This is a genomic window from Dyella sp. SG562, assembly GCF_011759495.1.
Taxonomy (GTDB): Bacteria; Pseudomonadota; Gammaproteobacteria; order Xanthomonadales; family Rhodanobacteraceae; genus Dyella_D; species Dyella_D marensis.
In genome coordinates this window covers 57,672-113,509 of record NZ_JAAOYS010000002.1, presented here as the reverse complement: position 1 = coordinate 113,509, position 55,838 = coordinate 57,672, and the positions used below count along the sequence as shown (strand labels likewise).

Genomic DNA, 55,838 nt, shown 5'->3' with positions numbered 1-55,838 from the left:
ATGACGCGCCGCCGCCTGCTCAATGCGCTGCCGAAGCTGGCGAAGGTCTGCGCGCTGCCCTCGCAGGAAGAACGCGTCGGGCGCGTCGGCATGCTGGGCCGCGCCGCGCGCCGCGTGTATGTGCTGTCGATCCTGGCCAATATCGCCGCCACCGTGCTGATCGCGTTCCGGCCGGAGCTGCTGGACGGCATCGGCCCGCTGGCGATCCTGCTGATCGCCGCGGCCTTCCTCGCCTTGAACGGCGGCTGGGCCTGCATGCTGGCCGACCGCCGCGGCTTCCCGCTGCTCACCGGACTGCTGGCGCTCAGCGCGCTGCTGCACGTGCTGCATCTGAACGACAACCACCGCGTGCGCCAATACCCCGGCATGAGCACGCATAGCCATCCCGAAACCGCACCGGCGGACCACCGCCCGAGCTTCGACGACTACGCCAACGCCTGGCTCGACCAGCGCTGCGCCAACCGTAAGTCCTGTCCGGTGGTGGTGGCCGCCGCCGAGGGCGGCGGCATCCGCGGCGCGGCGTGGACGGCGCTGGTGCTGGCGCGCCTCACCGCGATGGTGGACGCGCGGCATCCGCAGCAGGGCGAGCCGCTGCTGGCGCGCTACCTGTTCGCCGGCAGCGGCGTCTCCGGCGGCAGCCTGGGCCTGGCCACCTACACGGCCTTGCTGCGCCAGCCCGCCGGCGTCCGCCCGGACACCATGGAAACCCTTGCGCGCAGCTTGCTCGACCACGATTTCCTCGCCCCGACCCTGGCCAACATGCTGTTCGTCGATTTCACCCAGCGCTGGCTGCCGGGCGCCTGGTTCGACGACCGCTCCCGCGCGCTCACCCGCGCCTGGGAGCACGCCGGCCGCAAGCAGGGCGTGGAGGCGTTCGCCCAGCCGTTCGCCGCGCTCTACAGCACCGCCGACGGCCGTCCGGACATCGGCACGCCGGCGCTGTTCCTCAACAGCACCACCGTGGCCGAGGGCCGGCGCTTTATCCAGCATCCGTTCCGGCCGATGGCGACGCCGCAGGTGCAGCCGTGGACCGCCGCCTTCGACGGCTCCGCCTGGCTGGATCCGCGCGTGCCGCTGAGCGAGGCCGTGCTCGACAGCGCGCGCTTCACCTATGTCAGCCCGGCCGGCACGCTGGAAACCGCACCGCCTGCCGGCGTGACCCCGCCGGTGCCGGCGCGCCTGCAGCTGGTCGATGGCGGCTATTTCGAAAACTCCGGCGCGGTGACGCTGAGCGAAGTGATGCACCGCCTGCACGAGCTGGCCAGGGCGCGCGGGCAGGAGCTGCGCTTCATCGTGCTGCACATCAGCAACGATCCGCAGATGGACGATTTCGTCGACCGCCACGACCCGGCGCATCCGCTGCCGCTGTACACCACCGCCTGCTCGGGCGTCCAGGTAGCCGGCGGCAAGGGCAGCGCACCCAGCGGCGAAGCCACGGCGCCATTGCTGGCCCTGCTCGACACGCGCACCGCCCGCGGCGAGTACGCGCGGGCGCGGCTGCTGGAAAGCCTGCATCCGAACCCGGCCGACCCGGCGCAGGGCGACATGCTGTGGCATTTCCGGCTGTGCCCCGGCGAGTATCCGATCCCGCTGGGCTGGACCATCTCCACCCCGGTCTTCGACGAAATGCAGCGCCAGCTCGAGCACAACTATCCGCTGGCGACCATGGCCGAGGCGCTCGATACCCAGCTTTCCGGCGCGCCATGAACCATGCGTCCGGCGGCTGAATCTCAGCCGCTGCGACGACTCCGGCGTAGCCTGTGCGGCATGTCCGAGCTCGCCAAACCCGCCCGCATCATCAAGGGCCGGGGTTCGTCGTCCCGCACGGTCAGCCGCTTCGACAAGCGCATCTGCACCGCGGAAGACGACGGCTGGTACCAGGAGCAGGACGAAGCGCCCCGCCTGCCTACCGAAGTGCGCGAGGACATCGCGCGCAGCATCATCAGCCGCAACGATTCGCCGGACGTGGGTTTCTCGCAGTCGGTCAATCCGTACAAGGGCTGCGAGCATGGCTGCGTGTACTGCTTCGCGCGGCCCACCCACGCTTATCTGGATCTCTCGCCCGGCCTGGACTTCGAAACCAAGCTGTTCGCCAAGACCAACGCCGCCGAGCTGCTGCGCAAGGAACTGGCCAAGCCCGGCTACCGCTGTTCGTCCATCGCGCTGGGCATCAATACCGACGCCTACCAGCCGATCGAACGCAAGTACCGCATCACGCGGCAGTGCCTGGAGATCTTCGCGGAGACGAGGCATCCCGTCGGCTTCATCACCAAGAACGCGCTGATCGAACGCGACATCGACCTGCTCGCCGCGATGGCGCGCGAGCGCCTGGTGAACGTGTACTTCTCGGTCACCACCCTGGACAACCGCCTGGCCTCGCGCATGGAACCGCGCGCCAGCGCGCCGCATGCCCGGCTGCGCGCGATGAAGGCCCTGCATGAGGCCGGTGTGCCGGTGGGCGTGATGGTGGCGCCGGTGATCCCGATGATCACCGACCGCGAAATGGAAGCGATCCTGGAAGCCGCCAGGGAGCATGGCGCGCAGGCCGCCGGCTTCGTGCTGCTGCGCCTGCCGCACGAGCTGAAGACGATCTGGCGCGAATGGCTGGAACTGCATTACCCGGAGCGCGCCGCGCACGTGATGAGCCTGATGCGCCAGATGCATGGCGGCAAGGATTACGACAGCGCCTTCGGCCGGCGCATGCGCGGCGAGGGGCCGTTCGCCCAGCTCATCCAGCAGCGTTTTGCCAAGGCTTATGCCCGGCTGGGCTTCGGCCGGCTTCCGCCAACGGATGCCAGCCGCTTCGTCCCGCCCCGGCCGCCGTCGCCGCAGGGCGAGCTGTTCTAGAGGGGCGTGTGTCGCGCCGGGCGAGACGCGCGCGGCGCACACTGTGCGGATGGCCGCGCCTTCCGATCCCGTCCCCTCCGACCCCATGCCCTCCGACCCCGTGCCGACCGATCCCTGGCTGCGCGCGCTCAAGGGCCGTGGCGCCGCGTCCAATCCGCAGGGGCGCTTCGAAACCATCCGGCGCCACGCCGAGGACGACGGCTGGCAGCACGCCCTGCTGGTCGAGGATCAGCCGCGCCCGCAGACCGTGGTGACGGAAGAACACGCGCGCAGCGTGATTACCCGCAACGATTCGCCGGACATCGGTTTCGACCGGGCGATGAATCCCTACCGTGGCTGCGAGCACGGCTGCGTGTACTGCTTCGCGCGGCCGTCGCACAGCTATCTGAATCTATCGCCGGGGCTGGATTTCGAAACCAGGCTGCGCGCCAAGAGCAACTTCGCCGAGGTGCTGCGCGCGGAACTGGCCAAGCCCGGTTACGTGCCCAGGCCGATCAATATCGGCAGCAACACCGACGTCTATCAACCGATCGAGAAGCACCGGCGGCTGACGCGTGCCGCACTCGAGGTGCTGGCCGAATGCCGGCATCCGTTCACCATCGTCACCAAGAACGCGATGATCGAGCGCGACCTGGATCTGCTTGCCCCCATGGCGCGCGATGGGCTGGTGCAGATCTTCATCTCGATCAACTCGCTGGACAACCAGCTGGCTTCCAGACTGGAACCGCGGGCCAGCGCTCCGCACCGGCGCATCAAGGCGGTGCGCACGCTGGCCGAGGCCGGTGTTCCGGTCGGCGTGCTGGTGGCGCCGATCATTCCCGCGCTCAACGACCGCGACATGGAAGCGGTGCTGGAACAAGCCGCCGACGCAGGCGCGAACAGCGCCGGCTACACCGTGCTGCGCCTGCCGCATGAGTTGAAGACGCTGTTCCGCGAATGGCTGGCCCTGCACGCACCGCAGCGCGCCGAACACGTGATGAGCCTGGTGCAGCAGATGAACGGCGGCCGCGACTACGACAGCGACTTCGCCACGCGCATGCGCGGGCAGGGCGTGTTCGCCGATCTGTTGCGCAGGCGCTTCGAGGTGGCTTGCCGGAAACATCGTTTCGGGCGGGCGTGGGAACTGCAGCTCGATGTTTCGCGTTTCGTGCCACCACGCGCGCCATCGCGTCAGGGGCAATTGTTCTAGATCCCCGATCGAGCGATCAGGCCAGCAGGTAGCTGGCGATGTGCCCGGTTTCCTTCGGCGGCACATCCGCCTGGCGAGCGAAGTCAGTCCACTGAGCCACCGCTTGCTGTACGTCCTTCATGATGGCGCTTGCATCAGCAATCTGGAACACGTCAGCGACCTTCATGAAATCGGCGCGGTCGGCGCCGTCGAATTTCCCCGCGACGGACATGAGGTGGTGCCTGGTCCAATAGCCGTCCGGGTTATGGGCGAACGTGATGTCGTAAGCGGGCGACAGCTCCCACGCGCCTTCCTCACGCAGCAGGAAGGAGTGGTTCTTGCTGTGATCGTCGCAGTTCCAGGCGAGCCAGTTGAAGACCATTCGTCGGAACGCCTGCTGCCTTGCCTCGAGGTCCAGGCCTAGGCGATTCATGGCCAGGAACAGCTGCTCGTAACTGTTTGTGTCGCGCATCTTGTAGTCGATGTGGTCGAGTCCACACAGCGTCTGCATGTGATGCTTGGAATTGCCGTCCCGATCGAAACGTTTGGTCATGAAGTGGCGGCGGCCGTTTTCATGCAGCAGGCGGCATTCGGACATGGTGATGCCGGCGGCGGTTGCCATCAGGTAGTACGCATACTCGATGCGGCCATGCGCCTGCGATTGGCCAAGCTCGGTGTCTTCACCCAGGCCGTCGAATTTGATGAGCCAGTGTTCGAAGCCGGTAGCGGTATGGAACTGGCCGCTGCGGAGTTCCCTGGTCTCGGGATTGAATGCCACCACGGCCTTGGCGCGTGCGCCGCCGGCGGAGGTGCCGACGCGAATGATGCTGGCCAGCGCTTCTTTGGAGTGGGTGTCGTCAGTCAGATCGCCGTGGAGGACATCGCGGGCTACGCGCACCAGCTCCGCCATCTGCAGCGGGCCCGAGCGGTCGCGGGTGATCCCTCGGGCTGGATGGAACTCGAGGGCGCCCATGCCGCGCCTGCCCATGTAGGCCAGGCGATCGAGGGAAGTGATCTGGTTCCTGTCGACGCCGCGCGTGGCCATATAGGCATCGATGAGGGCTGAGCCGAAGTCGTCCGGCAGGGCGTCCGCCAGCAGGCCTGGCAGGCGCTTGTAAGTGTCCTCGCGAAGATGCGGAAAGAGAAACGGCTGGCGTGCCTCCGCGAGCGGCATGGTGAGCGGCGCCAGTTCCACGCCGCGCTTTATCCATGCTGGCGCGTACTCAAAAGCGTAGGCGCCATGGCGGTGATCAGGGCTCACAGCGCCGACGAGCTTGTTCCAGATGCGTACTTCGATGGCGTCCACATGGTTGAACATGGCCATGGCTCAGGCGTCCTATTTCTTCTTGCGAGGGACACTCACGCGCTGGGCGCGCCTGCCCTGGCGCAAGGCAGCCATGGGGCTGACGGAAGGAAGCGGGGCGATGGCTTTCAGGTCGTCGGTGATGCCCATGGCCCTGAGCACTTTCACCAGCGTCGCCGTGGTCGACGATCCGCCGGTTTCCAGATGATGGATGGAGCGTGTCGAGACATTCGCCATCCTGGCGAGATCCTCCTGGCTGTATCCCATGCGGATGCGTTGATCGCGCAGGCGTTGACCGAGTTCGGCCAGAACCGTCTCCGTTGGTGCTTCGATGTTCGTCGACATCGTGCAGTACTCTGCTTATTAAAGGTTTCTACGCCATTAATCAGCAGTCTAGCGCAGATTCAAGGGTATCGGCTAAGAAATTATATGCATAATAGTGCATATGAGCGCCAGAAACGCCTTTAAAACTACTTAAGATGCAAATTAAGACAAATCCTAGCTTGGGAAGGGGTTCACTCCGCACCGCTGAATAGATCGCTGAATAGATTCTTCGTTCGATATATCTTTTATATCAATGGCTTGTGTGCGCGATTGCATGGATTGGTGAATAGATTCCCACACCCACCCACCCTCAAGGCGCCGCCGGCAGATACTTCTGGAACCACAGCAAGGCCCGCTGCAGCACATCGCGCTGATGCTCCGGGTCCACGAAGTGATGCCCTTCATTCGGATAGATCACCAATGAAGTGGCCACACCTTGCGCACGCAAGGCATGCCAGAACTCCAGCGACTGCGCGGCGGGGCATTCGGCGTCGCGGTCGCCGACCACCACCAGGGTGGGGGCGGTGATCTTCTTGATGTAGTTGACCGCCGAGCTCTTCGCGTACACCGCCGGGTCGTCGTACACGGTGGCGCCGAAGTACGGCGGCATCCACTGGTCGATCAGATTCTGGCCGTAATAGCTCTGCCAGTTGCCGATGCCGGCGCCGGCCACCACCGCCTTGAAGCGCTGGGTCTGAGTGGGGGCGAACATGCTCATGAAGCCGCCGTAGCTCCAGCCGGTCAGGCCCAGGCGCCGGTCGTCCACCGGCAGGCGCTTTTCGATGGCGTCGATGCCGGCCAGGGTGTCGCTGAGGTCGCCATAGCCGAAGTCCTTGCGGTTGGCCTGCACGAAGGCCTCGCCCTGGCCGTAGCTGCCGCGCGGATTGGGCAGGAACACGAAATAGCCCAGCGCGCCGAACGGGATGCCGCCGTAGCCGACGCGCGGCCAGTGCGAGATCAGCGCGCTGGCCGGACCGCCGTGGACGTTCACCACCATGGGATAGGTCCTGGCCGGGTCGTAGCCGGCCGGATAGATCAGCCAGCCCTGCATGCGGCGGCCGTCGTGCTCCCATTCCACCGACTCGGCCTTGCCCCAGGTCGGCTTGTTGTCGGCATTGATGTGCGTGACGGCAGGCGGCGGCGTCTGCCCGAGCGGGCCGGCGTGGACTTCCGGTGCGGCGTCGAACGAATGCTGCACGAAGGCGAGGCGGGCCTGGTCTTTGGACAGCGACAGCGCCATCGCCGCGCTGCCATCGGTAATCGTGGCGGGCAGGGTGAACAGCACGCGCTCCTGCGTCGCGGCGGTAGCGGTCACCGTGTAGTCCGCCACCTGGCTCTGTCCGCCGGCGACCTGGCTGACCAGCATGTGCGCCGCGTCCTTCCACGCCAGCCACACCGGCGTGACGTGAATGCCGGGCGTGAGATTGACGGGTTCGCCGCCGCCGGCCGCCACGCTGTAGATGTCGCCGCCGGTGGCGCCCTGGTCGCTCATCAGGCCGCCGATGAAGGCGATGCGCTGGCCGTCCGGCGACCAGGTCGGCAGGGCCAGCTGCAGGCCGTGCAGGCTGCCGCGCGTGGCGGCGGGGTCCACCGCCACGTGAGCCGCGGCGCCGGGCTGCGCGTCCTGCACCAGCAGCTTGGCGATCCACCAGTTGTTGTCGCCCGGCGGCGGCGCGGCGACGAAGGCGATGCGCTGCGCATCGGGCGACCAGGAGAACTCGTACACATGGCTGCCGGCGGGCGTGAGCAGGCGCGGCGTGCCGCCTTCGGCGGCCACCATGGCGACGCGCTGCACCTCGACGCCGTCCACGCCGATCTCGCCCTCGGCCGGCTTGGCCGCTTCCAGCGCGCTGGCGCGGCGCGTGCCGTTTTCCACGTAGAGAAAGCCCAGCGCCTTGCCGTCCGGCGCCCAGCTCAGATCCTGCGCCGGGCCCTTGAGCACCGACAGTTTCTTCAGGCCCTTCGGGTCGCCGGCGTCGGCGACGAACAGATCCTTGTGCTTGTCGCTGTTGCCGCAATCGGCCAGGAACGCCAGGTGCCGCGAATCCGGCGCCCAGGCGATATCGGTCTGGCTGCAGCTGCCCGGCTGGATCGACGTGACCGCATGCGCATCGCTGCCGTCGGCCTTGGCCACTTCCACCATTGGCTTGCCCTTGCTGCGCACCACCCAGGCCAGGCGCTGGCCGTCGGGCGAGAGCTGCACCATCTGGATCGGCCGCGTCCTGCCCAGCTCGGCCAGCACGTGCTCGATGCGCGGATCGACGCCCGCCTGGTCGGCGAACGCCAGCGGCGAGACCGCCAGGGCGAGGGCGGTGGGAAGCCAACGGAGCGCGTGGCGCATGGGATTCTCGGCGGGGCGGGGGGAAGCCACGCAAGCTAGCAGCCCAACCCGGCCCGGACTACCCAGCTACCGGCTCTGCCGGCGTCCCGGCGTGCTGGTTACAATCCGCGGCCCTCTCTCCGCGAACGGCACCGGCTCAGTGCGTCGCCACCACCGGCGCGGCGGGCGCCTTGCGTGCCGCTTCGAGCGTGGCGAGCTTCGCCTTGATCGCCGGCATGGCCGCCATCGCGGCGCGCTCGCCTTCCAGGATGGCCTGGTTCTTCTGCTCGAAATCGGTGGCGCCGATCTGATTGACCTTGGGCCGGATCACCACGTCGGCGCGCGCCAGCTCCTGCTCGCCGAGCTTCTGGCCCATGATGCTGATCGACTGGCCGACCACGCCGAGCATGCCCTGCGGATTGGAACCGTCGGCCTTGCTGGAGATATCCACCGCGATCACCACGTCCGCGCCGAGCTGGCGCGTGGCGTCCACCGGCACCGGGCTGACCACGCCGCCGTCCACGTAATGCTTGCCGCTGATCTCCACCGGCTCGAACACGCCGGGGATGCTGCTGGACGCGCGCACCGCCTGCCCCGTATTGCCGCGCACGAACACGGTGCGGCGGCCTTCCTCCAGCTGGGTGGAGACGGCGGCGAACGGCAGCTTGAGCTTCTCGATCGGACGGTTGCCGACCAGCTGGTTGACGTAGTCCTGCAGCTTCTGGCCCTGCACCAGGCCGCGCGAGAAGAACTGCATGTCGCGGATCTTGGCCTCGTCCAGGTTGAAGGCCTGCTCCTGCAGCTGGAACGGATCCATGCCGCTGGCGTACAGCGCACCGACCACGCTGCCGGCGCTGGTGCCGGCCACCACGTCCGGATGGATGCCATTGGCTTCCAGCATCTTGATCACGCCGATATGCGCAAAACCCTTGGCCGCGCCGCCGCCCAAGGCCAGGCCGATGCGCAGCTTGGGCAGCACCACCGCGGGCGGCGGGGCCGGCGTGGGCTTGGGTTTGCCACCGATGCAGGCGGTGAGGGCGAGAGCGGACAGCAGCAGGGCGAAGCGGGCGGGGCGGCGCATGGAATCGGCAGCGAGTGGTCGGATGGCGGGCGAGTGTAAGGCCGGATCGGGGCGGCGCGCGGCGCGGCTGCGGCGCCGCCCGGGACGGCTCAGCCGCCGTATAGCTTTTCGGCGCGCTGGAACAGCACCCAGCTGGTGGCGATGTACTTGTCGCCGCCGCGCGGCCGGTTGCCGCGATGGGTATGGGTGAACGCGGCCGGCGCCAGCAGCAGGCTGCCGGTGCGCGGCGCCACCTTGCGGTCCTGGTGCAGGAACTCGGTCTCGCCTTCGGCGAAGCCGTCGTTGAGGTAGATCGTCCACAGCAGGTGGCGGTGCAGGGTCTGCGCGGTGGCATCGCGCGGAAACAGCTCGCAATGCCAGTACGGATAGCCGCCGCTGCCGGCGCGGTAGCGCTGCAGGTTGATCGAGCCGGGCACGAACACCTGCCGCGCCAGGGCGCCGAGCGCGGCGTCGTCCATGGCCGCCACGTCCGCTTCGCCCAGGCGGCGGCGCTCACCGGTGGCGGGGTCCGGCATCTGCAGCATCAGCGGCGCGATCAGCGTGTACGGATAACGCCGCAGATAGGCCACCAGGCCTTCGAGCATGGCCAGGTTCAAGGCCGTTTCCGCATCGCGCCACTGCGGCTGGCCGCTGATGGTGATGTCGTGGCTCAGCTTGAGCTCCGGATACACGCCGCCGCCGACCTGGCCCGGCACCGCGTCGCCGCTGTGCTCGAAGCGCTCGATCAGCGCGGCGCAGTGTTCCGGCGCCAGCGCGCCGTGGAAGACCTCGATGAAATCGCCCGGCATATCCCCTTCCTTGCGAGGCGGGCGCTTCACGGCGGCCCGCCCAAGTGACGGCTTCAGCCCTGCGCGCCGTCGGCTTCGCGATGGTAGTGCGTAGCCAGCTCGATCTCTTTCTTCGAGCCGAGGAACACCGGCACGCGCTGGTGCAGGCCGGTGGGCTGCAGCTCCATGATGCGCTCGCGCCCGGTGGTGGCCGCGCCACCGGCCTGCTCGACGATGAAGGCCATCGGGTTGGCCTCGTACATCAGGCGCAGCTTGCCGCCCTTGGCCTTGTTCCTGGCGTCCAGCGGATAGAAGAACACGCCGCCGCGGGTCACGATGCGGTGCACGTCGGCCACCATCGAGGCCACCCAGCGCATGTTGAAGTCCTTCGCGCGCGGGCCTTCCTTGCCGGCCAGCAGCTCGCCGACGTAGCGCTGCATCGGCGCTTCCCAGTGGCGCTGGTTGGACATGTTGACGGCGAACTCCGCGGTCTCTTCCGGAATGCGGATGTCGCGGCGGCTCAGGGTAAAGCTGCCCACCTCGCGGTCCAGGGTGAACTCGTGGGTGCCGTGGCCGAAGGTCAGCACCATCAGCGTGGCCGGGCCGTAGACCACGTAGCCGGCGGCCAGCTGCTCGGTGCCGGGCTGCTGGAAGTGCTCGGCGGCGGGTTCGCTGATGCCGTCGGGGCAGCGCAGGATCGAGAAGATCGTGCCGACCGACACGTTGATGTCGATGTTCGACGAACCATCCAGCGGATCGAACAGCAGCAGGTGGTTGCCCTTGGGGTACATGTCGGGGATCGGCTGCGGGTCTTCCATCTCTTCCGAGGCGCAGGCGGCGAGCTGGCCGCCCCAGGCGTTGGCTTCGAGCAGGATCTCGTTGGAGATCACGTCCAGCTTCTTCTGCGCCTCGCCCTGCACGTTGTCGCTGCCGGCATTGCCCAGCACGCCGCCCAGGGCGCCCTTGCCGGTGGCCACCGAGATGCGCTTGCAGGCGCGGGCGACCACTTCGATCAGCAGGGACAGTTCGGCGTTGATGCGGCCGGCGCGGCGTTCCTCGATCAGGAACTGGATGAGCGAAACGGGCTTCATGGCGGGTCCGTAACGAAAGGGAACGCGCATTGTCCGGGCAGTTGCTGAACCGCGCCAGCCGGAAAACGACCCGGTGCTTTCACCGTTCCATCACCGCCGGCCGCAGCGGGCTGCTGACAACACGTTGGCAGCAGGGGGTCCCCAGACTTCGCTCCACGCATCGAGACCCCACAAGGAACAAGGCCATGCTCAACCCCGTCGTCACCAACTGGTTCGAAATCCCGGTCCGCCAGATGGACCGCGCCATCCGCTTCTACGACGCCTCGCTGGGCACCGCGCTGCGCAGCGAACTGTTCGGCGGCATGGAGCTGGCGGTGTTCCCCTACGACGCCGACCAGCACGTCACCGGCGCGCTGATGCGCCTGGACGAATGCGAGCCGTCCATGCACGGCAGCACGGTGTACCTGAGCGTGGCCGACGTGGCGCAGACCCTGGCCAAGGTGGAGGCGGCCGGCGGCGCGGTGATCGTGCCGCGCACGGAACTGCCGGAAGGCAAGGGCGCATTCGCGCAATTCCGGGACAGCGAGGGCAACCGGGTGGGCCTATGGTCCCGGCAGTGACCTGAAGCCCGCTCCCCCGCCGCCGGCTTGGGCCGGGCGGCGGGCTGGTGAGGCGGCGCGATGTCGTGGCGCGCCGCCTTCATTCGTCATCACCAGGAAGGTCCTCGTTATCCGCAGCCCGCCATCCCCGCGCGGCGCTCCGGCCAGGCATCGATCAGGAGGGAACTGAAATGCGTGACACCGTGTATTTCCTGGCTTTCGACGGCTATGCCGACTGGGAAGCCGCGCTCGCCCTGTGCGAGATCCGCCGTCCCGGCGACTGGCGCATCGTGACGGTGGGCTTCTCGGCCCGGCCGGTCACTTCGATGGGCGGACTGTGCGTCACGCCCGAGCTGACCCTGGACCGGATCGACCTGTCCCGCGCGGCGTTGCTGATTCTTCCCGGCGGCCATCTGTGGCAGCGCGGCGAAGGGCAGGAAGCCGTGGAGGCGGCCGAACGCGTGCACGCCGCCGGCGGCACCGTCGCGGCGATCAGCAGCGCGGTGCTGGCGCTGGCGCGGCACGGCCTGATGGCGCGCAGCCGCCACACCGGCAATCTCACCGGCTTCGTCGGCGGCTACGGGGCTGTCTATGACGGTTCCGGGAAGTACGACCCCGATGCGCTGGCCGTCAGCGACGGCGGCTTCATCACCGCCAGCAGCCTGGGCAGCGTGGAGCTGGCGCGCGAGGTGATCCGCACGCTGGATCTCTACAGCGGCAGCGACCGCGAACACTGGTACCGCCTGTTCAAGCACGCCACGCCGCCGCCCTGGTATGCGGGCGAGCGCGCGGTCACCGTCTGAGGCTTATCGCCATGCATTCTCCCGATCCGATCAACCGCGCACTGATGGCTTACCGGCCGCTGTTCCTCAGCGGCCTGTCGCTGGACGGGCAATACCGTCCGTCGCCCAAGCCGGCAAGGCGCAAACCGCAACCGGCCAGCGGCCTTGCCGCGACCTTGGCCATCGCCGCCGCCGCGTGGCATGCCATTCGAGGAAACGCCCGATGACCAGGACCTATCACGGCAGCTGCCACTGTGGCCGTGTGCGCTACGAAGCCGACATCGACCTGTCGACCGGCACCGGCAAGTGCAATTGCTCGATCTGCTGGAAACAGCGCTTCTGGGGCGCGACGGTGAAGCCGGAGGCATTCCGCCTGACGGCAGGCGAGGACGAACTGGCCAGCTACCAGTTCAACACCCACAGCTGCCAGCACCTGTTCTGCAGGCATTGCGGCGTGAAGCCGTTCGGCCGCGGCTATGTCGAGGAAATCGGCGGCGCGTTCGTCTCGGTCAATCTTGCCAGCCTCGACGACGTCGAGCCGGCTGAGCTGGCCGAAGCGCCGGTGCGCTACTTCGACGGCCGCCACAACAACTGGATGGAAACGCCGGCGGAGACCCGGCACCTGTGAGCGCAGCGGCGGCCCCCGCTGCTATGGACGCACCTGTCATGGACGCGCCGCGCCGTGACATCCGGCGCTGGCCGCCGCCGCGCGGCTCGGCGATCATGCACGGATGCGCCGCGCCGACCGCCTGTTCCTCATCATCCACGCCCTGCGCGGGCGCCGCACCGCGCTGCCGGCGCGGCATCTGGCCGACACGCTCGGCGTCTCGCTGCGCACCGTCTACCGCGACGTGGCCGACCTGCAATTGTCGGGCGTACCGATCGAAGGCGAGGCCGGCGTCGGCTACGTGCTGCGCAAGGGCTCGGACATCCCGCCGCTGATGTTCACCGCCGAAGAACTCGAATCGCTGGTGGTCGGCACGCGCTTCGTGCGCGCCTTCGCGGGCGAGAAGCTGGCCGCCGGTGCGCAGGCGGCGCTGCTGAAGATCGAAGCGGTGCTGCCGCCGGAGCTGCGCGAGCGGGCGGCGCGCACGCGCATCTATGCGCCGATCTGGCGCGACGCCGGACGTGTCGCCTTCGCCGCCATGATCGACCGCCTCAACAGCGCCATCAGCGACAGCCAGGTGCTGTGCCTGGACTACGCCGACGAAGCCGGCCGCACCAGCACGCGCGAAGTCGAGCCGCTGTGCCTGGCTTTCTGGGGCGGCAAGTGGACCCTGGGCACCTGGTGCCGCCTGCGCGAGGGCTTCCGCAACTTCCGCCCCGACCGCATCGCCGACTGCCGCACCACCGGCGAGCGCTTCGCGCCCCAGCCGGGGCGCGATCTGGATGCGTACCTCGAAGCCATGCGCGGCTATTACGAAGGCATGGGCTGATCGTAGGTTGGGGTTCGCCTGCGGCTCACCCCAACCTGCGGGTCAGTGCGATTGCCGCAGCGCCTTGAGAATGCGCTGCCCCGGACGTCCGTCGTCTACCGGCAGTCCGAGCTTGCGCTGTTCCGCCTGGATCGCCTGCCGCGTCTTGTCGCCGACCATGCCGTCGACGGTGCCGATGTCGTAGCCGCGGTTGATCAGCAGCTGCTGGATCTCGCGCCGTTCCGCGCGCGAGGTGCCGGGATCGTCGGTGGGCCAGGACGCCACCATGCCGGGCTTGCCGCGCAGGCGGTCCGACAGCAGGGCAATGGCCAGGGTGTAGTTGATCGACGCGTTGTATGCGTAGATCGCATCGAAGTTGCGCAAGGTCAGGAACGCCGGACCCTGCGCACCCGCCGGCAGCACCAGGCCCGCCGGCTCGTCGCCGCCGGGCAGGGACGAGCCATCGACCAGGCGCACGCCCTGCGCGCTCCAGTAGCCGAGCGGCCGCTTGGCCGTGCGCCCGCTGATCTTGCTGTCGAAGTTCGCCGGCAGCTTCACCTCGTAGCCCCACGGCTGGCCGGCCTGCCAGTGCGACATCTGCAGGTAATGCGCGGTGGAACCCAGCGCATCCGGCACGCTGGCGATCAGGTCGCGATGGCCGTCGCCGTCGAAATCCACCGCCACGCGCTCGAAGGTGGACGGCATGAACTGCGTATGCCCGAATGCGCCGGCCCAGGAACCCTTGAACTCGTCCGCGCCGATATCGCCGCTCTGCACGATGCGCAGCGCCGCGAAGAACTCGCCGCGGAAATACTCCTGGCGCCGACCCATGCACGACAGCGTGGCCAGCGACTGCAGCAGCGGCTTCTGGCCGAACTGCTGGCCGTAGTTGCTCTCCACGCCCCATACGGCCACCACGGTGGCGGGATCCACGCCGTAGGTCTGCTGCGCACGCGCGAGCACTTCCGACCATTGCTGCATGCGCGCCTTGCCGTCGTCCACGCGCTCCTGGTCGACCAGGGCCGAGAGGTAATCCCACACCGGGATCACGAACTCAGGCTGGCGGTTGAGCGAGTCGATCACCGTGGTGTCGGCCACCAGGTCGCGCGTGTAGCGCTGGTAGGTGTCGGCCTGCACGCGCGCCTGCAGCGCCTTGGGCGCCAGCCCGGCGAGGCAGCGCGCGAAGTCGTCCTGGGCCTGGGCGAAGGAGATGGCGGGCAGCGCCAGCGCGAGCACCAGCGGAGCGAGGCGAATGGCGGAGCGGGATACGGGCATGGCGTGGCCGTCGGGCTGCATGGGGGACACCCAGCCTAACCCAGCCGCCGGCGCAGGAAGCTGTGGCCGGCTTGGGCTACTCTCGGCGCGCCGCGGTATGCCCCCGTCCGCCAGCCCTTGAGGAACTGCCCATGTCCGAGCCGCATGTACGCCATCCCTTGCTGAGCGTCGCGCCTGACAAGCTGCGGCCGACCCAGGTCACCGTCGGCAAGGCCGAAGTGGCGGAAAAGCGCGGCGTCTGGCGCGGCCTGGGCAAGAAGAAGCGCAAGGAGCTGATCGACGCGCACTGGTTTCCCGGCGTGCTGGGACCGAAGAACAAGGTCTATATCGTCGACCACCATCATCTGGGCCTGGCCTTGCTCGAAGAAGGCGTGAAAAGCGTGCCGGTGATGGTGCAGCGGGATTTCTCCTGGCTGGAGCCGGACGTGTTCTGGCGCACCATGGAATTCAACCGCTGGGCGCATCCCTACGACGCGCTGGGGCAGCGCATCGCCTACGACGCGATTCCGGCCAGCCTGGACAAACTCGTCGACGATCCCTACCGCACGCTCGCGGCCCGCCTGCGCCAGGCCGGCGGCTACTCGAAGGACGCCACGCCCTACGCCGAATTCCTGTGGGCGGATTTCTACCGCCGCCGCGTGAAGCTGGCCGGCGGCAAGATCAGCAAGCGCGTGCTCGACGAAGCGCTGCTGCACGCGCATACGCATGACGCGGCCTACCTGCCCGGCTGGACGGGCGTGATCGGGTGAACACCGGCGCGGCCGCCGCCACGGCGACGCCAGGCTTCACCGTCGACCTGCTCGCCGGGCTGGCGATCGCCGGCCTGCTGCTGCCTGAAGCCGTCGCCTATGCGGGCATCGCAGGCCTGCCGCCGCAAGCGGGCGTGATGGCGCTGTTCGCCGGCCTGGTCTGCTATGGCCTGCTGGGGAGCAGCCGCTACGCCATCGTCTCGGCCACGTCTTCGTCGGCGGCGGTGCTCGCCGCCGGCACGCTGGCGCTGGAAGGCGGCGATCCGTCGTCGCGCGCGGCCATCGTGGCGGGGCTGGTGGTGCTTACGGGCCTGTGCTTTCTGCTGGCCGGCGCGCTGCGGCTGGGCGGTCTGTCGCATCTGATCGCGCGGCCGGTGCTGCGCGGCTACACCTTCGGCCTGGCCTGCGTGATCGCGCTCAAGCAGCTGCCGGCCTTGCTCGGCGTGCCGGCGCTGCATGGCGATTTCGTGCCGGTGCTGCTGGTCGATCTGTTCGGTGACTTCGGCGGCATCAAGCCCGCGGCGCTCGGCATGGGCGCTGCCGCGCTGCTGCTGCTGTTCCTGTGCGAGCGCCTGCGCCGCGTGCCGGGCAGCCTGCTGGCGATCGCGCTGGGCATCGCCGCGTCGGGCTGGCTGGCGCGGCATGGCGTGGCCCTGGTCGGCGCGATGCAGCTGGCGCCGCAGTGGGCCTGGCCGCGCTGGCCGGCGAGCGGGCAATGGCTGCCCAGCGTGGAGCTGGCGGCGGCCCTGCTGCTGATCCTGTATGCCGAGTCGTACGGCTCGATCCGCAACTTCGCGCTGAAGCACGGCGATGCGGTGAATCTCAACCGCGACCTGGCCGTGCTCGGCGCGGCCAACGTGGTGGCGGGCCTGCTGCACGGCATGCCGGTGGGCGCGGGTTATTCGGCCACCTCGGCGAACGAAGCCGCCGGCGCGCGTTCGCTCCTGGCCGGCCTGGTCGCGGCGGGCGGCGTGCTGCTGATGGTGCTGTTCCTGCTGCCGTGGATCGAACGCATTCCGATGCCGGTGCTGGCGGCGATCGTGATCCATGCGGTAAGCAAGTCGCTGCGCCTGTCCGCGTTCAGTCCCTATCTGCGCTGGCATCGCGACCGCCTGGTGGCGCTGGCGGCGGTGCTGGCGGTGCTGTCGCTGGGCACTCTCAACGGTTTGCTGTTCGCCATCGCCTTCAGCCTGATCATGCTGTTGCGCCGCCTGGCCACGCCGCGGCTGAGCGTGCTGGGGCGGCTGGACGGCGGGCACGATTTCGTCGACGTGGCGGCGCACGCGCAGGCGCGCGAAGTGCCGGGCGTGCTGATCGTGCGGCCGGAAGAGCCGCTGTTCTTCGCCAACGCCGAGGCCGTGCTCGCGCAAGTGCGCCAGCGCATCACCGAGCGCACGCCGCTGCGCGAAGTGGTGCTGAGCCTGGAGGAATCGCCCGACCTGGACGGCACCGTGCTGGAATCGCTGGGCGATTTCGTCGCCTGGCTGGATGCGCGCGGCATCGCGCTGCGCGTGGCCCGCTTGAAGGATCATGCGCGCAGCGCGCTGCAACGCATGGCGCTGCCCCAGCTTCCTTCACAGGCGCTGGATTACTGGAGCGTGGAGGATGCCGTGCTGGCTGCCGCGCCGGAAGCAAAGGAAATCAGAGAGTGAACAATCCCCATCGCATCACCTGGCTGGCGCTGGCCGCGCTCATGCTTGCCGCGCCCGCCTGGGCGGATGACGCCGCCGCGCGTTTCCACCGCATCTACGAGCAGGAATGGGCCTGGCGCAACGGCCAGGCCGGCATCAACAACGCCGGCGAGGCGCAGCCGAGCAATGCACGGCTGGACGACGTCGACGCCGCCAGCCAGCAGCGCCGGCTCGAGGTCTGGAAGAAGACGCTGGCCGACCTCGACGCGATCGACCCGAAGCAGCTCGGCGCCGAGGACAAGGTCAACTACGCCGTGTACCGCACGCAGATCCAGAACATGCTCGCGGGCCAGCAGTACAAGCAGTGGCAGATGCCGTTCAACAGCGACTCGGCGTTCTGGAGCGACCTGGGCTACGTGCTCAACGCCGACGAACTGCGCACGCCGCAGGACTACCGCCGCTATCTGGATCGCCTGGGCCAGGTGCCGGCCTACTTCGCGCAGCAGATCGCCAACATGCGCGATGGGCTCGACCGCGGCTTCACCGTGCCGCGCGCGGTGCTGGACGGGCGCGATGCCTCGATCGTGGCGGTGTCGGACCTGAAAGACCCCACGCGCAGCAGCTTCTACCAGCCGTTCGAGCAGATGCCGGCCAGCGTCTCCGCCGAGGAGGCCGCGCGCATGCGCGAGGAAGCGAAGCAGGTGATCGCGCAGAAGGTGATCCCCGCCTACGCCACGCTGCTGAAGTTCTTCCGCGAGGAATACGTGCCGCGCGCGCGCGCCACGCTCGCCGCCGAAGCCATGCCGGACGGCAAGGCCTGGTACCGCCAGCAGATCATCGAATACACCACGCTGGACCTGGACCCCGGCGCCATCCACCAGGTGGGCCTGGAGCAGGTGGCGAAGATCCATGCGCAGATGGTCAAGACCATGCAGGAGAGCGGCTTCAAGGGCAGCTTCCCGGAGTTCCTGAAGTTCCTGCGCACGGATCCGCAGTTCCACGCCAAGACGCCCGAGGAACTGCTGATGCGCAGCGCCTGGGTGGCCAAGCAGGTGGACGGCCAGCTGGGCAAGCTGTTCGGCCGGCTGCCGCGCCAGCGCTTCGCCATCGTGCCGGTGGCGCCGGATATCGCGCCGTACTACACCTCCGGCCGCGGCGGCGCGAGCACTTATCTGGTGAACACCTACGACCTGCCGTCGCGCCCGCTGTACAACGTGGCCGCGCTGACCCTGCACGAATCGGCGCCCGGCCATTCGCTGCAGCTGGCGCTGGCCTCCGAGCAGAAAGGCCAGCCGGCGTTCCGCCGCCAGGGCTATATCTCGGCCTACGGCGAGGGCTGGGGCCTGTACTCGGAATACCTCGGCAACGAGATGGGCATCTACAAGACGCCTTACGACCGCTTCGGCTATCTCACCTACCAGATGTGGCGCGCCTGCCGCCTGGTGGTGGACACCGGCATCCACCACCAGGGCTGGACCCGCCAGCAGGCGATCGACTACCTCACCGACAACACCGCGCTGTCGGCACGCGAGATCGCCAACGAAGTGGACCGCTACATCAGCTGGCCGGGGCAGGCGCTGTCCTACGAGCTGGGCTATCTGAAGATCCTGGAGCTGCGCCGCAAGGCCGAGCAGGCCTTGGGCACCCGCTTCGACATCCGCCATTTCCACGACACGGTGCTGGAGATCGGCTCGGTGCCGTTGCCGGTTTTGGAACAGCGCATCGACCGCTTTATCGACGAGGGCGGGCCGGAGCCGGCCTTCGGCTGCGATTGCGCGAAGGATGGCGGCAAGTCCTGAGCCGCGCCGCCGGACCGGCCCCCGGCCGCCAGTGGCGTGAACTCCACATATGGAGTAGACTGAACGTTAACTTCACATGGAGAGTAGACAATGGCGGCCCACCTCCAGCCCGAATTCGTCGCGGCTACCGAGCTTGGCGGCCCGGCCTTGCGCGCTTTCTTCAAGCTGGCCGAGCAGTGGGAGCTGCGCATCAGCGACCAGCGCCGGCTGCTCGGCGATCCGCCGGAATCGACTTTCTACAAATGGAAACGCCAGCAGGAAGGCAGCCTGGGCCGCGACGTGCTCGAGCGCATCAGTTATCTGCTGGGCATCTACAAGGACCTGCAGATTCTCTTTCCCGACACCAAGCAGGCCGACGCCTGGGTGCGCAAGCCGAACGCGGCGCCCTTGTTCGGCGGCGGCTCGGCGCTGGACCGCATGCTTTCCGGCAACGTGGCCGACCTCTACGTGGTGCGCCAGTACCTGGACGCGCAGCGCGGCTGGTGACCGGCGCGGCACGCGTCGCAGTCGGCGATATCCCGGGACCGCATACTGGCGAGTCCTGGGCACAGTGAAGAACTTTCCGTCATGGCAGACACCCCGCCCCTGAAACGCATCCGCTGGAGCCAGGCCTTCCGCATCGTGCCGAGCCGGTTTCCGCCGGTCAGCGTGTACGACCGCATTGCCGACGCGGCCGACCTCGAAGCGCTGTTCTCCATCGAGGCGCTGACCAATCCGCGCATCCGCGACGAACTCGGCGTGCTGCCGCTGGTGCCGCAGGACCGGCGCGTCAGCGGCCCCGGCACCACGCCGGTGATGGCGGCGTTCACTCATCTCAATCCCGATGGCAGCCGCTTTTCCGATGGCAGCTGGGGGGTGTTCTACGCCGGGCGGAGCCTGATCACCGCGGTGGAGGAAACCGTCTATCACCGCGAGCGCTTCCTCGCCGCCACCGCGGAGCCCGCCTGCGACGTGGAGATGCGCTGCTACCGCACCAGCGTGCAGGCCAAGCTGCACGACCTGCGTGGCGGCTGGCCGGCCGAGCACGACCCGGACAGCTACGTGGCCAGCGTGAAGCTGGCGCGCCGGCTGCGCGCGGACGGTTCCGACGGCATCGTGTACGACAGCGTGCGCCATGCCGGCGGCGAGTGCATCGCGGTGTTCTATCCGGACTGCGTGGCGCCGTGCGTGCAGGCGGAGCATCTGCGCTATTGCTGGGATGGAACGCGCATCGCCAAGGTGCTGGCGGTGAGTGAGCTCAAGCGCGGCAAGAAATCGGTGCAATAAAAAAGGCCCGCGGATGCGGGCCTTTTCATGGGCGGCGCCGGCGCGGACTCAGGTGTCGGCGTCGGTCGCAAAACCTTCGCGCGTGCCCCGGTTGAACACGCGGTCGCTGTCCAGCACGTCGGCGGCGGCGTGCGGCGGGTGCGTCTTCAGGTCGGCGTAGATCGGCGTGAAGTCCGGGCGCGTCGCGTCGAACAGCTGCTCGAAGCTGTCGATCACGAAGTAGGTCTGCTGGTAGGTGTCGATGCGGTAGCGCGTATTCATCACGCGCTCCAGGCCGAAGCCGATGCGGTTGGGCGCGGCGGCATCCAGGCAGTAGATCGACTCGCCCTTGGAGCTGACGATGCCGGCACCGTAGATGCGCATGCCTTCGCCGGTGTTGATCAGGCCGAACTCCACCGTGTACCAGTACAGGCGGGTCAGGTTCATCAGCGCCTCCGGGCCGATGCCGAAGGCCTTCATGCCGCCGCGGCCATAGGCCTGCATGTAGTCGGCGAACACCGGGTTGAGCAGCAGCGGCACGTGGCCGAACAGGTCGTGGAACAGGTCCGGCTCGCTCAGGTAGTCGAGCTGGTCGGGGCGGCGGATCCACCAGCTCACCGGGAAGCGGCGGTTGGCCAGGTGGTCGAAGAACACTTCGTCCGGCAGCAGGCCTTCCACGGCCACCAGCTCCCAGCCGGTGGTTTCGCCCAGCACCTTGTTGAGGTCAGCGAACTTCGGAATGCCGTTCTCGCCCATACGGAAGCGTTCGATGCCGTCGAGGAATTCCTGGCAGGCGCGGCCCTTCAGCAGCTCGCGCTGGCGGCGGTACAGGGTGTTCCAGACCTCGTGGTCGGTCTGGCTGTAGTTGGCCCAGGGCTGCTCGACCACGCCGGTGGCATACACCGGCACATAACCGCGGTCGGTCTGCTGGTGTTCGACTTTGCGTGGCGTGCTGTGGTCCATGGCGGGCCTCCGTCAGAAGGACAACAGGATACGGCGGAGGACGCGCATGAAGGTTGTTTTGTTGCAGTATGTGACGCTGATAGCGCAATAATCATGCGTAATGACGCCATCTAGCCGGAGTATCTTGCATGGCCACCCTGGACCGCACCGACCTGCGCATGCTCGCCGTCCTGCAGAGCGAGGGCCGCATCACCAACGCCGAGCTGGCCGAGCGGGTGAACCTGTCGCCCTCCGCCTGCCTGCGCCGCCTGCAGCGGCTGGAGGCCGAGGGCGTGCTCACCGGCTACAGCGCCCAGGTCGACCCGGAGGCGGTGGGCCTGGGGCTGCAGGCTTTCGTACGCGTGCAGCTGGCCAAGCACGAGGGCGAGGCGATCGAGCGCTTCGTGCGCAATGTCAACGAGTGGGACGAGATCGTGGCCTGCTACGCGCTGACCGGCGACATGGACTACCTGATGCACGTCTATGTCGCCGACCTGCAGCACTTCTCGCGCTTCCTGCTCGACCGCCTGCTCAATGCCTCCGGCGTGGCCGACGTGAACTCCAGCTTCGTGCTGCGCACGGTGAAGCGCTCCGCGGCGCTGCCCTTGTCGCAGCTCGAATCGTAGGTTGGGGTGAGCGCCGCGAACCCCAACGTCGTGAGGCGCCTGAAGGTCTGTTGGGGTTCGTCTTCGGCTCACCCCAACCTGCGCCTTTACGCCGCTTCGCCGGCCAGCGCCGGCAGCTCGCCGCGGTCGCGGCGGCGGCCGATGCGCAGGGCCAGGAAGGCCGCCACCACGCCGGCGGCGCCGGCGATCACGAACGGCGTCATATAGCTGCCCAGCTGCACGCGCAGCACGCCGGCCATGAAGGCGGCCGCGGCAGCGCCCACCTGGTGGCCGGCCACCACCCAGCCGAACACGATCGGCGCATCGCGCTCGCCGAAGGCGTCGGTGGTCAGGCGCAGGGTGGGCGGCACGGTGGCGATCCAGTCCAGGCCGTAGAACACGCCGAACAGCGACAGGCTGTAGAACGAGAAATCGGAATACGGCAGATACATCAGCGACAGCCCGCGCAGCCCGTAATAGACGAACAGCAGCTTGCGCGGATCGAAGCGGTCGGTCAGCCAGCCCGAGGCGGTGGTGCCGACCAGGTCGAAGATGCCCATCATCGCCAGCAGGCCGGCGGCGCGGACTTCCGGAATGCCGTGGTCGCCGCACAGCGCGATGAAGTGCGTGCCGATCAGGCCGTTGGTGGTGAAGCCGCACACGAAGAAGGTGGCGAACAGCAGCCAGAACGTGCCGTTGCGGGTAGCGTTGCGCAGCACGCCCAGGGTCAGCGCGAACAGATTGCCGCCCGCGGCGCCGGCATCGGCCGGCTCGTCCGCCGTGGCGCCGTAGCGGCGCAGGCCGATATCGGAGGGACGCTCCGGCAGCAGCCACCAGGCCAGCGGGATCAGCACCGCGGAAACGGCGGCAATGGTCAGCACCACCGCCTGCCAGCCGAAGTACTCGGCGATCGCCGCCAGCCCGGGCAGGAAGATCAGGGTGCCCGTGGCCGTGCTGGCGGTGAGCAGGCCCATCATCAGCCCGCGATGGCTGCTGAACCAGCGGCCGACCACGGTGGCGCCCATCACCACCGCGACGCAGCCGGTGCCGGCGCCGGACAGCACGCCCCAGGTCGCCACCAGCTGCCAGGGCTGGCTCATCAGCGCGCTGGAGGCGGCGGCCAGGGTCATCACCGACAGCGCTACCAGCAGCACGCGGCGGATGCCGAAGCGCTGCATCAGCGCCGCGGCGAACGGGCCCATCAGGCCGTACAGCAGGATGCCGACCGCCGCGGCCGAGGAAATGCTGTCCCGGCTCCAGCCGAACGCGCGGCCCAGCGGCAGCATCAGCACGCCCGGCGTGGCGCGCATGCCGGCCGAGGCGAGCAGGGCCAGGAAGACCACGGCGACAACGACGAAGGCGTAGTTTTGGCCGAAGGGCCGGTGGCGTTGTATAGTCATGTTACCGATCGGTACGGGACGGAGGCGCAGAGTACGTACCGATCGGTAACATTGTCAACAGGTCGAACCATGTCCAACCGCACGAAATCCACCCCGCAAGCCCGGGAACCCTCCGAAACGCCGCGCCGCGCGGCGGACCGCATCCGCGACACCGCCTTCGACCTGTTCTACCGCGAAGGCATCCGCGCGATCGGCGTGGAGGAGATCGTCCACCGCGCCGGGGTGACCAAGCCCAGCCTGTACCGCGCCTTCGAATCCAAGGACGAGCTGATTGCGCAATACCTGCGCGATTACGACCGCCGCTTCCGCGACAACTTCGCCGCCCAGGGCGCCGGGCATCCGGACGACCCCAAGGCGCAGCTGCTGGCCTATGTCGACTACCTGGCCGCGCGCGCCAGCACCGACGGCTACCGCGGCTGCGGCCTCACCAATGCAGTGATCGAATACCCCGACCCCGCCCATCCGGCGCACCAGGTCGGCGTGGAAAGCAAGGAAGCCCTGCGCGAGCGCCTGCGCGAGCTGTGCCGCGGCATGGGCGCGCCCGATCCGGACGAACTGGCCGACGGCCTGCTGCTGCTGATCGAGGGCAGCTACGTGTCCGGCCAGACCTTCGGCGGGCGCAGTCCGGCACGCGTGCTCGGGGCCATGGCGCGGCGGCTGATCGAAGCCAGCCTCGCCGCGCGGTGATTCATCCGGGGCAGGCAGTTTGAAACGCCAGTGGAATGCCGTCTGCACCATGCGCATGCGCACAGCCGACGTAGAGTCCCACTAACGCTAAACTAACCCGCTGATGAGCACCGACACCGTCTCCGCCCAGGACCGAGATTTCCTGCGACCGCTGCGCTACTTCTGGCGCATCCCCCTGCTGCTCCTGCATATCGTGCTGGGCGTGTTCCTGTGCGCCGGCATCCTCAGCTGGAACCGCCACGTGGTGATGAAGGACGGCCGCGAGCCGTTCGCGCACCGCATGATCCGCTGGTGGTCGCGCGCGCTGCTGCGCATCTTCGGCCTGCGCTCGGTGCGCCTGGGCCAGCCGCTGCGCGATCCGGTGCTGTTCGTGGCCAATCACACCTCGTGGATCGACATCGAGCTGCTGCACAGCCAGCGCGCCGCCTGCTTCGTGGCCAAGGCGGAGATCGCCAGCTGGCCGCTGGTCGGCTGGCTGGCCGCCAGCGGCGGCACCATCTTCCATCGCCGCGGCAGCAACCATTCGCTGGCCACGGTGATGCAGGTGATGGTCGACCGCCTGCGCGGCGGCCGCTCGGTGGCGGTGTTCCCGGAAGGCGGCACCGGCCACAACGGCGTGCTGCGCGTATTCCATGCGCGCATCTTCCAGGCCGCGCTGGACGCGGAAGTGCCGGTGCAGCCGGTAGCGCTGCGCTTCGCGCGCGACGGCCGCCGCGTGGTCGACGCGGGCTTCCGCGAGCACGAGAACTTCATGCAGAACTTCCTGCGCCTGCTGGGCGAGGCGCCGCTGGACGCCGAAGTGCATTTCCTGGAACCGGTGCCCGCCACGCCGGACGCGCGCCGCCGCATGGCGGAGCTGTCGCGCGAGCGCATCGCCGCGGCGCTGGAAGACCGCAGCGCATGACCCTTCCCCGAGGCACCGATTTCCGCCCGCCATGGCCGCTGACCAGCGGCCATATCCAGACCATGCTGTCCTCCAGCGGCGTGCGCCGCCAGCTGCTGCCGCGCGCGGCGCAGACCGTGCGCGAAGGCGCGCAGGAGACCATGGTGGACGGCGGCGACGGCGTGCGCCTCACCGGCGCCTACACCGCGCAGAAAAAACTCCCGCAGGCGCGTGGCCTGGCCGTGCTGTTCCACGGCTGGGAGGGCAGCGTCGATTCCACCTATGTGCTGCAGACCGGCAGCCGCCTGCTGGCCGAAGGCTGGGACGTCTTCCGGCTGAACTTCCGCGACCACGGCGACAGCCATCCGCTCAACGAAGCGCTGTTCCATTCCTGCCGCATCGACGAAGTGGTGCACGCACTGGGCGACATCGCCCGGCGCTGGCCCTCGCGCAAGCTGGCGCTGGCCGGCTTCTCGCTGGGCGGCAACTTCGCCCTGCGCGCCGCGCTGCGGGCGCCGGAAGCCGGGGTGCCGCTGGATTACGCGCTGGCCGTGTGCCCGATCGTCGATCCGGGCGAAGGCCTGTTCTCGCTGGAAGAAACCGCGCCGTGGTTCTACCGGGCCTACTTCCTGCGCAAGTGGCGCCGCTCGCTGCGCGCCAAGCAGGCGGCGTTTCCGCACCGCCAGTATTTCGAGCTGGATGAGCTCAAGCAGAACCTGCGCGGCCTGACCGAATCGCTGGTGCTGCGCCACACCGACTTCGGCTCGCTGCAGGCCTACCTGGACGGCTATTCGGTGGCCGGCGCCGCGCTCCAGCGCATGCAGATTCCGGCCACCATCCTTACCGCGCGGGACGATCCGGTCATCCCCGTCGATGCGTTCGAAAAGCTGGAACTGCCGCCCTGCGTGGAGCTGGACATCGCGCCGCACGGCGGCCATTGCGGCTTTATCCGCGGCATGGACATGACCAGCTTCACCGACGAGTACATCGCCGCGCGCTTCAACGCGCTGGCCGGCTGATCCGGCTTTACCGGATCAAATCAGCGAGCCGGGCTCGCGCCGCCGCATCCAGCAGGCGATGCTCATGCGCTCGCGCGTGGCCGGCAGCACTTCGTGTTCGAAGCGCGAGGACAGGAACAGCACCATGCGCCCCGCCTGCGGCAGCACGTCGTGGTGGCTGCCATCGTCCAGATACAGGCGCAGCGCGCCGCCGTCTTCGGCGCGCCAATCCGCGTTGAGGTAATACACCGCCGACACCACGCGCGCTTCGAGCTGGTGCGGCTGGTCCAGGTGGCGCGCATAGCGCGCGCCGGGCGGATACACGGCGTAATGCGCTTCGCTTTCCACCAGGCCCAGCATCAGGCTGCGATTGAAGGCCAGGCGCAGCGCTTCGAGCGCTTCGACGTACGGCTGCTGCGCCGCGGTGGGTGCGTCCATCTCGAACCAGCGCGTGTGGTCGCCACGCAGGGTGGATGCCACTTTTTCCCGCCCGATCCGCGCCGCCGTCAGCTCGCCCGACGCATGCAGCGCCGCACATTCGCCCGCCAGCGCCGCCGTCGCCGCGCCAGGCAGCAGATCTTCGAACACGCACCAGCCTTCGCCGGCAAGCGCGTCGATCACGGCATCGATGCGTGCGGGATCCATCGGAAGCTCAGTCCGCCGGCACGCAGCGCCCGCGCGCCCAGATGCGCAGCGCCTCGACCTGCTCGCGCATCAGCACCGACAAGGGCCGCGTCGCGCCCAGTGCCGCCAGCATCATCGGCTGGTCCGGCGGCGTGGCGGCGCTGCTGGCGTCGTATAGCGCGCTGACCACGGCCTGCTCGATTTCCGCGCCGGAGAAACCTTCGCTCGCGGCCGACAAGGCCGGCAGGTCGAACTGCTCCACCGGCAGCTTCCGCCGGCGCAGATGCATCGCGAAAATATCGGTGCGCACCGACGGCTTGGGCAGGTCGACGAAGAAGATCTCGTCGAAGCGCCCCTTGCGCAGCAGCTCGGCCGGCAGTTCGTCCACCGCATTGGCGGTGGCCACCACGAAGACCTTTGCCTTGCGCTCCGCCATCCAGGTCAGCAGATAGCCGAGCACGCGGCGCGATACGCCGCCATCCTCGCCGCCGCTGGCCAGGCCCTTCTCGATCTCGTCGATCCACAGCACGCACGGGGCCAGCAGCTCGGTGCTGTGCAGCGCCTCGCGCAGGTTCTTCTCGGTCTCGCCCTGGTACTTGTTGTAGAGCGCGCCGAAATCCATGCGCACCAGCGGCACGCCGAAGCCGCCGGCGATCGCCTTGGCCGCCAGGCTCTTGCCGCAGCCCTGCACGCCCAGCAGCAGCACGCCCTTGGGCGGGTCGAGCGTGGGATCGGGCTCGGCGGCGAGGAAGATCGCGCGCCGCCGCGCCACCCAGTCGCGCACGCGGCTGACGCCGGCGATGTCGGCGAAGCTGGCGGTGGCGTATTCGTAATGCAGCAGGCCGGAGCGGTTGAGCAGCTCGAACTTGGTGCGCATCAGTTCGGGCAGGTCGTCGGCGGTGAGCGCGCCGTCGTTGTAGATCAGCTTGCGCACGATGCGCCGCGCATCCGTCGCGGCCAGGCCGAGCAGGTTGCGCACGATAGTGCGCGCGGCGTCGCCGTCCACTTCCACGCGGCGGCCGTGCTCGCGCTGCCAGGCCAGCGCCTCGGCGCGCAGGATCGCCGCCAGCTCCTTGATGTCCGGCAGCGACAGCGGCACGCGCATGCACAGCGCTTCCAGCTCCTCCGGCAGCTCGATGCGCGCGCCCACCAGCACCACCGTATGCGCCGCCGAGCGCTGGCGCTGCACGATCTCGCGCAGCTGGCGCAAGGTCATGGCGTAGCGCAGGAACGGGTGGAAATCGAACAGCAGGTAGATGCCGCGCTCGGGCGCGTCGCGGATGGCGTCCAGGGTCGCGTCCGCGTCCGGCGCGAAAGCCTCGCCGCCCTGGGCGAAGTCCAGCCGGTTCAAGCCGTCGGTCAGGGTCCAGCGCCACAGCGGCCGCAGCGACTGCGCAATGACGTGGCGGAAACACTCGATCACCCGCTGTTCGTCCACCGTCTCGATGACCAGCAGCGGCGTGGCCGCGCGCACCAGGGTGGTCAGGTCCTGCAGTTCGCTCATGGCTATGGGGGATCCCTTCTCAGCCGGCGCACGATATCAGAGCGGCAGAGGCAACTTCACGCGCGTCGGTATAGGCTTCGGGGCTCCGCCCACCCGGAGGTCACCCATGCGTCCGTTCCTCGCTCTCGCGCTCGGCCTGCTTGCTCTGCCGGCCCTGGCCGATCCCCAGCTGGACAAACTGACCCTGCCCAAGGGTTTCCATATCGCGGTCTATACCGACCAGACCCCCAATGCGCGCGAGATCGCGCTGGGCGCCAAGGGCACGGTGTTCGTCGGTTCGAACGATGCCGGCAAGGTCTATGCGCTGACCGACAGCACCGGCAGCGGCAAGGCCGACAAGGTGCGCGTGATCGCCACCGGCCTGCAGCTGCCGGTGGGCGTGGCGTTCAAGGACGGCGATCTGTACGTGTCCGCCGTGAGCAAGATCGTGGTGCTGCGCGATATCGAGAACCACCTGGACAACCCCCCGAAGCCCGAGGTGGTGTACGACAAGTTCCCCACCGAGACGCACCACGGCTGGAAGTTCATCGCCTTCGGCCCCGACGGCAAGCTGTACGTGCCGATCGGCGCGCCCTGCAACATCTGCGACAAGGGCAAGGACTACGCCAAGCTCACCCGCCTCAACAAGGACGGCACCGGCCTGGAAGATGTCGCCTACGGCATCCGCAACACCGTCGGCTTCACCTGGCGCCCGGGCAGCAACGACCTGTGGTTCACCGAGAACGGCCGCGACCTGCTCGGCGACGACCTGCCCAGCGACGAGCTCAACCGCCTCACCCGCGTGGGCGAGCATTTCGGCTATCCCTATTGCCACCAGGGCGACACGCTCGATCCGGAATTCGGCAAGGGCAAGAACTGCAAGGACTACACGCCGCCGGTGCTCAAGCTCGGCGCCCACGTAGCCTCGCTGGGCCTGCGCTTCTACGAGGGCAAGCAATTCCCCGCCGCCTACAAGGGTGCGCTGATCATCGCCGAGCACGGCTCGTGGAACCGCACCAAGAAATCCGGCTACCGCGTGATGACGGTGCGCCTCAACGGCAACAAGGTGGCCTCGTACGAGCCGCTGATCGAAGGCTTCATGCAGGACGAGAAAGCCTGGGGCCGCCCCGCCGACGTGCAGCCGCTGCCGGACGGCAGCCTGCTGGTGAGCGACGACCTGAGCGGCGCGGTGTACCGCGTCACCTACCAGGCAAAGTGATCAGCGACTACCGAGGAGACCGCCGTGCAACTTCGCAGTGACAGCTTCCAGGACGGCCAGCCGATTCCCGCGCGCTGCGCCTTCGGAAAGCCGGGCGATCCGGTCGCCCTGTCGGAAAACCTGAGTCCGCAGCTGGCGTGGAAGGATGCGCCGCCGGCCACGCGTTCCTACGTGCTCACCTGCATCGACACCGACGTGCCCAGCCGCGGCGACGACGTCAATCAAGCCGGCCGCACGGTGCCGGCGGATCTTCCGCGCGTGGAGTTCGTGCACTGGCTGATGGCCGATATTCCGGTCGAGTACACCGAGCTGGCCGAAGGCGCCTGCAGCGACGGCATCGTCGCGCGCGGCAAGCGCGCGCCGTCCGGCCCGCCCGGCAGCGTGCAGGGCAAGAACGACTACACCGGCTGGTTCCATGGCGACAAGGACATGGGCGGCGAGTACCTCGGCTACGACGGCCCGTGTCCGCCATGGAACGACGAGCGTGTGCATCACTATCACTTCCGCGTGCATGCGCTGGACGTGGAAAAGCTCAACCTCGCCGACGGCTTCACCCTCGACGAGTTGCGCAAGGTGATGCACGGCCACGTGCTGGCGCAGGCGGAGCTCGTCGGCACCTATGCGATCTACGCGAAGGCCACGGTGCACGCTTAGATCCATTCAAGCGAAAACGCGTGTGACGCAACGATGTGGTGGCGGCGTGGAGGCTGCGGCGCGCAGCCTTCACGCTCGCGAGGCGCGTGCTATGGATGAATGCGGACCAGGGGTTCCCGTTCGCTGATATCAGAGGAATCGCGCCATGCTTCACTACGCCCTGGTCTTTCTGGTCATCGCCATCATCGCGGCCCTGCTGGGCTTCACCGGAATCGCAGGCACGGCCGCGGGCATCGCCAAGATCCTGTTCATCGTTTTCCTGATCCTTGCCGTGATTGCCTTCTTCCGGCGGGCCAGCTGAACAGACGCGCCGCACGGCGCCCATCCGGGCGGGATTTTCGCTACAGTCGATAGCCCGCAGTCCACGATCCCGTCCCCAAGGAGAACGCCATGAACAAAGAAGTCCAGGCGAAGGAAACGGCTCCCGAGCAGGCCCTCGGCACGGGCGGCAGCCGCATCGAGGAAAGTGCCGAGCGCTTCAAGCGCGCCACCTCCGACGCGGTGGCCACGGCCAAGGACAAGGTCGACCACGTCGCCGACCGCGTCGAGGACGGCCTGCATCGCGCCACCGACAAGGCCGCCGATGCCGCCACCCGCGCCACCGAGAAAGCGGGCGAATACAGCGAGCGCGGCCGCGAAGCCTATGACGAGGCGATGGACCGCGCCGACGTATGGCTGGAACGCGCACGCGACTACGTGCGTGAGAAACCCGTGCAGTCGGTGGCCATCGCGCTCGGCGCGGGCTGGCTGCTCGGCCGCATCCTGCGCCGCTGATCCGGCAAAGAGTCCAGGCGGATGCATGATCCCGGCCGCGAGGGCGGCGGGCGCGAGGACACCGGTCCCGATCCCGCCCGTCCCGACCCACCGTCGCAGGGGCAGGCGTCCGCCGACGCGGACGCCGCCGCGCCGGGCATCCTCGACGATATCGGCCGCGCCGGGCGCGCGGCCAGGCACCTGTTCGGTGCGCAACTCTCCCTGCTGGTGGCGGAACTCGGGCTGGCGCGCAGCGCCGTCTCCTGGATGCTGCTGGCCGGTCTCGCCGCCACCGTGGCCGGCGTGGGCCTGGGTCTCACCCTGATGGCGCTGGCCGGCGTGCTGCTGGCCGCCTGGCTGCATTCCTGGCCGCTGGCGCTGGGCATACTCGGCGTGCTGCAGCTGCTGTTCCTCGGCGGCATGATCATGCTGTTCCGCCGCTGCATGCATTGGCTCACGCTGCCCGACTCCCGCAACGCATGGCGTGAGACCATACGGCAGGCGATGCGCCGTTCCGAAGGCGCAGCGCCGGATCCGGCCGCGGCGCGGCCGGGCGCGAACGGGGAGGAGAGCCTATGAGTCTGTTCAAGCATCTGCGCGCCGTGCGCGAAGCGCGCGGGCGGGTGGCCGATGCGCGCGAGGCGCTGGCGGAACCGGCCGGTGCCCTGCTTGCGCGCGGACGCCGGCATCCGCTGGGCACGGTAAGCGTCGCCGCGGGCCTGGGCTTCGTGCTTGGCCAGTTGAACGTGCATCCGCTGCGCATTCCCGGACTGGGCGCGCTGCTCAACGGCACCGTCGCCGAACTGGTCGCGCAGGGCGTGCGACTGGTGGCCGAATTCAGCGAAGGCGGCTTCGACCCGTCATGAGCGCCATCGGTCCCCTCGTGCCGCCGCCGGAAGGCAGCGGCGAAATGGCGCCTGCACCGCTGCCGCCGGCCGACGAACCGCCAGCGCGCCATCGGCATCGACCGGCGGTGCGCTTCACCCAGCGGCATCTGCTGGGCATCCGCGCCGTGCTCAACCTGTTGCTGCTGCTGGCCCTGCTCTATACCGTCACGCTCGCCCGCGACCTGCTGATCCCGCTGGTGCTGGCCGGCTTCATCGGCCTGGCCTTCAATCCCATCGTCGCCTTCGCCGCGCGCCGGCGCGTGCCGCGCTGGCTCAGCGCCAGCTTCCTGGTCATCGCGCTGATCGCCGGCATCGGCAACGGCATCGCGCGCCTGACGCCGCCGGCGCTGGAATGGTTCCACGACGCGCCCAGCCTGGTGCGCAACTTCGTGCCCAAGCTGCGCACCATCATGCAGCCGCTGGAAGCGGCCAACCGGGCCACGCAGAGCCTGGTCGGCGGCCAGCTGTCGCGTCCGCCGCCGCGCGCCGCGCCGGTGACGATCGACGCCTGGGACGTGCTGGCCGGCACGCCCAAGGTGCTGGCCGCGGTGCTGACCGTGGTGCTGCTGGTGTTTTTCTTCCTGATCTACGGCGACACCTTGCTGCGGCGCCTGGTCGAGATCGCGCCCAACTTCCGCTACAAGCGCCGCACGGTGTCCATCGTGCGCAGCATCCAGGTGGAGGTGTCGCGCTACATCCTCACCACGGTGGTGATCAACGCGACGCTGGGCGTGGTCACCGCGACGATGCTGTGGGCCTATGCCGTGCCCGATCCGCTGCTGTGGGGTTCGGTGGCGATGATCGCCAACTTCATTCCCTACGTCGGCTCGATCACTACCACCGCCTTGCTGGCAGTGGTGGGCCTGATCCATTTCGACCAGCCCGGCCAGGCCTTGCTGCCCGCGCTGACCTTCGCCGGCATCACCGCGGTGGAAGGCAACCTGATCACGCCGCTGATCCAGGGCCGCCGCATGCGCCTGAGCCCGGTGGCGATCCTGCTGTGGCTGCTGGTGTGGGGCTGGCTGTGGGGCATTCCCGGCGCCTTGCTGGCGGTGCCCATGCTTACCAGCGTGAAGCTGATCGCGGAGAAGATCCGCGGCTGGCGCTGGTTCGCCATGGTGGTGCAGCGCTAGCGGATCACCAGGCGATCGGCGCGCGGTCGCGGAAGAAACCGCCGGTGATCGCGCCCTGCGAGGGCAGGCTGGCCGCCCACACGATGCCGGCCGCGCCGTCGGCGACGGGCCGACCGCCCGGACCGCCCATATCGGTGGCGACCCAGCCGGGGCAGACCGCATTGACCAGGATCCCGCTGCCTTTGAGCTCGGCGGCGAGCATGCGCGTATAGCTGTTGAGCGCGGCCTTGGACACCCGGTACGCGGGGCAGTCCTCGCCCTCGCTGTCGATCGCGCCGCAGCCGCTGGAGACATTGACGATGCGCCCGTAGGCATGGCGCCGCATGAAGGGAATGGCGGCTTCGCTGAGCCGCCAAGCCCCGAGCAGGTTGGTGTCCAGTGCGCCGCGCACGTAGGCCAGGTCCACCGAGGACGCGCGCTCGTCGAGATTGAAATACGCGCCCGCGTTGTTCACCAGCACGTCGAGCCGCCCGTAGTCGCGCCCGATGCGTTCGGCCAGCGCATCCACGTCCGCTTGCGCCGTCACGTCCAGCTGCACGGCGGTGACGTCGCCGCCTTCCCGCCGCAGCGCCTTCGCCGCCTTTTCGCCGGCGGCGAGCTGGCGCGCGCCGAGCAGCACGGTCATGCCGGCCGCGGCGAGCTGGCGCGACACCTCCAGCCCGAGTCCGCGGTTGGCGCCGCTCACCAGCGCCACGCGCTGGCTCGGTGGCGGTTCGGTGCCGAAGCGCTCGCGCGGCGCGCGGCGCGGAAACGGGACAGGAGGACTCATGGCGCTACACCCTCACGGCACCTGGGCAAGGTTGCTGCAGCTCTCGTCGCCGCAGGCTTCCCAGCCGCCGCCGATGGCCTTGTACACCGCCACGGCGCGCAGGTTGATCGCCGCTTCCGCTTCGGCCAGCGCGTCCTCGGCGGAAAGCTGCGTGCGCTCCGCATCGAGCAGCTGCAGGAAGTCCGCGGCGCCTTCGTTGTAGCGCACCCGCGCCAGGTCGGCGGCGCGGCGGCTCTGCGCCACCTGGTCGAACAGCTTCTGCACGCGCTCGCGCTGCAGATTGAAACCGACCAGGGAGTTGCTGACGTCTTCCACCGCCTGCAGCACGGTGCGCTGGTAGTTGGCCAGCGCCGCGTCGGCGCGCGCCTCGCTCGCCTTCACGTTGTTGCGCACGCGCTGCACGTTCAGGCCCGGCCAGCTGATGCTCGGCGCGATCGACCAGGCACGCGAGGACGGGCCGCCGAAGTCGTTGCTGCGTCCGGCCAGGAAGCCCACGAAACCGCCCAGCGTGATGTGCGGGAACCAGTCGGCCTTGGCTACGCCGATGCGCGCATTGGCCGCGGCCAGTTCGCGTTCGGCGATGCGCACGTCGGCGCGGCGCGCCAGCACGTCGCCGGCGTTGCCGATCGGCAGCGCCACGTCGATCGGCTTGAAGCTGCCGGGCGACAGGTCGATGTCCAGCTCGCCCGGACGCTCGCCCAGCAGCACCGCCAGATGCGCTTCGTCCGCATGCGCCTGCGTTTCCAGCACCGGCAGCTGCGCTTCGGTGGAGGCCAGCCGGGCGTTGGCGCTGGCCACGTCCTGCTCCGAACCCGTGCCGATGTCGAAGCGCGCGCGGATCAGCCGCATGGTCTCGCGCTGGTTGTCGATGTCGCGCTTGGCCACGTCGATGCGCAGCTGGGTGCCGCGCAGGTCGAAGTAATAACGCGCCACTTCGGCGAACAGCGTCACCTGCGCGTCCTGCAGCGAGGCCGCGCTGGCCTGCGCCTCGGCGCCGGCCGCCTCCACCGAGCGGCGCACGCCGCCGAACAGGTCCAGCTCCCAGCTGGCGTCGAAGCCGGCGCGGTAGCTTTCGGTGGTCACGCGGTCGGTGGTGAAGCCCGGCTGCTGCTGCCGGCTGCGCTGGTAGCCGATGTTGGTGTCGACGGTGGGCCACTGGTCGGCGCGGGTCACGCCGAGCAGGGCGCGCGATTCCTTCAGGTGCGCAATGGCGATCTTCAGGTCCGGCGCGTTCTTCGCCGCGCGCTGGATCAGTGCATCCAGCGCAGGGTCGTTGAACTGCTTCCACCACGCGGCCTGGAAGCCTTCGGCGGTTTCCTGCTTCGCATCGGCTTCCTGCAAGGTGAGCGGTTTCTCGTCGGGCCGATGGTAATCCGGCCCGACGCTCACGCAGCCTGCCAGCAGCAGGGCGGCGGCCATCGCACTCAGGCGTGCCTGCCTGGGCGCGCGGCGCGCGAACCAGCCCTGCACGGTTTCAATCAAGGTAAACATCAGTGTTCCTCCAGCGCGGGCGTATTGAGGCCCTTGGCAGCGCGGCGGGCGGCGCGGCGTTCGGCGGCGCGCTCGCTCCAGCCGCGGATGATCACGTAGAACAGCGGGGTGAAGATCAGGCCGAAGAAGGTGACGCCGAGCATGCCGGCGAACACCGCCACGCCCATGGCATGGCGCATTTCCGCGCCGGCGCCGTGCGAGGTCACCAGCGGCACCACACCCATGATGAAAGCGATCGAGGTCATCAGGATCGGGCGCAGTCTCAGGCGGGCGGCTTCCAGCACGGCCTGCTTGCGGTCCATGCCTTCCAGGATCTGCGCTTCGCGGGCGAACTCCACGATCAGGATGGCGTTCTTGCAGGCCAGGCCCACCAGCACGATCAGGCCGATCTGGGTGAAGATGTTGTTGTCGCCGCCGGAGAGCCACACGCCGGAGATCGCGGACAGCAGCACCATCGGCACGATCAGGATCACCGCCAGCGGCAGGGTCAGGCTTTCGTACAGCGAGGCCAGCACCAGGAACACCAGCAGCACGCACAAGGGGAACACCAGCACCGCGGTATTGCCGGCGAGGATCTGCTGATAGGTCAGCTCGGTCCATTCGAACGACATGCCGTTGGGCAGGTTCTCGCGCGCCAGCTTCTCCATCGCATCCTGTGCCTGGCCGGAGCTGAAGCCCGGGCCGGGGCCGCCGTTGATCTCGGCGGTGGGGTAGCCGTTGTAGTGCTGCACGCGGTCCGGGCCCACGCCCTGGTGCACGGTCAGGAACGAACCGAGCGGGATCGCATCGCCGCGCGCATTGCGGGTGCGCAGCTGCAGCAGGTCTTCCGGTTCACGGCGGAAGTGCTGGTCGGCGGACACGTTCACCTGGTAAGTGCGGCCGAAGCGGTTGAAGTCGTTGACGTAGAGCGAGCCCATATAGGCCTGCATGGCCTGGTACACGTCGGCCAGGTCCACGCCTTCGGCCTTGGCCTTCTCGCGGTCCACGTTCGCGTCGATCTGCGGCACGCTCACCTGGTAGCTGGAGAACAGGCCGGCCAGGGTCGGCGTCTTGCGGCTTTCGGCGATCAGGTTCTGGGTCTGCTTGTACAGCTCCTCGAAGCCGACGTCGCCGCGGTCCTCGATCTGGATGCGGAAACCGCCGATCGTGCCCAGGCCCATCACCGGCGGCGGCGGGAACACCGCGATGTACGCGTCCTGGATGCCGGCGAACTTCTGGTTCAGCGCCATCGAAATGGCACCGGCCGACAGCGAGGCGTCGCGGCGCTCCTCGAACGGTTTCAGCGTGGCGAACACGATGCCGGAGTTGGTGCTGTTGGTGAAACCATTGATCGACAGGCCCGGGAAGGCCACCGCGCTCTGCACACCCGGCTGCTTCAGGGCGATGTCGCTCATGCGGCGGATCACGTCTTCGGTGCGGTCCAGCGAGGCGGCATCGGGCAGCTGGGCGAACGCCACCAGGTACTGCTTGTCCTGCTGCGGCACGAAGCCGGTCGGCACGTGGGCAAAGCCCAGGAAGCCCAGCGCCACCAGGCCGCCGTACACCATCAGGGTGACGGTGCCGGCGCGCAGCACGCGCTTCACGCCGCCGACGTAGCGGTTGGCGCCGCTGCTGAACACGCGGTTGAACGGACGGAACACCCAGCCCAGGCTCTTGTCCATCCACACCGTGAGCTTGTCCTTCGGCGCGTCATGGTCGCGCAGCAGGATGGCGGCGAGCGCCGGGCTCAGGGTCAGCGAGTTGAACGCCGAGATCACCGTGGAGATGGCGATGGTCAGCGCGAACTGGCGGTAGAACTGGCCGGTCAGGCCGCTGATGAAGGCGGTCGGCACGAACACCGCGCACAGCACCAGGGCGGTGGCGACGATCGGGCCGGTCACTTCCTTCATCGCCTGGCGCGTGGCCTCCTTGGGCCGCATGCCGTGCTCGATGTGGCGCTCGACGTTCTCCACCACCACGATGGCATCGTCCACCACGATGCCGATCGCCAGCACCAGGCCGAACAGCGACAGCGCGTTGAGCGAGAAGCCTGCCAGGTACATCACCGCGAACGTGCCGATCAGCGACACCGGCACCGCCACCAGCGGAATGATCGAGGCGCGCCAGGTCTGCAGGAACAGGATTACCACCAGCACCACCAGGGCGATGGCTTCGAACAGCGTATGCACCACCGCTTCGATCGAACCGCGCACGAACACGGTCGGGTCGTACACGATGTGATAGTCCACGCCCTGCGGGAACTCCTTCTTCAACTCCGCCATGGTGGCGCGCACTTCGTCGGAGATCTGGATGGCGTTGGAGCCCGGGCGGGCGAAGATCGGAATCGCCACCGCCGGCTGGTTGTCCAGCAGGCTGCGCAGCGCGTAGTTGTTGGAACCCAGTTCCACCCGGGCCACGTCGCGCAGATGCGTCACGCCGCCGTCGGCGGTGGTGCGCACGATGATGTTGAGGAAGTCTTCCTCGGTGACCAGGCGGCCCTGCGTGTTGATGTTGAGCTGGAACGCGGCATTGCCGGGGCCGGGCGGCGCATTCAGCGCACCGGCGGCCACCGCCACGTTCTGCTCCTGGATGGAATGGACCACGTCGCCGGTGGTGAGCTGGCGCGAGGCCAGTTTCTCCGGATCCAGCCACACGCGCATGCTGTATTCGCCGGCGCCGAACAGCTGCACGTCGCCCACGCCGTTCAGGCGCGCCAGCTGGTCCTTGATGTGCAGGCGCGCGTAGTTCGACAGGTACAGCATGTCGTAGCGGTTATCGGGCGAGGTGAGGTGCACGACCATGGTCAGGTCGGGCGAGCTCTTCTGCGTGGTCACGCCCAGGCGCTGCACTTCCTGCGGCAGCTTGGTCAGGGCCTGCGCCACGCGGTTCTGCACCTGAACCTGCGCGTTGTCCAGGTCGCTGCCCAGCGCGAAGGTCACCGTCAGCGTCATGGCGCCGTCGCTGGTGGACTGCGAGGAGGTATAGAGCATGCCTTCCACGCCGTTGATCTGTTCTTCCAGCGGCGTGGCGACGGTTTCGGCGATCACCTTGGGGTTGGCGCCGGGGTAGCTGGCGCGCACCACCACGGTGGGCGGCACCACTTCGGGATATTCGGAGATCGGCAGCTTGAACAGCGAAATGCCGCCCGCGATGACGATCAGTACGGAGAGGACGCCGGCCAGGATCGGCCTGTCCACGAAGAATTGGGCGATTTTCATCGGATCGGTCCTGAGAGTTCTTTAGGACAAGCCGGCCCCGAAGGCGCGTGCTCCACGCGCCTGGCGATGCCGTTCGTTCCATCCCCGCGCCGCGTTCGGCGCGGGGCCATGTCCATCGATTAGTGCTGCGCGGCAACCTTGTTGCTGCCGCCGCCGCCGAGGGCGAGCTGCTTGTCGGGGTCGAGGCTGCGGGTTTCCATCGCTACCTTGGTGGCGTTGACCTCGGCGCCGGGGCGCACGTGCTGCAGGCCGTTGACCACCACCACGTCGTCCTTGTTCAGGCCTTCCTCGACCACGCGCAGGCCGTCGAGCAGCGGGCCGGTGACGACGCGGCGGTATTCCACCTTGCGGTCCTTCAGCACCAGCACGTACTTGTTGCCGAGGTCCGAAGCCACCGCGCGGTCGTCGATCAGGGCGCGCGGGCGCTGGCTGTCGCTGCGCAGCTGCACGCGCACGTACAGGCCGGGGGTGTAGCTGCCGTCGGCGTTGTCGAACACCGCGCGCAGGCGGATCGTGCCGGAGCCGGCGCGCAGCTGGTTGTCGACGAAGTCGATGCGGCCGGCGTGCGGGAAGCCCTGCTCGTTGGACAGCGCCATGGCGACCTTCGGCGCCACGCCGCGCTCGCGGCGCAGCTGCTCGAGCTTCAGATAGCTGTGCTCGTCGACGTCGAAGTAGGCGTAGACCGGGTTCACGCTGACCACGCTGGTCAGCACGTCATTGCTGGTGACCAGGTTGCCTGGCGTGATCAGGGCATTGCTGACGCGGCCGTCGACCGGCGCGCGCACCTCGGTGAAGCCGAGGTTGAGCTTGGCGGCGTCCAGCGCGGCGCTGGTGGAGGCCAGCTGCGCCTTGGCGCTCTGCGCGGCCGTGCTGAGGCGGTCGCCTTCCTCGCGCGAAATGGCGTGCTGCTCCAGCAGGCGCTGGCCGCGGGCGGCATTGGCGTCGGCCAGCGTCAGCTCCGAACGGGCCTGGCTGAGATTGGCCTGCAGCCGGTCCACTTCGGCCTGGTAGGGGCGCGGGTCGATGCGGAACAGCAGCTGGCCCTTCTTGACCAGGGCGCCCTCGGTGAAATGCACCGAGTCCACATAGCCGCTCACGCGCGGCCGCAGCTGGATGGTGTCCACCGCCTGCAGGCGGCCGGTGAACTCGTTGGAATCGTTGACCGCGCGCACCAGCACCTGGGCGACGGTCACTTCCGGCGGCCCGCCGGCGGCGGCCTGGGCGTGGGTTTCGCCGCGGCTGCCGAGCACCGCCCAACTGCCGGCCACGGCAACCACGGCGAGGGTGGCGAAGATCCATCGTTTCTTCATGATGCGCTCCGAGAATTAGTGAACCGATCGGTTCAAACCGTTCGAGGCGCGAGAGAATAGGTGTACCTTCCGGTTTAGAAAATCCCTCCCTTGTGCAATGCAGTAGTGACTGTCAGTCACGAATGGGCGCAGAATCGACGCTATGGAAGACTTTGCCGCAATATCCGCCTTCGTTCGCGTGGTCGAGGCCAAGAGCTTCGCCGCCGCCGCCTCCCAGCTCGGCATGACCCCCTCCGGCGTCAGCCGGGCGGTGTCCCGCCTGGAGGAGCGCCTCGGCGCCCGGCTGCTGTTCCGTTCGACCCGTTCGCTGCGGTTGACCGACGATGGCGCCGCGTTTCACGCACGTTGCAAGGAAATCCTTGCCGATCTGGCCGAAGCCACCGAAGCCCTGAACTACGCCACCCGCAAGCCCACCGGCCGCCTGCGCGTGGGTATTTCGCTGGCCGTGGGCCGCGCCGCGGTGATCCCCCGCCTGGACGAATTCGAGCGCCGCTACCCGGATATCCGCCTGGAACTGTCCATGAGCGACAGCCCGGCCGACCTCAACGAAGAAGGTATCGACTGCGCCATCCGCGTCGGCGAGCTGGAGGATTCCAGCCTGATCGCCCGCAAGATCGGCTACCTGCGCAACGTGGTCTGCGCCTCGCCCGAGTACCTGGCCAAGTACGGCGCGCCGCGCAGCATCGAGGACCTCAAGCAGCACCGCATCATCAACTACGTCTATCCCAACCGCCGCCCGCGCCAGTGGCAGTTCGACACGCCCAGCGGCCAGGTCGGCGTGGACGTCGATGCGCACCTGCTGATCAATGACGGCGAGTCGGTGATCCAGGCCGCCGCCGCGGGCCTGGGCATCACCCAGGCCCCCCACATGCTGCTGTGCTGCATGCTCGACAAGGGCATGCTCGAGCTGGTCATGACCGACACCATCTCCACCGGCAAGCCGGTGTGGATCGTGTATCCGCAGAAGAAGCACCTGTCGGCGCGCGTGCAGGCCTTCATCGAATGGGTGCGCGAGCTGTTCGACCGCACCAACGAGCCGGGCTACAAGAAGGCGCCGGTGGCGGGGAAGGTGGAAGCGCCGGAACGCTTGAGCGCCGCCTAAGTCGTTGAAGCCCCGCGGCTTCATAAATCTTCATCCGGTCTTCCGGCGCTTCATTCGCCGCCGCGCTGGACTCCATGGGCACCTCAACCATGGAGTCCGACCATGCACCATCCCAGGCCTTACCTGCTCGCCGCCCTGCTCGCGGCCTGTTCGCTGTCTCTGTCCGCGGCCGAGTACCGCGCTCCTGACGCGCATGACGATGGCTGGCCCGTCGCCGATGCCCGCGCCGGACACGTCGACACCGCCCCGTTCGCCGCGCTTGAGGGCAAGATCGCCGACGGCAGCTTCAAGAACATCACCAGCGTCCTGGTCGCCCGCGACGGCAAGCTGGTCTATGAGCATTACTTCAACGGCAGCGACGCCGGGCATCTCAACGACGTGCGCTCGGCCAGCAAGAGCGTCACCGCGCTGCTGGCCGGCGCAGCCATCGATCGCGGCCTGATCCCCGGCGTGCAGGCCAAGGTCTACGGCTTCTTTCCGGACAAGCAGCCGGTGCAGCACGCCGACCCGCGCAAGCAGGCGATCACGCTGGAAGACCTGCTGACCATGAGTTCGCTGTGGGAATGCAACGACGAGAACGAGTTCTCCGCCGGCAACGAGGAGCGCATGTACGTCAGCGAAGACTGGCTGCAGTTCGCGCTGGACCTGCCCATCAAGGGCTTCGCGCCATGGATGGCCAAGCCGGCAGACAGCCCGCACGGCCGCGCGTTCTCCTACTGCACGGCTGGCGCCTTCGTCTCCGGCGCGGTGGTGGAGCGCGCCGCGCGCATGCCGCTGTCGCGCTTCGCCGCCGACGCGCTGGAAAAGCCGCTGGGCATCGAGCACGTGCAATGGAATGCCTCGCCGCTGGGCATCGGCATGGGCGGCGGCGGCACGCGCTACCGCAGCCGCGACCTGGCCAAGCTCGGCCAGCTGGCCTTGGATGACGGGCGCTGGCACGGCAGGCAGGTCATTTCCGCGGCGTGGATCCACGCCATGCTGACCGTGCATGCGCAAGCGCGCGACGACGCCGACTACGGCTACCTGTGGTGGTGCTTCCGCAAGCCGGTCACCGGCATCGACGAACCGGTATGGGCGATGAGCGGCAATGGCGGCAACTACGTGTTCGTGGTGCCGTCGCGGCGGCTGGTCGCGGTGATCACCAGCACGGCCTACAACCAGCGCTATGCGCATCCGCAGTCGCAGGAAATCCTGCGCGAATATCTGCTGAAGGCGGTGTCCGGCGCACGCTGACGCGCACACCTGGGTTACTGAAAAGTAACCAATTTACAGCGTGCTCCGGCGCGCTCAGACTGATGCCTCGCTTATCGACGGAATCTTCCCGGTGGCTCCTTCAGGAGCCGCCGACGTCGATTCACACCCACCAGGAGGCACGCATCATGACGACCCGAAAGACCGCATTCGCCCTGGCGTTCGGCGCGGGCCTCGCCCTCGGCGGGCTGGCGGCGGCACAGGCCGCGGAGCAGGATCACTGGCCGGCCAGCAAGAACGGCCAGGCGGTGCCGAAGGTGGCCGGCACGCCGGCCGAACTGGCGAAGAACCTGGCCAACTTCGACGACCTGGATTTCCGCGTCTATACCGGCCAGCAGTGGGAAAACCTGCACAAGAGCCATGGCCAGGACATCGTCGTGCACTACCCCGACGGCCACACCACCAAGGGCATCCCGGACCACATCAAGGAACTGCAATTCATGTGGACCTGGGCGCCGGACAACCGCATCACCGAACACCCGGTGCGCTTCGGCACCGCCGATGCGCAATGGACGGCGGTGATGGGTTTCCTCGATGGCACCTTCACCAAGCCGATGGTGCTGGCCGACGGCACCGTGATCCAGCCGACCGGCAAGGCCTACCACCTGCCGATGGCAACGCTGGGGCACTGGAACAAGCAGGGCACGATGGACGAGGAGTATCTGTTCTGGGACAACGCAACCCTGCTGAAGCAGATCGGCGTGGGCAAGTAATCCCGTCGACATTCGTACGGGCCGGCGATTGGCGCCAGCCCGGCGAGCTTCCATACTCGCGCTCATGGCCACCGACCCTTTGAACATCTGCGCCGCCGAAGTGGTGCTGCGCGTCCTGCGCGGACGCTGGGCCATGACCATCCTGATGACGCTGGCCGAACGCGGCCCCGTGCATTTCGGCGCGATGGAGCGCTCGATCAAGGGCGTCTCCGCCAAGGTGCTGTCGGAACAGCTGCGCTATCTGCGGAATGCGGGTGTGGTAAGCCGCAGTTCGTCCGCGCAGCGGCGCGAGGTCTATTACGAACTCACGCCGCGCGGCCAGGAACTGACACTCGCGCTCGACGCGATCAACGACCTGGCGCGACGCTGGCCCGACCTGTAGCGCTCAATGCGTGTCGCGCAGGTCCGCCGGGCGCCAGTCCGCAGCCAATACCTGGGCGCGCTGCGCGGCGACGCGCCGGCTCAGCGTGTCGATCGAGGCGGCATAGGCAGGATCGCTGGCAAAGCCACGCCATAGGGGCGAAGTCTGCAGATAGGCGCGGTCGCTGTAGCCGCCCTGCACGGCCGCATCCACCGAACGCAGCGCGTCGGCATGCCGTCCGCGCGCATCCTGCAGCAGGGCCAGTTCGAGATAGTCGCCGGGATAGCTCGCGCCGCCCAGGAACTGGCGCTGCATCTGCGCGATGCGCTCGTCCAGCCACGCCGGCGCGGGCGATGCCGCGCCATACAACGCCGTCAGCGTGATGGGCAGGCTCATCTGCGGACGCAGCTGCCGTGCCTGCTCGAAGGCGCGGCGGGCACCGTCGCGGTCGCCGCGCAGCAAGGCGAGTTCGCCGCCAAGCACATAAAGATCGACGTGTGGGGTATTGCGCGCGAGCGCCTGATCCAGCGCTTCCTGCGCCTCCTTGAAGCGCCCCTGCAAGAACAGATGCCGCGGCCAGGCGATATTGGAGAACACATTGTCCGGATAGAGCTGGAAGCTCTCGCGATAGCGCCGCTCCGCCGCGTCGGTGAAGCCCAGCAGCTCCAGCTCGCGCGCCACCTGCACGTTGCGGAAGCGCACGCGCGCCGGATCGCCGTGCATCTGCAGGTTGGCATGCAGCGCTTCGGCCAGTCGCCCCTGTTCCTGGTAGAGGTAGGCGGCCGAGGCGCGCGTTGCATCGTCGCCCGGATCGAGCGCCAGCGCTTTTTCATAGGCGCGCAAGGCGGCGGCGAGCTCTCCCGCGCAATCGTGCGCATAGGCGAGCGCGGACCACGCGGCACTGTTGTCCTGCTGCGTTTTCAGCACCAGCTCCGCTTCAGCGCGCGCCTGTTGCGTCCATTCGTAAGGGAAGTTGTAAAGGCAGACCCGCGCGCTGTAGGCGCGGCTCAGGCCGATATGCGCAACCGCGCTGGCCGGGTCGCGCGCCAGCACCTGCTGATAGAGCAGGATCGCGCGCTCGTTGTTGTCCTTCTGGCCGATGCCGGCGTAGTAGGAAGCGCGAACGGTCAGCGTCTGTGCCGGATCGATGCGGCCGTGCTCGATGGATGAGCGATACCACCACGTGCCGGCCAGCCCCAGCACGGCAAGCACGCCGAAGCCGATCGACCATGGGCGCAAAATCCGCTGCCGCATCACCGGCTCGTCGGCGATCAAGGCCTCTGCTGTCCGCGGCGCTTCGCACAACTGATAACCCCGCCCGCGCACCGAGCGGATATAGCGCGGATTGCGCCCGTCATCGCCCAGCGCCTGGCGCAGCAGCTTCACGCGCTGGGTGACGGTCTCCTCGTTCACCACCGCGGGCGCCCACACTTCGGCCATCAGCGTGTCGAAACCCACCACCGCATCGCCATGCCGCAACAGGCAGGCCAGCAGCTGGAAGTTCAGGCCCTGCACGTCGAGCGCGCCGCCGTCGCGCGTCACGCGCTGGCGCGCGAGGTCGATATGCAGGTCGAGCAGGCGGTAGTGGGATGACGGTTCCATGGCGCGCGGAACTATGTCATGGAACGTAGGTTGGGGTGAGCCATAAGGCGAACCCCAACCTGGCCAGGCGCATGGAGCTGGCGTTGTCGGGGTTCGCCTGGCGGCTCACCCCAACCTACGAAGTGTGCCTTCAGGCGCCGGCCGGCATCAGCAACAGCAGGGCGATGCCCAGCGCGATGCGGTAGAGCGCGAACGGCGTGAAGCGGTGCGTGCGGATATAACCCAGCAGCCACTTCACCGCGATAAAGGCGACGATGGCCGAGACCACGAAGCCGACGATCAGCGCGCTCCAGTCCTCGTTTGCCGCGCCGCCGCTCTTCACCACCTTCAGCAGCTCATAGCCGGTGGCGGCGTACATGGTGGGAATGCCCACCAGGAAGGCGAACTCCGTCGCCGCCGCGCGATTGCTGGTACCGGCCAGCATGGCGGCGAAGATGGTGGCGCCCGAGCGCGAGGTGCCGGGAAACACGCCGGCCACGATCTGCGCGATGCCGACCAGGATCGCCACCGTCCAGGTCACTTCGGTGCGGTCGGCCTGGCGCGCCGCCATCTGCTCGGCGCCGATCATCCACAGGCCGCCGATCACCAGCGCCCAGGCGATCGGAGTCACCGCCTCGGGCAGCTTGAAGCCCATGTGGGTGACGATGAAACCCAGCACCGCGGTGATCATGAAGGCCACGAACAGCTTCAGCACGTAGTCGCGGTTGGCCGGATCGCGCCACTGCGTGAGCAGGCCCCAGATGCGCTTCCAGTAGATGAAGGTGACCGCGAGGATGGCGCCGGCCTGGATGCCCACGTTGAACAGGTCCGAGCGCTCGCCCAGGCCCAGTTTCTCCGCGATCAGCAGGTGGCCGGTGCTGGAGATGGGCAGGAACTCGGTGATGCCTTCGATGATGCCGAGCAGGACGACTTTGATCAGATCGCTCACGTGCGGGACTCCGGGCCACTGCAAAGCGCCATAGCTTAAGCGCTAGCCCCTTCCTTGGGGCACGCTCATGCCGCTACTTGCTGACCGCCGGTTCATGCGGAGCTTCTTGCGATACCGCCGGCCAGGCACGCATCGGCGGCAGGGCGGGATCGATGCGCGTGGCATCCATGCGCGTGCGCAACCAGCGCGAGACCTTGTCCAGCGGGCATCGGTCGGCGGCGGGGCAGGGTGCGAGCCTCAGCGTCTTGCGCACCAGCGCATCCGCTGCCGCGTAGTTGGCGCTGCGCAAACTTGCGAGGGTGGGCATCGCGGTGGATACGCTCACGCTGTACTTGCCATGCGTCTGCCATAGATCGAACACCAGTGCGCCACCGGGCGGATAGTCGTCCGGGTGCGCGGCGTCGTGCCAGTCGGCATCGAGCAGGCCGGCGAGCTGCGCGAGATTGGTGTCGTGGCCCACCACCAGCACGGCGCGCGTGGACGCTGCCGTCAGCGGCGCGATCGGCGTCTTCTCGCCGCCGGCCTGCTGCAGGCTGGCCAGCACGTGCGCCAGCAGGTTGGAACCACCGCGCGCCGCGGCCGGCATGGACTTCTTGCTCAGCGCGAACTGCAGGTTGTGCAAGGTGACGAGACGGCCGATGGTCGCTTCGTCGCCCTGGCCCCAGGCTACGTTCGCGGCGGGGAAACCTTGCGCGTACTCCAGCATCAGGTTTTCGCTGAGGCTGCCGGCGGTCTTCAGCGCCTTGGCGCGTTCGCCGTCGCCGTTCGCGTCGAGCAGCGTCTTGCGGCCATCCGCATGCGCCTTGGCCAGGCAGGCCGAACCTTCGCAGCCGAGCAGCACGCGCTGCAGCTGCGCCAGTTCGGCCGGCGGCCAGGCCGCGGGCAAGGCGGGCTTGTCGTCGTCGTCCTTGTCGCCGAAATGGAACAGCGGGTTGTTCCGGTCGGTGGGCAGGGCGAGATACGTGGGTTGGCAATCCGCCGCCAATCCCTGCGCCAGCGCCGCGCCGCTGGCGTGATTGCGCGGCGTGCTGTCGGCAATCACCACCACGTCGTTCACGCGGTCGCAGGCGCCGGACCACAGTCCATCCGCCGCGAACAGGCGGCGATAGCTTTCGGCCAGCGCGCGCATGCCTTCGCTGCCATGCGGCGTGAGCTGCCCCGGTGCGACCGGCCACGCGGTCCACGGCCGGCTGGCATAAGGCGCCAGCGCCTCCGGCGCCTTGGTCGGCGCACGCACGCCATGGCGCAGCACCACCACGCGCAGGCGCAGCGTGGCCTCGTCCGCCTGCGCCAGCAGCGGCGCGCACAGCGCCGCGCCGAGCAGGGCCGCGCGAACGAAGGCGCGCGCCCTCACAGCTTCACCGACAGGTCGAGGAACACGCCGCGGCCCGGCAGTCCGAAGTACAGCGGCGTGCCGCTGACCGACTGCGTGCCCGCATAGCCGGCCAGCTTGTGCACATTGAACAGGTTGTTGACGTCCACGCTCACCGAGTAACCCTTGCCGCCCCAGGGACCATGATCGCCGCGGAAACCGAAGGCCGCATCCCAGGACATGTAGCCGGCCAGGCGCGCGCCGTTGGCGAAGACGTCCTTGCCGCTGGCGTCGGTGGCGTTGTCCAGGCCGTACTGGTGGCCCACGAACTTGCCCATCAAGGAACCGAACCAGCCCTGCCGGCTGCTGTAGAGCAGGCCCAGCGCCGCCGTCACCTTCGGGGTGGCGGCGACCTGCACGCTGCTGCCCTTGTAGGTGGCCTTGTTGTAGCTGGCGTTGCCGTACAGGCTGAGCGTGGGCGTCAGCGCATAGGTCGCTTCCGCCTCGGCGCCCTGGTAGACCGCGCCGCCGCCGTTGACGTAGGCGCTCTCGTTGCCGTTGGCGGTCTTCACCTCGGTCTGCGCGATCAGGTTCTTGAAGTCGATGTAGTACAGGTTGGCGCCGAAGGTCAGTCCGCGCGTCGCATACGCCGTGCCCACCTGGTAGTTGGTGGTCAGTTCCGGAGCCAGCCCGCGCGTGCCGTTCAATTCGATCACGTCGATCGGCGGCGCCAGGAAGCCGCGGGCCACCTGCGCATACGCGCTCCACTCGTCGCTCAGGCGGTCGTGCAGGCTGAGCGAGGGCAGGGTGGCGCTGTAGGTGGCCTCGGCGTGCGCGGGCACCGGCGGCGAGATCTTGTTGAGCGTGGCGTCGAGGCTGCGCGTGACGGAGGAGTAGCGCAGGCCCGGGCTCAGCGTGAGCTGGTCGGTGAGGCGCCAGTCGTACTGCACGAAGGGCTGCGCGGTGTCGGTGCGGTCCTTGAGCTGATAGTTGTAGACGGGGCCGTACTTGGTGCCGCTGCGCTGGCCGGTCGTCATGTCCAGCGGCACCTGATAGCGCTGATCGAGATTGCGTTCCAGCCACACGCCGGTCTGCAAGCTGCCCGGGCCCAGCTCGCGGCCCAGGCGCAGCACGTCGCCGAACGCGCGGAAGCCGTTGTCGGCCTGCTTGCCCGGCACGTCGGTGGCGGACTTGCCCACCTTCTTGCCCTTGGCGTCGTAGAAGGTCACGCCGTTGTCGGCCGCATGGTTGTCGGTGGCGTCGCTGGTCTTGAGCGACCAGTGGTCGAAGCTGTTGTAGTAGACCTTGTTGTCCACGTCCCACTCGCCCAGCCGCGTGACCAGGCCGACATAGGTGAAGCTGGAGTAGTACGCGGCCCGGTTGTAGCCCTGGTACGACTGCAGGCGCGGGTCGTCGCGCAGGCCATAGCGCCAGCCGTACTGCGCGATCTCGCCCAGTGTCGCGCCCTGCACCGTGTTCTGGTGTTCCTGGTTGTAGCTGGTGACGAAGGTGAGCGTGGTGGCGGCGCCGAGGTCGCTCACCGTCTTGATGAAGGCATGCTCGCGGCGGTCGTCGGTGCCCTTGAGATAGGTGTCGCTGGCTTCCTTGGAGAGATCGGCGAACAGCCTGGTGTGCGCGCCGATCTGCTCGTCCGCGGCGACGCCGCCGGCGCGCGTGTTCCAGCTGCCCACGGTGAGGTAGGGCGTGACGCCCGGCACGTCGCTCGGCTCGCGCGAACGCAGGCCCACCGTGCCGCCGAAGGTCGCATTGCCGATGGTGGAGCCGCCGCCGGGGCCGCGGTCGATCTCGGCCTGGCCCAGCACGTGGTTGTTGAAGTAGGCCGAGGTGGTGTGGTGCAGGTCGCTGGCGTCGCCGAACGGAATGCCGTCGAAGGTGATGTTGAACTGGCCGTCCTGGAAGCCGCGGATGCTGATGCCTTCGTTCTTGCCCAGGCCCGGGCCTTCCGGCGAGGTGACGGTGACGCTTGGCGCGTACTTGATGATGTCGTCGAAGTTGGAGTTGAAGCGCAGGCCGTCGCGGATAAAGCGCTCGTCGATCACCGAGGTCGGCTGCACCGCATCCAGCGGCGCGGCGCTCGGCGCCAGCGTATCCACCGCGTTGGCGTGCACGCTGATCGGCGCCAGTTCGCGCGTGGCGTTGTCAGTGTCCACCGGCGGCAGGCCGCGCGACGCCGTCGCGTCCGCGGCCGGTGCGTTTCCCGCGCGCGCGGCCGGCACGATGGTCACCGTGGTGGGCGTGACGAAGCGGTAGTCCAGGCCGGTGCCGGCCAGCAGCTGGCGCAGCTGCTCGCGCGGTTCGCCGGCGGCGGCGCCGCGGCTTTTCACGCTTTCGGCGACGTCGGCCGCATACACCAGCTGCAAGCCGCTGCGGCTGGCGACCAGATCCAGCGCTTGGGCCAGCGGCATCGGTGCGATCGCCGGCGCGGCGGTGTGATCCTGCGCATGCAGGGCAAGGGAGAGCGTGCCGCCGAGCAGCAGCGCGATATGGAGGGCGAGCGTCTTGCGCATGGAGCGAGCCTTGGGGCGAGAGGGAGAACAAAGGCGGCGAAGCGCACACGCATCGCCGCCGCATGATCTCTACGAGTGCCCCGCGCGCCCGTCGGGTACCGCCGATTCGATGAATTTTTTCTTACAGCTTGCGTGTAATGCGGATGTCATCCGCGCCGCGCTGTACACGTACGCCAGGCAGAGTGCCCAGGTAGGCCACGAAAGCTTCCGGGTCGCGCGCATGGAAACGGCCGCTGATGCGCGTGGCGGCCAGCGCCGCATCGTCGATATGCAGCGGCGTGCCGCCGTAGATCGCGAAACGCCGCGCCACTTCGGCCACGGTGCTGTGTTCGAAATGGATGTCCGCGGGCAGCCAGGCGGTGTGCTGCGCCAAGTCCGCGCGGCGCTCCAGCGCGGCCAGGCGGCCGCCTGCCACTTCCGCGTACTGGCCGGCGCGCAGGTCGGCCAGCGCTTCCGCTTGCGTGGCGGCGGGCTCGCCCGTCCAGATGCGGACCTCGCCGCTCACCACCGCGACGCTGGCGCCGTCCGCGCGGCGATGCGCGTCGAACACGGTGCCGACGTCCTCCAGCACCTGCTCGCCCACGCCCACGCGCAGCGGCCGCGCCGGGTCCCTGCCCACGTCGAACAGCGCGCCGCCGCGCAGCAGTTCGAAGCGGCGTTGTGCCTGGCCGTAGCGCACCGCCACCGCGCTGGCGCGGTCCAGCTGCAGCAGGGTGCCGTCGTCCAGCGCGACGTCGCGTACCTCGCCAGCGGAGGTATAGACGTCCATCGGCGCCGGTGCCTCGTGCAGGAAGGCCGCGCCGCCGATCAAGGCAACGGCCACGGCGGCGATGGCCTGCTGCCACCATGGCGTGCCGGCGCGGCGCACCGGTGCGGCGGAAGGCGCACGCGGCAGCAGCGGACGCAGCTGCACCACCGCACGCTCGGTGGCGGCGAGGTCGGCCAGCTCGGCGGTATCCAGGGCATCGAGCGCGGCGGCGGCGCCCAGGTCGCCGTGCAGGCGCGCCATGCCGATGTATTCGGATACATGCAGCGGCGACTGCCGCAGCCAGGCGAGGAAACGCGCGCGCTGCGCGGCATCCAGCCCTTCGCGCTGGTCCAGGTACCACTCGGCCGCCTGCTCGGCGGCACGGCGCAGCAGGCGCGGGTCGATGGCGTCAGTCATAGCGCGCCATCCCGACGCGGCACGCGGCCAGCGCCTTGACGATGTATTTCTTGACCATGTTCGAGGAGACGCCCAGGCGCTCGCCGATCTCGCGGTAGCCCAGTTCGTCGCGGTAATGCATCACCAGCACCGCGCGGCAGCGCGGGGTGAGGCGGGCGATCAGTTCGCCGAGCCGTCGGCGGCGCAGCTCGCGGTCCACGCCGGCGGCGGCCTCGCAGGGCGTGGCCAGGCGTTCCAGCACGTCTTCCAGCGCATCGCCGTTGACCGGCGCGCGCTGGCGCAGGGCGGCGTGCTCGCGCAGCAGGTTGGAGGCGATGGTGAACAGGTAGGCCTCGGGATTGCGGATGTCCTGCGCCCCGTGCCGGTCCGCGCGCAGCAGGCGCAGGTAGACCTCCTGCACCAGGTCCTGCGCATCCCAGGCATGCGCGGTGCGCCTGAGGAAATAGCGGTTGAGGGTGTCGCGCTGTTCCTCGAACAGGCGCGACAGCCCGGCGGCGGGGTCGGTCACGGGCGCTCGCGGCGCGGAGTGTGGACGCGGGACGCTAGTGCGTGGGAGTGACGATTGTGTGACGACGTGCGGGACGGAACTCTTCTCCCCTCCGGGGAGAAGATGCCGGCAGGCAGATGAGGGGCCGGGGCTCGCCAAGGCGTAGCGACAGGGCGGGGCTTGCTTACTGCTTCTGCTTCATCGCTCCGCCCGCCCCCTCACCCCAGCCCTCTCCCCGAAGGGGAGAGGGGGTTGGCTGCGCGGGGCCTGGGGGGTCACGTGCCCGAATGAGGGATGACGGGCTAGGATGGCGGGCGTTGTTCGCGGGCGATGGATGAAGCGCATTGTTGGTGCAAAATCGCGATTGATTTAGCGCCTTAAAGGTGCAAAGCGACCATCGCCATTCACGCAATCCTTACGCAAGTAACTGATCCGGCTTGGCTCCTTCCGCTGGCATGGAGCTTGCCAAAGAGCGAGTTGTTTCCACGTCCCCATCTATTCGAGGTTCGTCATGTCCGCCCAGAAAGTGCTCGACCTGATCCAGGAACACGACGTCGAGTTCGTCGACCTGCGTTTCGCCGACATGCTCGGCAAGCATCACCACGTCACGTTCCCGGCGCACACCATCGACGAGTCGACCTTCGAGGACGGCAAGATGTTCGACGGTTCCTCGATCGCCGGCTGGAAGGGCATCAACGAGTCGGACATGATCCTGCTGCCCGACCCGGACACCGCCTACCTCGACCCGTTCAGCGGCCACACCCAGCTGGTCCTGCACTGCGACGTGCTGGAGCCCAGCACCATGCAGGCCTACGGCCGCGACCCGCGCTCGATCGCCAAGCGCGGCGAGGCGTTCCTGAAGTCCACCGGCATCGCCGACACCGCCTTCTTCGGTCCGGAGCCGGAATTCTTCATCTTCGATTCCGTGCGCTGGCAGAACGACATGGGCCGCGTGTTCTACGAAATCGGCTCCGAAGAAGCCGCCTGGTCGTCGCGCTACAAGTACGAGGACAACAACACCGGCCACCGTCCGGGCGTGAAGGGCGGCTACTTCCCGGTCAGCCCGGTGGATTCGCTCGGCGACCTGCGCGCCGACATGTGCAAGGTGCTGGAGTCGCTGGGCCAGGTGGTGGAAGTGCACCACCATGAAGTGGCCAATGCCGGCCAGTGCGAGATCGGCGTGAAGTTCAACACGCTGGTGCAGAAGGCCGACGAACTGATGACCATGAAGTACGTCATCAAGAACGTGGCGCACCAGAACGGCAAGACCGCCACCTTCATGCCCAAGCCGATCGTCGGCGACAACGGCAGCGGCATGCACGTGCACCAGTCGCTGGCGAAGGACGGCAAGAACCTGTTTGCCGGCGACCTTTACGGCGGCCTGAGCCAGACGGCGCTGTGGTACATCGGCGGCATCTTCAAGCACGCCAAGGCGATCAACGCCTTCGCCAACTCCACCACCAACAGCTACAAGCGCCTGGTGCCGGGCTTCGAAGCGCCGGTGATGCTGGCGTACTCCGCGCGCAACCGCTCGGCGAGCTGCCGCATCCCGTACGTGTCCAACCCGAAGGGCCGCCGCATCGAAGTGCGCTTCCCCGACCCGATGAACTCCGGCTACCTGGTGTTCACCGCGCTGATGATGGCCGGCCTCGACGGCATCATCAACAAGATCGACCCGGGCGCGCCGGCCGACAAGGACCTGTACGACCTGCCGCCGGAAGAAGAGAAGAACATCCCGCAGGTGTGCTCCAGCCTCGACCAGGCGCTGGACGCGCTGGACAAGGACCGCGACTTCCTCAAGGCCGGCGGCGTGTTCACCGACGACTTCATCGACGCCTACATCGCGCTGAAGATGCAGGAAGTCACCCGCTACCGCGCCAGCACGCATCCGCTGGAGTTCCAGATGTACTACGCGCTCTGACCGGCGCAGAAATCTTTGCAGGCATGGAACGGGCGCTTTGGCGCCCGTTCTGTTTTCAGGACGCGGCGGTTGCCGTGGCGCGGAAGCGCATGACCACAATCGCCACCGCGCCGAACAGCACCACCGCGCTGCCCGCGAATACGCCGCGCGCACCGCCCGCGTCGAAGATCACGCCGCCGATCGCCGCGCCCAGGCTGATCGCCAGCTGCACCGCCGCCACGATCAGGCCGCCACCGCTTTCGGCCTGGTCCGGCACCGTGCGCGTGATCCAGGTGGACCACGCCACCGGCACGCCGCCGAAGGCCATGCCCCACAGCGCGATCAGCGCGGCATGCGCCGCCGGCACGCGGCCCAGCGTGACCAGGCCGATGGCGATCAGGCCCATCAGCAGCGGCATGCCCAGCAGCATCGCGCGCAGGTTGCGTTCCAGCACCAGGCCGGCCAGCGAAGTGCCGACGAAGTTGGCGGTGCCGAAGCCGAGCAGGATCGCGGACAAACCGCCCACGCCGACGCCGGTGACGGTTTCCACAAACGGCCGCAGATAGGTGAAGAACGCGAAGTGGCCGGTGAACACCAGGGTGCAGGCGAGCATGCCGCGGCTCATGCCGGGGCGCTGCAGCACCTCGACCAGGGTGCGCAGGCGCGTGGTACCGGTGGGCGCCATCCGCGGCAGCGTCACCAGCTGCCACACCAGCGTGAGCAAGCCCAGCAGCACGGCCAGCAGGAACACGTTGCGCCAGCCGATCAGCGCGCCGAAGTAACTGCCCATCGGCGCCGCCGCGATGGTGGCCAGCGACACGCCGCTGAACATCAGCGACAGCGCGCGCGGCACCAGGTGCTCGGGCACCAGGCGCATGGCGGTGGCTGCCGACATGGTCCAGAAGCCGCCGATGGCGATGCCCAGCAGCACGCGGCCGGCCAGCACCGCGGCGAGGTTGGGCGCGTAGGCCACCAGCAGGTTGGAAACGATCAGCAGCACCGAGAACGACACCAGCACCCAGCGCCGGTCGATGTTCCGCGTGGCGGCCGAAATCAGCAGGCTGGTGATCATCGCCACCACCGCGGTGGCGGTTACCGCCTGGCCGGCCACGCCTTCGGTAATGCCCAGGCTGGCGGCCATCGGCGTCAGCAGGCTGGCCGGCAGGAATTCCGCCGTGACCAGGCCGAACACGCCCAGGGTGAGCGAGAACACCGCGCCCCAGGCGGGCTGTTCGCGCGTCTCGCCGCGGGTGGTCAACTGTATGCCTCCGTCCATCGTGCGTTCCGTTCTCGGGTATGGGGGAGGCACAGCGTAGGAAAGTACAGCCGGACGGTCTATGATGAAGAATCTTTCGATCTTGATCGATCGTCCGGATCGCCATGGATATCCAGCCTTCCACCATTCCTCACGACCTGGCCAGCGAACTGCTGCTGGGCATGCGCCTGGTCGGCGTGCAGTACCGCCGTATCGAGGTGTCGCCGCCGTTCGGGCTGGCCTTCGGCGAGGAGCCGGAGCGGGCGCAGTTCCATTTCGTGGCGCGCGGGCCGGTGTTCCTGCGCAGCCCCGGCGGGGTCATCCATCGGCTGGATACCAGCGCCGCGGTGCTGCTGCCGCGCGGCGGCGCGCACCAGTTGCTGTCGAGCGCGCAGCCGGAACAGCCGTGCAGGGACATCGCCACCCTCAGCGCCACCGAGCTGTGCCCGACCGTGCGCGGCTGCGCCGACGTCGGCGTCTGCCAGGGCGAGCGCACCCTGGTCTTCAGCGGCTGCATGGAATTCGATCTCGGCGGCATGCAATCGCTGGTCGCTGCGATGCCCGAGGTGATGCTGGTCGGCACCCTGCTGGACAGCAACCCGGAACTGCGCGCGATGCTCGACGCGATGGAGCGCGAATCGCTGGCGCCGCGCGCGGGTTCGGCCGGCATCCTGGCGCGGCTGGCCGACGTGGTATCGGCTTTTATCGTGCGCGGCTGGGTGGAGTGCGGCTGCGGCGACGCCAGCGGCTGGGTGGAAGCGCTGCGCGATCCGCGCCTGGGCAAGGTGCTGGTGGCGCTGCACCGCGACCCGGGCCGCCAGTGGACGGTGGCGGAACTGGCCGCGCAGATGGACAGCTCGCGCTCGGTGTTCGCCGAACGCTTTCTCGCCGTCACCGGCATGACCCCGCTGCGCTATCTCACCGAACTGCGCATGCGCCTTGCCGCGCAGTGGCTGGCGCGCGACCGCGAGCCGATCGAGAGCGTGGCCTACAAGCTGGGCTATGGTTCGCTGGCCGCCTTCAGCCGCGCCTTCAAGCGCGTGGTGGGCCGGCCGCCCGGCGCGCTGCGCGCGCATGCGCCGGGGGAATCCAGGAACGCCAAGGAGTCCACCGCATGACACGCACCGCCATCGCCATACGCCACGTGGCTTTCGAGGATCTTGGCCTGCTGGCGCCGATGCTGGCAGAGCGTGGCTATGCGGTGCGTTATCTGGAGGCGGGCATCGATGCGATCGACGCCGGCGTGCTGGATGCGGCCGATCTGGTGGTGGTGCTGGGCGGGCCGATCGGTGTGTATGAAGTCGACCGCTACCCCTTTCTTGCCGGTGAGCGTGCGGCGATCGCCTCGCGGCTGGCCTTGCGTAAACCGACGCTTGGCATCTGCCTCGGCGCGCAGCTGATCGCGCAGGCGCTGGGTGCGGAGGTGGCATCCACGGGAAAGGTGGAGATCGGTTTCGGTCCGCTCACGTTGACCGACGAAGGCCGCGCTTCCGTGCTCAAGGGGATCGGCACGGTGCCCGTGCTGCATTGGCACGGCGATCAGTTCGCGATCCCGGCCGGCGCGCAGCGCCTGGCGCAGACGCCGGGTTTTCCCCACCAGGCCTTCGCCATCGACCGGCACGTGCTCGGCCTGCAGTTCCATCTGGAAGTGGAAGCCACGCAGTTGGAGCGCTGGCTGATCGGGCATGCGCATGAGCTGGCCGCGCATCGGATCGATCCGAATTCGTTGCGCCGCGATGCCGCTGCGCACGGCACTGCACTCACCCACGCCGCACGCGGCATCTTCGCCGCCTGGCTCGACGGCCTGTGATGATTTCCACCAATGCCTTGATGATTTTCCCCAGGGCGGCGGCAAGCTCGACG

At 68.4% G+C, this 55,838-nt stretch carries 53 protein-coding genes (1 of these 53 only partly in view); 31 read left to right on the top strand and 22 right to left on the bottom strand.

Going from position 1 to position 55,838, the window contains the following annotated elements:
• From FHW84_RS04020 to FHW84_RS04010, 3 genes are all read left to right on the top strand, one after another.
• A protein-coding gene (locus FHW84_RS04020; protein WP_167252854.1) for a hypothetical protein crosses the window boundary here: on the top strand, positions 1–1,707 show its 3' portion. Its footprint begins 513 nt before the window's first position; only the last 1,707 of its 2,220 coding nucleotides appear in the window; its start codon lies off the left edge, out of view; its stop codon occupies positions 1,705–1,707.
• Between the two features lie 60 nt (positions 1,708–1,767).
• On the top strand, positions 1,768–2,847 hold the full coding sequence (locus tag FHW84_RS04015; RefSeq protein ID WP_167252853.1) for a PA0069 family radical SAM protein: 1,080 nt from the start codon (positions 1,768–1,770) through the stop codon (positions 2,845–2,847).
• Between the two features lie 85 nt (positions 2,848–2,932).
• Positions 2,933–4,036, top strand: a complete 1,104-nt coding sequence (locus FHW84_RS04010; RefSeq protein WP_167252852.1) for a PA0069 family radical SAM protein — start codon at positions 2,933–2,935, stop codon at positions 4,034–4,036.
• A gap of 16 nt (positions 4,037–4,052) precedes the next feature.
• On the opposite strand, the gene FHW84_RS04005 is transcribed toward FHW84_RS04010, so the two are convergent.
• From FHW84_RS04005 to FHW84_RS03980, 6 genes are all read right to left on the bottom strand, one after another.
• Positions 4,053–5,339 carry a type II toxin-antitoxin system HipA family toxin gene (locus FHW84_RS04005; protein WP_208399624.1) on the bottom strand — a complete coding sequence of 429 codons (1,287 nt, stop codon included), beginning with the start codon at positions 5,337–5,339 and terminating at the stop codon, positions 4,053–4,055.
• Positions 5,340–5,351: 12 nt separating this feature from the next.
• The gene (locus FHW84_RS04000) at positions 5,352–5,663 is read right to left on the bottom strand and encodes a helix-turn-helix transcriptional regulator (protein ID WP_167252851.1); all 312 of its coding nucleotides are present in this window, start codon (positions 5,661–5,663) and stop codon (positions 5,352–5,354) included.
• A 289-nt stretch (positions 5,664–5,952) separates the two neighbouring features.
• Positions 5,953–7,983: a S9 family peptidase gene (locus tag FHW84_RS03995; protein ID WP_167252850.1), complete on the bottom strand. Its 2,031-nt coding sequence runs from the start codon at positions 7,981–7,983 to the stop codon at positions 5,953–5,955.
• 136 nt (positions 7,984–8,119) lie between these two features.
• Positions 8,120–9,043, bottom strand: a complete 924-nt coding sequence (locus FHW84_RS03990; RefSeq protein WP_167252849.1) for a patatin-like phospholipase family protein — start codon at positions 9,041–9,043, stop codon at positions 8,120–8,122.
• A gap of 89 nt (positions 9,044–9,132) precedes the next feature.
• Positions 9,133–9,831, bottom strand: a complete 699-nt coding sequence (locus tag FHW84_RS03985; RefSeq protein ID WP_167252848.1) for a 2OG-Fe(II) oxygenase — start codon at positions 9,829–9,831, stop codon at positions 9,133–9,135.
• A 53-nt stretch (positions 9,832–9,884) separates the two neighbouring features.
• On the bottom strand, positions 9,885–10,901 hold the full coding sequence (locus FHW84_RS03980; protein ID WP_167252847.1) for a class 1 fructose-bisphosphatase: 1,017 nt from the start codon (positions 10,899–10,901) through the stop codon (positions 9,885–9,887).
• A 185-nt stretch (positions 10,902–11,086) separates the two neighbouring features.
• Between FHW84_RS03980 and FHW84_RS03975 the strand changes: the two genes are divergently transcribed.
• The 5 genes from FHW84_RS03975 (at position 11,087) to FHW84_RS03955 (ending at position 13,658) form a co-directional block, all read left to right on the top strand.
• On the top strand, positions 11,087–11,461 hold the full coding sequence (locus tag FHW84_RS03975; protein ID WP_167252846.1) for a VOC family protein: 375 nt from the start codon (positions 11,087–11,089) through the stop codon (positions 11,459–11,461).
• A gap of 170 nt (positions 11,462–11,631) precedes the next feature.
• Complete coding sequence (locus FHW84_RS03970) at positions 11,632–12,243, top strand: DJ-1/PfpI family protein (RefSeq protein WP_167252845.1); 612 nt, start codon at positions 11,632–11,634, stop codon at positions 12,241–12,243.
• An 11-nt stretch (positions 12,244–12,254) separates the two neighbouring features.
• The gene (locus FHW84_RS03965; protein ID WP_167252844.1) at positions 12,255–12,449 is read left to right on the top strand and encodes a hypothetical protein; all 195 of its coding nucleotides are present in this window, start codon (positions 12,255–12,257) and stop codon (positions 12,447–12,449) included.
• A complete protein-coding gene (locus FHW84_RS03960; protein ID WP_167252843.1) occupies positions 12,446–12,850 on the top strand; it encodes a GFA family protein in 405 nt (134 codons plus the stop codon). Before FHW84_RS03965 ends, FHW84_RS03960 begins: the two co-directional genes overlap by 4 nt.
• Before the next feature lie 103 nt (positions 12,851–12,953).
• A complete protein-coding gene (locus tag FHW84_RS03955; RefSeq protein WP_167252842.1) occupies positions 12,954–13,658 on the top strand; it encodes a YafY family protein in 705 nt (234 codons plus the stop codon).
• 42 nt (positions 13,659–13,700) lie between these two features.
• On the opposite strand, the gene FHW84_RS03950 is transcribed toward FHW84_RS03955, so the two are convergent.
• Positions 13,701–14,933, bottom strand: coding sequence for a lytic murein transglycosylase (locus FHW84_RS03950; protein ID WP_243867875.1), 1,233 nt, complete (start codon positions 14,931–14,933; stop codon positions 13,701–13,703).
• A 110-nt stretch (positions 14,934–15,043) separates the two neighbouring features.
• Between FHW84_RS03950 and FHW84_RS03945 the strand changes: the two genes are divergently transcribed.
• The 5 genes from FHW84_RS03945 (at position 15,044) to FHW84_RS03925 (ending at position 20,357) form a co-directional block, all read left to right on the top strand.
• The gene (locus FHW84_RS03945) at positions 15,044–15,661 is read left to right on the top strand and encodes a ParB/Srx family N-terminal domain-containing protein (RefSeq protein ID WP_167252841.1); all 618 of its coding nucleotides are present in this window, start codon (positions 15,044–15,046) and stop codon (positions 15,659–15,661) included.
• Positions 15,658–17,313, top strand: a complete 1,656-nt coding sequence (locus tag FHW84_RS03940; RefSeq protein WP_167252840.1) for a SulP family inorganic anion transporter — start codon at positions 15,658–15,660, stop codon at positions 17,311–17,313. Before FHW84_RS03945 ends, FHW84_RS03940 begins: the two co-directional genes overlap by 4 nt.
• A gap of 41 nt (positions 17,314–17,354) precedes the next feature.
• The gene (locus FHW84_RS03935; RefSeq protein WP_167253747.1) at positions 17,355–19,091 is read left to right on the top strand and encodes a DUF885 family protein; all 1,737 of its coding nucleotides are present in this window, start codon (positions 17,355–17,357) and stop codon (positions 19,089–19,091) included.
• A gap of 90 nt (positions 19,092–19,181) precedes the next feature.
• The gene (locus tag FHW84_RS03930; RefSeq protein ID WP_167252839.1) at positions 19,182–19,577 is read left to right on the top strand and encodes an MbcA/ParS/Xre antitoxin family protein; all 396 of its coding nucleotides are present in this window, start codon (positions 19,182–19,184) and stop codon (positions 19,575–19,577) included.
• Positions 19,578–19,658: 81 nt separating this feature from the next.
• The gene (locus tag FHW84_RS03925; protein WP_167252838.1) at positions 19,659–20,357 is read left to right on the top strand and encodes an RES family NAD+ phosphorylase; all 699 of its coding nucleotides are present in this window, start codon (positions 19,659–19,661) and stop codon (positions 20,355–20,357) included.
• Positions 20,358–20,405: 48 nt separating this feature from the next.
• On the opposite strand, the gene phhA is transcribed toward FHW84_RS03925, so the two are convergent.
• Entirely contained in the window at positions 20,406–21,299 is an 894-nt protein-coding gene (gene phhA / locus FHW84_RS03920; protein ID WP_167252837.1) for a phenylalanine 4-monooxygenase, read from the bottom strand.
• Between the two features lie 128 nt (positions 21,300–21,427).
• Between phhA and FHW84_RS03915 the strand changes: the two genes are divergently transcribed.
• Complete coding sequence (locus FHW84_RS03915) at positions 21,428–21,904, top strand: Lrp/AsnC family transcriptional regulator (protein WP_167252836.1); 477 nt, start codon at positions 21,428–21,430, stop codon at positions 21,902–21,904.
• An 86-nt stretch (positions 21,905–21,990) separates the two neighbouring features.
• On the opposite strand, the gene FHW84_RS03910 is transcribed toward FHW84_RS03915, so the two are convergent.
• Entirely contained in the window at positions 21,991–23,283 is a 1,293-nt protein-coding gene (locus tag FHW84_RS03910; protein WP_167252835.1) for an MFS transporter, read from the bottom strand.
• 69 nt (positions 23,284–23,352) lie between these two features.
• On the opposite strand from FHW84_RS03910, the gene FHW84_RS03905 reads away from it, so the two are divergent.
• The 3 genes from FHW84_RS03905 to FHW84_RS03895 all read left to right on the top strand — a co-directional run bounded on the left by FHW84_RS03905 (position 23,353) and on the right by FHW84_RS03895 (position 25,872).
• Positions 23,353–23,970 carry a TetR/AcrR family transcriptional regulator gene (locus FHW84_RS03905; protein ID WP_167252834.1) on the top strand — a complete coding sequence of 206 codons (618 nt, stop codon included), beginning with the start codon at positions 23,353–23,355 and terminating at the stop codon, positions 23,968–23,970.
• A 103-nt stretch (positions 23,971–24,073) separates the two neighbouring features.
• A complete protein-coding gene (locus tag FHW84_RS03900) occupies positions 24,074–24,874 on the top strand; it encodes a lysophospholipid acyltransferase family protein (RefSeq protein ID WP_167252833.1) in 801 nt (266 codons plus the stop codon).
• Positions 24,871–25,872, top strand: coding sequence for an alpha/beta fold hydrolase (locus FHW84_RS03895; RefSeq protein WP_167252832.1), 1,002 nt, complete (start codon positions 24,871–24,873; stop codon positions 25,870–25,872). The genes FHW84_RS03900 and FHW84_RS03895 overlap by 4 nt, the downstream gene beginning before the upstream one ends.
• A gap of 15 nt (positions 25,873–25,887) precedes the next feature.
• Here FHW84_RS03895 and FHW84_RS03890 read toward each other — a convergent pair whose 3' ends face one another.
• The gene (locus tag FHW84_RS03890) at positions 25,888–26,496 is read right to left on the bottom strand and encodes a 2OG-Fe(II) oxygenase (protein WP_167252831.1); all 609 of its coding nucleotides are present in this window, start codon (positions 26,494–26,496) and stop codon (positions 25,888–25,890) included.
• Between the two features lie 7 nt (positions 26,497–26,503).
• A complete protein-coding gene (locus FHW84_RS03885; protein ID WP_167252830.1) occupies positions 26,504–27,979 on the bottom strand; it encodes an AAA family ATPase in 1,476 nt (491 codons plus the stop codon).
• Positions 27,980–28,085: 106 nt separating this feature from the next.
• Between FHW84_RS03885 and FHW84_RS03880 the strand changes: the two genes are divergently transcribed.
• From FHW84_RS03880 to FHW84_RS03850, 7 genes are all read left to right on the top strand, one after another.
• Positions 28,086–29,177: a PQQ-dependent sugar dehydrogenase gene (locus FHW84_RS03880; protein ID WP_167252829.1), complete on the top strand. Its 1,092-nt coding sequence runs from the start codon at positions 28,086–28,088 to the stop codon at positions 29,175–29,177.
• Between the two features lie 24 nt (positions 29,178–29,201).
• On the top strand, positions 29,202–29,831 hold the full coding sequence (locus tag FHW84_RS03875) for a YbhB/YbcL family Raf kinase inhibitor-like protein (RefSeq protein WP_167252828.1): 630 nt from the start codon (positions 29,202–29,204) through the stop codon (positions 29,829–29,831).
• A gap of 145 nt (positions 29,832–29,976) precedes the next feature.
• Positions 29,977–30,132, top strand: coding sequence for a DUF1328 domain-containing protein (locus FHW84_RS03870; RefSeq protein ID WP_167252827.1), 156 nt, complete (start codon positions 29,977–29,979; stop codon positions 30,130–30,132).
• A gap of 89 nt (positions 30,133–30,221) precedes the next feature.
• Positions 30,222–30,605: a DUF883 family protein gene (locus FHW84_RS03865; RefSeq protein WP_167252826.1), complete on the top strand. Its 384-nt coding sequence runs from the start codon at positions 30,222–30,224 to the stop codon at positions 30,603–30,605.
• A gap of 21 nt (positions 30,606–30,626) precedes the next feature.
• Positions 30,627–31,163 (top strand): ABC transporter ATP-binding protein, encoded by a 537-nt coding sequence (locus tag FHW84_RS03860; protein ID WP_243867873.1) that lies wholly within the window; start codon positions 30,627–30,629, stop codon positions 31,161–31,163.
• Positions 31,160–31,450, top strand: coding sequence for a hypothetical protein (locus FHW84_RS03855; protein WP_167252825.1), 291 nt, complete (start codon positions 31,160–31,162; stop codon positions 31,448–31,450). Before FHW84_RS03860 ends, FHW84_RS03855 begins: the two co-directional genes overlap by 4 nt.
• Entirely contained in the window at positions 31,447–32,604 is a 1,158-nt protein-coding gene (locus FHW84_RS03850) for an AI-2E family transporter (RefSeq protein ID WP_167252824.1), read from the top strand. The genes FHW84_RS03855 and FHW84_RS03850 overlap by 4 nt, the downstream gene beginning before the upstream one ends.
• Positions 32,605–32,608: 4 nt before the next feature.
• Here the strand turns inward: FHW84_RS03850 and FHW84_RS03845 are convergent, their stop codons facing one another.
• The 4 genes from FHW84_RS03845 to FHW84_RS03830 form a co-directional block, all read right to left on the bottom strand.
• Positions 32,609–33,373, bottom strand: a complete 765-nt coding sequence (locus FHW84_RS03845; protein WP_167252823.1) for an SDR family NAD(P)-dependent oxidoreductase — start codon at positions 33,371–33,373, stop codon at positions 32,609–32,611.
• 12 nt (positions 33,374–33,385) lie between these two features.
• Entirely contained in the window at positions 33,386–34,864 is a 1,479-nt protein-coding gene (locus FHW84_RS03840) for a TolC family protein (protein WP_167252822.1), read from the bottom strand.
• The gene (locus FHW84_RS03835) at positions 34,864–38,061 is read right to left on the bottom strand and encodes a multidrug efflux RND transporter permease subunit (RefSeq protein WP_167252821.1); all 3,198 of its coding nucleotides are present in this window, start codon (positions 38,059–38,061) and stop codon (positions 34,864–34,866) included. The genes FHW84_RS03840 and FHW84_RS03835 overlap by 1 nt, the downstream gene beginning before the upstream one ends.
• A 119-nt stretch (positions 38,062–38,180) precedes the next feature.
• Positions 38,181–39,371, bottom strand: a complete 1,191-nt coding sequence (locus tag FHW84_RS03830; RefSeq protein WP_167252820.1) for an efflux RND transporter periplasmic adaptor subunit — start codon at positions 39,369–39,371, stop codon at positions 38,181–38,183.
• A 142-nt stretch (positions 39,372–39,513) separates the two neighbouring features.
• On the opposite strand from FHW84_RS03830, the gene FHW84_RS03825 reads away from it, so the two are divergent.
• The 4 genes from FHW84_RS03825 to FHW84_RS03810 all read left to right on the top strand — a co-directional run bounded on the left by FHW84_RS03825 (position 39,514) and on the right by FHW84_RS03810 (position 42,819).
• A complete protein-coding gene (locus tag FHW84_RS03825; RefSeq protein WP_167252819.1) occupies positions 39,514–40,473 on the top strand; it encodes a LysR family transcriptional regulator in 960 nt (319 codons plus the stop codon).
• A 102-nt stretch (positions 40,474–40,575) separates the two neighbouring features.
• Positions 40,576–41,706 (top strand): serine hydrolase, encoded by a 1,131-nt coding sequence (locus FHW84_RS03820; protein WP_167252818.1) that lies wholly within the window; start codon positions 40,576–40,578, stop codon positions 41,704–41,706.
• 146 nt (positions 41,707–41,852) lie between these two features.
• On the top strand, positions 41,853–42,437 hold the full coding sequence (locus FHW84_RS03815) for an ester cyclase (RefSeq protein ID WP_167252817.1): 585 nt from the start codon (positions 41,853–41,855) through the stop codon (positions 42,435–42,437).
• A 64-nt stretch (positions 42,438–42,501) separates the two neighbouring features.
• Positions 42,502–42,819, top strand: a complete 318-nt coding sequence (locus FHW84_RS03810; RefSeq protein ID WP_167252816.1) for a helix-turn-helix domain-containing protein — start codon at positions 42,502–42,504, stop codon at positions 42,817–42,819.
• A 3-nt stretch (positions 42,820–42,822) separates the two neighbouring features.
• Here the strand turns inward: FHW84_RS03810 and FHW84_RS03805 are convergent, their stop codons facing one another.
• The 6 genes from FHW84_RS03805 to FHW84_RS03780 all read right to left on the bottom strand — a co-directional run bounded on the left by FHW84_RS03805 (position 42,823) and on the right by FHW84_RS03780 (position 50,841).
• On the bottom strand, positions 42,823–44,400 hold the full coding sequence (locus tag FHW84_RS03805) for a winged helix-turn-helix transcriptional regulator (RefSeq protein WP_167252815.1): 1,578 nt from the start codon (positions 44,398–44,400) through the stop codon (positions 42,823–42,825).
• A 130-nt stretch (positions 44,401–44,530) separates the two neighbouring features.
• Positions 44,531–45,328 carry an undecaprenyl-diphosphate phosphatase gene (locus FHW84_RS03800; RefSeq protein ID WP_167252814.1) on the bottom strand — a complete coding sequence of 266 codons (798 nt, stop codon included), beginning with the start codon at positions 45,326–45,328 and terminating at the stop codon, positions 44,531–44,533.
• A gap of 73 nt (positions 45,329–45,401) precedes the next feature.
• Positions 45,402–46,682: a histidine-type phosphatase gene (locus tag FHW84_RS03795; RefSeq protein ID WP_167252813.1), complete on the bottom strand. Its 1,281-nt coding sequence runs from the start codon at positions 46,680–46,682 to the stop codon at positions 45,402–45,404.
• Positions 46,679–49,168 carry a TonB-dependent receptor gene (locus FHW84_RS03790; protein WP_167252812.1) on the bottom strand — a complete coding sequence of 830 codons (2,490 nt, stop codon included), beginning with the start codon at positions 49,166–49,168 and terminating at the stop codon, positions 46,679–46,681. Before FHW84_RS03790 ends, FHW84_RS03795 begins: the two co-directional genes overlap by 4 nt.
• Positions 49,169–49,289: 121 nt before the next feature.
• On the bottom strand, positions 49,290–50,333 hold the full coding sequence (locus FHW84_RS03785; RefSeq protein WP_167252811.1) for a FecR domain-containing protein: 1,044 nt from the start codon (positions 50,331–50,333) through the stop codon (positions 49,290–49,292).
• Positions 50,326–50,841: an RNA polymerase sigma factor gene (locus FHW84_RS03780; RefSeq protein ID WP_343203559.1), complete on the bottom strand. Its 516-nt coding sequence runs from the start codon at positions 50,839–50,841 to the stop codon at positions 50,326–50,328. Before FHW84_RS03780 ends, FHW84_RS03785 begins: the two co-directional genes overlap by 8 nt.
• A gap of 490 nt (positions 50,842–51,331) precedes the next feature.
• On the opposite strand from FHW84_RS03780, the gene glnA reads away from it, so the two are divergent.
• Positions 51,332–52,741, top strand: coding sequence for a type I glutamate--ammonia ligase (gene glnA / locus FHW84_RS03775; RefSeq protein WP_167252810.1), 1,410 nt, complete (start codon positions 51,332–51,334; stop codon positions 52,739–52,741).
• 55 nt (positions 52,742–52,796) lie between these two features.
• On the opposite strand, the gene FHW84_RS03770 is transcribed toward glnA, so the two are convergent.
• A complete protein-coding gene (locus tag FHW84_RS03770) occupies positions 52,797–53,996 on the bottom strand; it encodes an MFS transporter (protein WP_167252809.1) in 1,200 nt (399 codons plus the stop codon).
• 104 nt (positions 53,997–54,100) lie between these two features.
• On the opposite strand from FHW84_RS03770, the gene FHW84_RS03765 reads away from it, so the two are divergent.
• Positions 54,101–55,093, top strand: coding sequence for an AraC family transcriptional regulator (locus FHW84_RS03765; protein WP_167252808.1), 993 nt, complete (start codon positions 54,101–54,103; stop codon positions 55,091–55,093).
• Positions 55,090–55,785, top strand: coding sequence for a glutamine amidotransferase (locus FHW84_RS03760; protein WP_167252807.1), 696 nt, complete (start codon positions 55,090–55,092; stop codon positions 55,783–55,785). Before FHW84_RS03765 ends, FHW84_RS03760 begins: the two co-directional genes overlap by 4 nt.
• The last annotated feature ends 53 nt before the right edge of the window (positions 55,786–55,838 follow it).

Bases quoted from the DNA above. Each gene is read 5' to 3' on its own strand.
- FHW84_RS04015 (WP_167252853.1), top strand. From the start codon at position 1,768: ATGTCCGAGCTCGCCAAACCCGCCCGCATCATCAAGGGCCGGGGTTCG.
- FHW84_RS04010 (WP_167252852.1), top strand. From the start codon at position 2,933: ATGCCCTCCGACCCCGTGCCGACCGATCCCTGGCTGCGCGCGCTCAAG.
- FHW84_RS04005 (WP_208399624.1), bottom strand. From the start codon at position 5,339: ATGGCCATGTTCAACCATGTGGACGCCATCGAAGTACGCATCTGGAAC.
- FHW84_RS04000 (WP_167252851.1), bottom strand. From the start codon at position 5,663: ATGTCGACGAACATCGAAGCACCAACGGAGACGGTTCTGGCCGAACTC.
- FHW84_RS03995 (WP_167252850.1), bottom strand. From the start codon at position 7,983: ATGCGCCACGCGCTCCGTTGGCTTCCCACCGCCCTCGCCCTGGCGGTC.
- FHW84_RS03990 (WP_167252849.1), bottom strand. From the start codon at position 9,043: ATGCGCCGCCCCGCCCGCTTCGCCCTGCTGCTGTCCGCTCTCGCCCTC.
- FHW84_RS03985 (WP_167252848.1), bottom strand. From the start codon at position 9,831: ATGCCGGGCGATTTCATCGAGGTCTTCCACGGCGCGCTGGCGCCGGAA.
- FHW84_RS03980 (WP_167252847.1), bottom strand. From the start codon at position 10,901: ATGAAGCCCGTTTCGCTCATCCAGTTCCTGATCGAGGAACGCCGCGCC.
- FHW84_RS03975 (WP_167252846.1), top strand. From the start codon at position 11,087: ATGCTCAACCCCGTCGTCACCAACTGGTTCGAAATCCCGGTCCGCCAG.
- FHW84_RS03970 (WP_167252845.1), top strand. From the start codon at position 11,632: ATGCGTGACACCGTGTATTTCCTGGCTTTCGACGGCTATGCCGACTGG.
- FHW84_RS03965 (WP_167252844.1), top strand. From the start codon at position 12,255: ATGCATTCTCCCGATCCGATCAACCGCGCACTGATGGCTTACCGGCCG.
- FHW84_RS03960 (WP_167252843.1), top strand. From the start codon at position 12,446: ATGACCAGGACCTATCACGGCAGCTGCCACTGTGGCCGTGTGCGCTAC.
- FHW84_RS03955 (WP_167252842.1), top strand. From the start codon at position 12,954: ATGCGCCGCGCCGACCGCCTGTTCCTCATCATCCACGCCCTGCGCGGG.
- FHW84_RS03950 (WP_243867875.1), bottom strand. From the start codon at position 14,933: ATGCAGCCCGACGGCCACGCCATGCCCGTATCCCGCTCCGCCATTCGC.
- FHW84_RS03945 (WP_167252841.1), top strand. From the start codon at position 15,044: ATGTCCGAGCCGCATGTACGCCATCCCTTGCTGAGCGTCGCGCCTGAC.
- FHW84_RS03935 (WP_167253747.1), top strand. From the start codon at position 17,355: ATGCTTGCCGCGCCCGCCTGGGCGGATGACGCCGCCGCGCGTTTCCAC.
- FHW84_RS03930 (WP_167252839.1), top strand. From the start codon at position 19,182: ATGGCGGCCCACCTCCAGCCCGAATTCGTCGCGGCTACCGAGCTTGGC.
- FHW84_RS03925 (WP_167252838.1), top strand. From the start codon at position 19,659: ATGGCAGACACCCCGCCCCTGAAACGCATCCGCTGGAGCCAGGCCTTC.
- phhA (WP_167252837.1), bottom strand. From the start codon at position 21,299: ATGGACCACAGCACGCCACGCAAAGTCGAACACCAGCAGACCGACCGC.
- FHW84_RS03915 (WP_167252836.1), top strand. From the start codon at position 21,428: ATGGCCACCCTGGACCGCACCGACCTGCGCATGCTCGCCGTCCTGCAG.
- FHW84_RS03910 (WP_167252835.1), bottom strand. From the start codon at position 23,283: ATGACTATACAACGCCACCGGCCCTTCGGCCAAAACTACGCCTTCGTC.
- FHW84_RS03905 (WP_167252834.1), top strand. From the start codon at position 23,353: ATGTCCAACCGCACGAAATCCACCCCGCAAGCCCGGGAACCCTCCGAA.
- FHW84_RS03900 (WP_167252833.1), top strand. From the start codon at position 24,074: ATGAGCACCGACACCGTCTCCGCCCAGGACCGAGATTTCCTGCGACCG.
- FHW84_RS03895 (WP_167252832.1), top strand. From the start codon at position 24,871: ATGACCCTTCCCCGAGGCACCGATTTCCGCCCGCCATGGCCGCTGACC.
- FHW84_RS03890 (WP_167252831.1), bottom strand. From the start codon at position 26,496: ATGGATCCCGCACGCATCGATGCCGTGATCGACGCGCTTGCCGGCGAA.
- FHW84_RS03885 (WP_167252830.1), bottom strand. From the start codon at position 27,979: ATGAGCGAACTGCAGGACCTGACCACCCTGGTGCGCGCGGCCACGCCG.
- FHW84_RS03880 (WP_167252829.1), top strand. From the start codon at position 28,086: ATGCGTCCGTTCCTCGCTCTCGCGCTCGGCCTGCTTGCTCTGCCGGCC.
- FHW84_RS03870 (WP_167252827.1), top strand. From the start codon at position 29,977: ATGCTTCACTACGCCCTGGTCTTTCTGGTCATCGCCATCATCGCGGCC.
- FHW84_RS03865 (WP_167252826.1), top strand. From the start codon at position 30,222: ATGAACAAAGAAGTCCAGGCGAAGGAAACGGCTCCCGAGCAGGCCCTC.
- FHW84_RS03860 (WP_243867873.1), top strand. From the start codon at position 30,627: ATGCATGATCCCGGCCGCGAGGGCGGCGGGCGCGAGGACACCGGTCCC.
- FHW84_RS03855 (WP_167252825.1), top strand. From the start codon at position 31,160: ATGAGTCTGTTCAAGCATCTGCGCGCCGTGCGCGAAGCGCGCGGGCGG.
- FHW84_RS03850 (WP_167252824.1), top strand. From the start codon at position 31,447: ATGAGCGCCATCGGTCCCCTCGTGCCGCCGCCGGAAGGCAGCGGCGAA.
- FHW84_RS03845 (WP_167252823.1), bottom strand. From the start codon at position 33,373: ATGAGTCCTCCTGTCCCGTTTCCGCGCCGCGCGCCGCGCGAGCGCTTC.
- FHW84_RS03840 (WP_167252822.1), bottom strand. From the start codon at position 34,864: ATGTTTACCTTGATTGAAACCGTGCAGGGCTGGTTCGCGCGCCGCGCG.
- FHW84_RS03835 (WP_167252821.1), bottom strand. From the start codon at position 38,061: ATGAAAATCGCCCAATTCTTCGTGGACAGGCCGATCCTGGCCGGCGTC.
- FHW84_RS03830 (WP_167252820.1), bottom strand. From the start codon at position 39,371: ATGAAGAAACGATGGATCTTCGCCACCCTCGCCGTGGTTGCCGTGGCC.
- FHW84_RS03825 (WP_167252819.1), top strand. From the start codon at position 39,514: ATGGAAGACTTTGCCGCAATATCCGCCTTCGTTCGCGTGGTCGAGGCC.
- FHW84_RS03820 (WP_167252818.1), top strand. From the start codon at position 40,576: ATGCACCATCCCAGGCCTTACCTGCTCGCCGCCCTGCTCGCGGCCTGT.
- FHW84_RS03815 (WP_167252817.1), top strand. From the start codon at position 41,853: ATGACGACCCGAAAGACCGCATTCGCCCTGGCGTTCGGCGCGGGCCTC.
- FHW84_RS03810 (WP_167252816.1), top strand. From the start codon at position 42,502: ATGGCCACCGACCCTTTGAACATCTGCGCCGCCGAAGTGGTGCTGCGC.
- FHW84_RS03805 (WP_167252815.1), bottom strand. From the start codon at position 44,400: ATGGAACCGTCATCCCACTACCGCCTGCTCGACCTGCATATCGACCTC.
- FHW84_RS03790 (WP_167252812.1), bottom strand. From the start codon at position 49,168: ATGCGCAAGACGCTCGCCCTCCATATCGCGCTGCTGCTCGGCGGCACG.
- FHW84_RS03785 (WP_167252811.1), bottom strand. From the start codon at position 50,333: ATGACTGACGCCATCGACCCGCGCCTGCTGCGCCGTGCCGCCGAGCAG.
- glnA (WP_167252810.1), top strand. From the start codon at position 51,332: ATGTCCGCCCAGAAAGTGCTCGACCTGATCCAGGAACACGACGTCGAG.
- FHW84_RS03770 (WP_167252809.1), bottom strand. From the start codon at position 53,996: ATGGACGGAGGCATACAGTTGACCACCCGCGGCGAGACGCGCGAACAG.
- FHW84_RS03765 (WP_167252808.1), top strand. From the start codon at position 54,101: ATGGATATCCAGCCTTCCACCATTCCTCACGACCTGGCCAGCGAACTG.
- FHW84_RS03760 (WP_167252807.1), top strand. From the start codon at position 55,090: ATGACACGCACCGCCATCGCCATACGCCACGTGGCTTTCGAGGATCTT.